This window comes from Kitasatospora sp. NPDC004289 (assembly GCF_053602875.1).
Genome location: NZ_JBSGEL010000004.1, coordinates 57,147 through 114,817 on the forward strand (window position 1 = coordinate 57,147; position 57,671 = coordinate 114,817).

At 72.5% G+C, this 57,671-nt stretch carries 41 protein-coding genes (1 of these 41 only partly in view); 27 read left to right on the forward strand and 14 right to left on the reverse strand.

All coding sequences use genetic code 11. The features are described from left to right. Window positions 1-77 precede the first annotated feature (77 nt). A complete protein-coding gene (locus ACWEPF_RS03810) occupies window positions 78-647 on the forward strand; it encodes an LPXTG cell wall anchor domain-containing protein (protein WP_452171280.1) in 570 nt (189 codons plus the stop codon). Between the two features lie 3 nt (window positions 648-650). Here the strand turns inward: ACWEPF_RS03810 and ACWEPF_RS03815 are convergent, their stop codons facing one another. Then, window positions 651-1,415 (reverse strand): ABC transporter permease, encoded by a 765-nt coding sequence (locus tag ACWEPF_RS03815; protein ID WP_452171281.1) that lies wholly within the window; start codon window positions 1,413-1,415, stop codon window positions 651-653. Beyond that, a complete protein-coding gene (locus tag ACWEPF_RS03820; protein WP_452171282.1) occupies window positions 1,412-2,335 on the reverse strand; it encodes an ABC transporter ATP-binding protein in 924 nt (307 codons plus the stop codon). Before ACWEPF_RS03820 ends, ACWEPF_RS03815 begins: the two co-directional genes overlap by 4 nt. A gap of 164 nt (window positions 2,336-2,499) precedes the next feature. Between ACWEPF_RS03820 and ACWEPF_RS03825 the strand changes: the two genes are divergently transcribed. The 9 genes from ACWEPF_RS03825 to ACWEPF_RS03865 all read left to right on the forward strand — a co-directional run bounded on the left by ACWEPF_RS03825 (window position 2,500) and on the right by ACWEPF_RS03865 (window position 11,660). Next, a complete protein-coding gene (locus tag ACWEPF_RS03825; protein WP_452171283.1) occupies window positions 2,500-3,342 on the forward strand; it encodes a helix-turn-helix transcriptional regulator in 843 nt (280 codons plus the stop codon). Next, window positions 3,339-4,754, forward strand: coding sequence for a Fe-S cluster assembly protein SufB (gene sufB / locus ACWEPF_RS03830; protein WP_452171284.1), 1,416 nt, complete (start codon window positions 3,339-3,341; stop codon window positions 4,752-4,754). Before ACWEPF_RS03825 ends, sufB begins: the two co-directional genes overlap by 4 nt. Before the next feature lie 60 nt (window positions 4,755-4,814). Next, entirely contained in the window at window positions 4,815-6,044 is a 1,230-nt protein-coding gene (gene sufD / locus ACWEPF_RS03835) for a Fe-S cluster assembly protein SufD (RefSeq protein WP_452171285.1), read from the forward strand. After that, the gene (locus ACWEPF_RS03840) at window positions 6,044-6,361 is read left to right on the forward strand and encodes a bifunctional 3-phenylpropionate/cinnamic acid dioxygenase ferredoxin subunit (RefSeq protein ID WP_345280662.1); all 318 of its coding nucleotides are present in this window, start codon (window positions 6,044-6,046) and stop codon (window positions 6,359-6,361) included. Before sufD ends, ACWEPF_RS03840 begins: the two co-directional genes overlap by 1 nt. A 6-nt stretch (window positions 6,362-6,367) precedes the next feature. Continuing rightward, window positions 6,368-7,132 carry a Fe-S cluster assembly ATPase SufC gene (sufC, locus tag ACWEPF_RS03845; protein ID WP_345280664.1) on the forward strand — a complete coding sequence of 255 codons (765 nt, stop codon included), beginning with the start codon at window positions 6,368-6,370 and terminating at the stop codon, window positions 7,130-7,132. A gap of 5 nt (window positions 7,133-7,137) precedes the next feature. Further along, window positions 7,138-8,403, forward strand: a complete 1,266-nt coding sequence (locus ACWEPF_RS03850; protein WP_380149102.1) for a cysteine desulfurase — start codon at window positions 7,138-7,140, stop codon at window positions 8,401-8,403. 14 nt (window positions 8,404-8,417) lie between these two features. After that, a complete protein-coding gene (gene sufU / locus ACWEPF_RS03855) occupies window positions 8,418-8,870 on the forward strand; it encodes a Fe-S cluster assembly sulfur transfer protein SufU (RefSeq protein WP_345280666.1) in 453 nt (150 codons plus the stop codon). A gap of 21 nt (window positions 8,871-8,891) precedes the next feature. Next, entirely contained in the window at window positions 8,892-9,269 is a 378-nt protein-coding gene (locus ACWEPF_RS03860; RefSeq protein ID WP_345280668.1) for a metal-sulfur cluster assembly factor, read from the forward strand. 93 nt (window positions 9,270-9,362) lie between these two features. Next, window positions 9,363-11,660 (forward strand): hypothetical protein, encoded by a 2,298-nt coding sequence (locus ACWEPF_RS03865; protein ID WP_452171286.1) that lies wholly within the window; start codon window positions 9,363-9,365, stop codon window positions 11,658-11,660. A gap of 406 nt (window positions 11,661-12,066) precedes the next feature. Here ACWEPF_RS03865 and ACWEPF_RS03870 read toward each other — a convergent pair whose 3' ends face one another. Together ACWEPF_RS03870 and ACWEPF_RS03875 are read right to left on the reverse strand one after the other, a co-directional pair. After that, window positions 12,067-14,847: an FG-GAP-like repeat-containing protein gene (locus ACWEPF_RS03870; RefSeq protein ID WP_452171287.1), complete on the reverse strand. Its 2,781-nt coding sequence runs from the start codon at window positions 14,845-14,847 to the stop codon at window positions 12,067-12,069. Between the two features lie 249 nt (window positions 14,848-15,096). After that, window positions 15,097-16,422: an MFS transporter gene (locus tag ACWEPF_RS03875; RefSeq protein WP_452171288.1), complete on the reverse strand. Its 1,326-nt coding sequence runs from the start codon at window positions 16,420-16,422 to the stop codon at window positions 15,097-15,099. A 357-nt stretch (window positions 16,423-16,779) separates the two neighbouring features. Between ACWEPF_RS03875 and ACWEPF_RS03880 the strand changes: the two genes are divergently transcribed. The 3 genes from ACWEPF_RS03880 to ACWEPF_RS03890 all read left to right on the forward strand — a co-directional run bounded on the left by ACWEPF_RS03880 (window position 16,780) and on the right by ACWEPF_RS03890 (window position 26,514). Further along, window positions 16,780-18,390 (forward strand): hypothetical protein, encoded by a 1,611-nt coding sequence (locus ACWEPF_RS03880; RefSeq protein WP_345280674.1) that lies wholly within the window; start codon window positions 16,780-16,782, stop codon window positions 18,388-18,390. Between the two features lie 384 nt (window positions 18,391-18,774). Then, the gene (locus tag ACWEPF_RS03885) at window positions 18,775-25,902 is read left to right on the forward strand and encodes an RHS repeat-associated core domain-containing protein (protein WP_452171289.1); all 7,128 of its coding nucleotides are present in this window, start codon (window positions 18,775-18,777) and stop codon (window positions 25,900-25,902) included. A 9-nt stretch (window positions 25,903-25,911) separates the two neighbouring features. Then, on the forward strand, window positions 25,912-26,514 hold the full coding sequence (locus ACWEPF_RS03890; RefSeq protein WP_452171290.1) for a T6SS immunity protein Tdi1 domain-containing protein: 603 nt from the start codon (window positions 25,912-25,914) through the stop codon (window positions 26,512-26,514). An 87-nt stretch (window positions 26,515-26,601) separates the two neighbouring features. On the opposite strand, the gene ACWEPF_RS03895 is transcribed toward ACWEPF_RS03890, so the two are convergent. From ACWEPF_RS03895 to ACWEPF_RS03905, 3 genes are all read right to left on the reverse strand, one after another. Next, window positions 26,602-30,867, reverse strand: coding sequence for a ricin-type beta-trefoil lectin domain protein (locus ACWEPF_RS03895; RefSeq protein WP_452171291.1), 4,266 nt, complete (start codon window positions 30,865-30,867; stop codon window positions 26,602-26,604). A 354-nt stretch (window positions 30,868-31,221) separates the two neighbouring features. After that, complete coding sequence (locus tag ACWEPF_RS03900) at window positions 31,222-31,686, reverse strand: SRPBCC family protein (protein ID WP_452171292.1); 465 nt, start codon at window positions 31,684-31,686, stop codon at window positions 31,222-31,224. A 73-nt stretch (window positions 31,687-31,759) separates the two neighbouring features. Beyond that, window positions 31,760-32,206, reverse strand: a complete 447-nt coding sequence (locus ACWEPF_RS03905) for a VOC family protein (RefSeq protein WP_452171293.1) — start codon at window positions 32,204-32,206, stop codon at window positions 31,760-31,762. A 196-nt stretch (window positions 32,207-32,402) separates the two neighbouring features. Here ACWEPF_RS03905 and ACWEPF_RS03910 point away from each other — a divergent pair, with 196 nt between their 5' ends. Both ACWEPF_RS03910 and ACWEPF_RS03915 read left to right on the forward strand, forming a co-directional pair. Then, on the forward strand, window positions 32,403-33,587 hold the full coding sequence (locus ACWEPF_RS03910; protein ID WP_452171294.1) for a hypothetical protein: 1,185 nt from the start codon (window positions 32,403-32,405) through the stop codon (window positions 33,585-33,587). A 150-nt stretch (window positions 33,588-33,737) separates the two neighbouring features. Beyond that, on the forward strand, window positions 33,738-35,225 hold the full coding sequence (locus ACWEPF_RS03915; RefSeq protein WP_452171295.1) for an alkaline phosphatase PhoX: 1,488 nt from the start codon (window positions 33,738-33,740) through the stop codon (window positions 35,223-35,225). Window positions 35,226-35,262: 37 nt separating this feature from the next. On the opposite strand, the gene ACWEPF_RS03920 is transcribed toward ACWEPF_RS03915, so the two are convergent. Further along, window positions 35,263-36,381, reverse strand: a complete 1,119-nt coding sequence (locus tag ACWEPF_RS03920) for a helix-turn-helix transcriptional regulator (protein ID WP_452171296.1) — start codon at window positions 36,379-36,381, stop codon at window positions 35,263-35,265. 135 nt (window positions 36,382-36,516) lie between these two features. Here ACWEPF_RS03920 and ACWEPF_RS03925 point away from each other — a divergent pair, with 135 nt between their 5' ends. From ACWEPF_RS03925 to ACWEPF_RS03935, 3 genes are read left to right on the forward strand one after another with little or no spacing between them, the layout of a single operon-like run. Beyond that, on the forward strand, window positions 36,517-36,681 hold the full coding sequence (locus tag ACWEPF_RS03925; RefSeq protein WP_452171297.1) for a hypothetical protein: 165 nt from the start codon (window positions 36,517-36,519) through the stop codon (window positions 36,679-36,681). Between the two features lie 24 nt (window positions 36,682-36,705). After that, complete coding sequence (gene lanKC, locus ACWEPF_RS03930) at window positions 36,706-39,300, forward strand: class III lanthionine synthetase LanKC (RefSeq protein WP_452171298.1); 2,595 nt, start codon at window positions 36,706-36,708, stop codon at window positions 39,298-39,300. Next, window positions 39,297-39,431: a hypothetical protein gene (locus ACWEPF_RS03935; protein ID WP_380149023.1), complete on the forward strand. Its 135-nt coding sequence runs from the start codon at window positions 39,297-39,299 to the stop codon at window positions 39,429-39,431. The genes lanKC and ACWEPF_RS03935 overlap by 4 nt, the downstream gene beginning before the upstream one ends. A 215-nt stretch (window positions 39,432-39,646) precedes the next feature. Here ACWEPF_RS03935 and ACWEPF_RS03940 read toward each other — a convergent pair whose 3' ends face one another. Continuing rightward, complete coding sequence (locus tag ACWEPF_RS03940; protein ID WP_380149025.1) at window positions 39,647-41,257, reverse strand: PucR family transcriptional regulator; 1,611 nt, start codon at window positions 41,255-41,257, stop codon at window positions 39,647-39,649. Window positions 41,258-41,464: 207 nt separating this feature from the next. On the opposite strand from ACWEPF_RS03940, the gene ACWEPF_RS03945 reads away from it, so the two are divergent. The 3 genes from ACWEPF_RS03945 (at window position 41,465) to ACWEPF_RS03955 (ending at window position 45,785) form a co-directional block, all read left to right on the forward strand. Next, on the forward strand, window positions 41,465-42,967 hold the full coding sequence (locus ACWEPF_RS03945; protein ID WP_452171299.1) for an L-lactate permease: 1,503 nt from the start codon (window positions 41,465-41,467) through the stop codon (window positions 42,965-42,967). A 167-nt stretch (window positions 42,968-43,134) separates the two neighbouring features. Then, a complete protein-coding gene (gene pruA / locus ACWEPF_RS03950; RefSeq protein ID WP_452171300.1) occupies window positions 43,135-44,763 on the forward strand; it encodes an L-glutamate gamma-semialdehyde dehydrogenase in 1,629 nt (542 codons plus the stop codon). A 92-nt stretch (window positions 44,764-44,855) separates the two neighbouring features. Next, window positions 44,856-45,785: a proline dehydrogenase family protein gene (locus tag ACWEPF_RS03955; protein WP_449796498.1), complete on the forward strand. Its 930-nt coding sequence runs from the start codon at window positions 44,856-44,858 to the stop codon at window positions 45,783-45,785. A 66-nt stretch (window positions 45,786-45,851) separates the two neighbouring features. On the opposite strand, the gene ACWEPF_RS03960 is transcribed toward ACWEPF_RS03955, so the two are convergent. After that, complete coding sequence (locus ACWEPF_RS03960) at window positions 45,852-47,012, reverse strand: TerD family protein (RefSeq protein WP_452171360.1); 1,161 nt, start codon at window positions 47,010-47,012, stop codon at window positions 45,852-45,854. A gap of 159 nt (window positions 47,013-47,171) precedes the next feature. Between ACWEPF_RS03960 and pepN the strand changes: the two genes are divergently transcribed. After that, window positions 47,172-49,655, forward strand: a complete 2,484-nt coding sequence (gene pepN, locus ACWEPF_RS03965) for an aminopeptidase N (RefSeq protein ID WP_452171301.1) — start codon at window positions 47,172-47,174, stop codon at window positions 49,653-49,655. A 262-nt stretch (window positions 49,656-49,917) separates the two neighbouring features. Here the strand turns inward: pepN and ACWEPF_RS03970 are convergent, their stop codons facing one another. After that, a complete protein-coding gene (locus ACWEPF_RS03970) occupies window positions 49,918-50,892 on the reverse strand; it encodes a hypothetical protein (RefSeq protein ID WP_452171302.1) in 975 nt (324 codons plus the stop codon). 276 nt (window positions 50,893-51,168) lie between these two features. Between ACWEPF_RS03970 and ACWEPF_RS03975 the strand changes: the two genes are divergently transcribed. Beyond that, window positions 51,169-51,669 carry an SsgA family sporulation/cell division regulator gene (locus ACWEPF_RS03975; protein WP_345281164.1) on the forward strand — a complete coding sequence of 167 codons (501 nt, stop codon included), beginning with the start codon at window positions 51,169-51,171 and terminating at the stop codon, window positions 51,667-51,669. Here ACWEPF_RS03975 and ACWEPF_RS03980 read toward each other — a convergent pair. Further along, on the reverse strand, window positions 51,656-52,933 hold the full coding sequence (locus ACWEPF_RS03980; protein WP_452171303.1) for a GAF domain-containing protein: 1,278 nt from the start codon (window positions 52,931-52,933) through the stop codon (window positions 51,656-51,658). The two genes, ACWEPF_RS03975 and ACWEPF_RS03980, sit on opposite strands and share 14 nt — an antisense overlap. Window positions 52,934-53,218: 285 nt before the next feature. Between ACWEPF_RS03980 and ACWEPF_RS03985 the strand changes: the two genes are divergently transcribed. Together ACWEPF_RS03985 and ACWEPF_RS03990 are read left to right on the forward strand one after the other, a co-directional pair. Then, the gene (locus ACWEPF_RS03985; RefSeq protein ID WP_452171304.1) at window positions 53,219-53,866 is read left to right on the forward strand and encodes a phosphatase PAP2 family protein; all 648 of its coding nucleotides are present in this window, start codon (window positions 53,219-53,221) and stop codon (window positions 53,864-53,866) included. A 105-nt stretch (window positions 53,867-53,971) separates the two neighbouring features. Beyond that, window positions 53,972-54,484, forward strand: coding sequence for a pyridoxamine 5'-phosphate oxidase family protein (locus ACWEPF_RS03990; RefSeq protein ID WP_345281169.1), 513 nt, complete (start codon window positions 53,972-53,974; stop codon window positions 54,482-54,484). 175 nt (window positions 54,485-54,659) lie between these two features. Here the strand turns inward: ACWEPF_RS03990 and ACWEPF_RS03995 are convergent, their stop codons facing one another. Both ACWEPF_RS03995 and ACWEPF_RS04000 read right to left on the reverse strand, forming a co-directional pair. After that, window positions 54,660-55,043 carry a hypothetical protein gene (locus ACWEPF_RS03995; protein ID WP_345281171.1) on the reverse strand — a complete coding sequence of 128 codons (384 nt, stop codon included), beginning with the start codon at window positions 55,041-55,043 and terminating at the stop codon, window positions 54,660-54,662. Continuing rightward, the gene (locus ACWEPF_RS04000; RefSeq protein ID WP_452171305.1) at window positions 55,040-55,828 is read right to left on the reverse strand and encodes a cupin domain-containing protein; all 789 of its coding nucleotides are present in this window, start codon (window positions 55,826-55,828) and stop codon (window positions 55,040-55,042) included. The genes ACWEPF_RS03995 and ACWEPF_RS04000 overlap by 4 nt, the downstream gene beginning before the upstream one ends. A gap of 485 nt (window positions 55,829-56,313) precedes the next feature. On the opposite strand from ACWEPF_RS04000, the gene ACWEPF_RS04005 reads away from it, so the two are divergent. Continuing rightward, the gene (locus ACWEPF_RS04005) at window positions 56,314-57,378 is read left to right on the forward strand and encodes a caspase, EACC1-associated type (RefSeq protein ID WP_452171306.1); all 1,065 of its coding nucleotides are present in this window, start codon (window positions 56,314-56,316) and stop codon (window positions 57,376-57,378) included. Window positions 57,379-57,433: 55 nt separating this feature from the next. Continuing rightward, on the forward strand, window positions 57,434-57,671 hold the 5' portion of the coding sequence (locus ACWEPF_RS04010; protein WP_452171307.1) for a RidA family protein. The gene runs 155 nt beyond the window's last position; only the first 238 of its 393 coding nucleotides appear in the window; the start codon lies at window positions 57,434-57,436; the stop codon falls past the right edge of the window.

A 57,671-nucleotide genomic window follows, 5' to 3' on the forward strand; every position in this document is an offset into this window, starting at 1 on the left:
CGGTAGAGTCCGCTCGAAGGTCCGCGCGGGGGAGTCAAGACCCTTGCCGGGCAAGGTCGTTCGGGAGGGAGCAGCGGATGGCACGGCAGCGTGGGGTGTTCGGCGCGGTACTGGCGACGGGGGTCCTGGCCCCCGTACTGCTGGCGGGTGGCGCGGCGGCCGTATCGCCGCAGCACGGCGTCGAGTGGACGGTCGGCTGCGACAAGGTCAGCGTCCGGCTGTCCGGTTACGGCGAGCAGTTCACCAACCGGGTCTCGCTGGAGATCGGCGGCAAGGCGGTGCTCACGGAGGAGAAGTTCTCCACCGCGTTCACCAAGGAGTTCCCGGTGGCCGCGCACACCGAGGACCTCACCGTCACCCTCACGGTGACCACCGATCAGGAGCCCAAGTCCCCGATCACCAAGACGGCGACCAGCGCCCCCTGCCCGAAGCCCACCCCGACGCCCACGCCGACCCCGAGCGCCACCCCGACCCCGACCCCGACGCCCAGCGCGACGCCGTCGAAGAAGCCGAGCCCCAAGCCGAGCGCCCCGCAGCTGGCCGAGACCGGTGGCGGCGGCAGCGCCGTCCCGATCGCCCTGGCCGGCGCTGGCGTGCTGCTGGTCGGCGGCGCCCTGGTGCTGGTCGGACGCCGCCGCTCGCGCTGAGGGCTACTCCCAGCGGAAGAAGCGGGCCGCCAGGCCCAGCCCCAGCACCGCCCAGGCGCCGAGGATGCCCAGGTCCGCCCAGGGCATCCCGGCGCCGTGCTGGAGCACCCCGCGCAGCCCGTCGGAGAGCGCGCTGATCGGCAGCAGCTCCAGCACCGGCTGGATCGCGGAGGGGAACTTCGACAGCGGCACCACCACGCCGCCGGCCAGCAGCAGCAGGACGAAGACCAGGTTGGCCGCCGCCAGGGTGGCCTCCGCGCGCAGCGTCCCGGCCATCAGCAGGCCGAGGCCGGAGAAGGCGGCGGTGCCGAGCAGCAGCAGGGCGGCCACCGCGAGCGGGCTGCCCTGCGGGGACCAGCCCAGGGCCAGCGCGATCGCCGAGAGCAGGGCCACCTGGAGCACTTCGGTCACCAGCACGCAGCCGGTCTTGGCGGCCATCAGCGCCCAGCGCGGCAGCGGGCTGGCGCCCAGCCGCTTGAGCACGCCGTAGCGCCGCTCGAAGCCGGTGGCGATGGCCTGGCCGGTGAAGGCGGTGGACATCACCGCGAGCGCCAGCAGGCCCGGGGCCAGGAAGTCGACCCGCTTGCCCGGGCCCTCCACGTCCACCACGTCCACGGCCGAGAACAGCACCAGCAGCACGGTCGGGATGACCACGGTGAGCAGCAGCTGCTCGCCGTTGCGCAGCAGCATCTTGGTCTCGAACGCGGTCTGCGCCAGCAGCATCCGCCCGACCGGGGCGGCGCCGGGCATCGGCTCGTAGGTGGTCATCGCAGTTCCCGTCCGGTCAGTTCGAGGAAGACGTCTTCGAGGCTGCGCCGACGCACCGTCAGCTTCTCGGGCAGCACGCCCACCGAGGCGCACCAGGCGGTCACGGTGGCGGGCAGCGCCGGGTCGAGGGTGGCCTCCACCCGGTAGCTGCCGGGGGAGGTCTCGGTGGCGTGGGCGCCGTCCGGCAGAGCCTTGTGCAGGCCACCGAGGTCGAGGCCGGCCGGGGCCTCGAAGTGCAGGGCGGACTCGGAGCCGCCGCGGCAGAGCTCCTCCACGGTGCCGTCGGCGATCACCCTGCCGGCGTCCACGATCGCCACCCGGTCGGCCAGCTCCTCGGCCTCGTCCAGGTGATGGGTGGTCAGCACCACGGTCACGCCGTCCCGGCGCAGGTCGCGGACCAGCTCCCAGGTGGCCCGGCGGGCCTGCGGGTCCAGCCCGGCGGTGGGCTCGTCCAGGAAGACCAGCTCGGGGCGGCCGACCACGGCCATCGCCAGCGCCAGCCGCTGCTGCTGCCCGCCGGAGAGCCGGCGGTAGGTGGTGCGGCCGCAGGAGCCGAGGCCCAGCCGCTCGACCAGCGCGTCCACGTCCAGCGGGTGGGCGTGCAGCTTCGCGGTGTGCCGCAGCATCTCGACCGCGCGGGCCCCCGCGTACACGCCGCCGGACTGCAGCATCACGCCGATCCGGGGCCGCAGCGCGGCCGCCTCGGCGACCGGGTCGAGGCCCAGCACCCGGACGGTCCCGGCGTCCGGACGGCGGTATCCCTCGCAGGTCTCGATGGTGGTGGTCTTGCCCGCGCCGTTCGGCCCCAGGACGGCGGTCACGCTGCCCCGGGCGATGGTCAGGTCGAGCCCGTCCACGGCGGTCTTCGAGCCGTACCTCTTCACCAGCCCGGTGACCTGGACCGCTGGTTCGCTATGCATGCGGCTGAGTCTAAGAGGGCCCGCACCGGCCCCCGGACCGGGCCTCGATGATCACAAATCCCAGGTCAGGTAAGGCTTGCCTGCGTGACAGATGTCATCGGTGAGGTGTGGATCACGGCTTGAACCTCCGGAAGGAATTACGCAACAATCGTGTTGTGAAAAACATGCGCGAGCACGCCCAGCTGCCGGAGGCCCACGCGGCCCCCGGCTGCGCCGTGCCCGCGTCCCCGGAGACGGACGGCCATCCGGCCACCCGGGACAGGGTCGCCCGCTCGATCCTGGACCACGGGCCGTCCTCCGCGGCCGACCTGGCCAGCCGCCTGGGCCTGACCGCCGCCGCCGTCCGCCGCCACCTGGACGGCCTCGCCGCCGCCGGGCTGGTCGACGCGCGCGAGCAGCGGGTCTACGGCAGCCGCGGCCGCGGCCGCCCGGCCAAGGTCTTCGCCCTCACCGACGCGGGCCGGTCCGCCTTCTACCAGGCCTACGACCAGCTCGCCGCCGACGCGCTGCGCTGGATCTCCGAGTCGGTGGGCGGCGGCAAGGCGGGTGAGGAGGCGGTCGCCGCCTTCGCCCGGGACCGCTTCGGCCGCCAGGGCGAGCGCTACCGCGCCGAGCTGGAGCTGGCCGATTCCGGCCAGCGCGCCGAGGCGCTGGCGAAGGCGCTGAGCGCCGACGGGTACGCTGCCACGGTGCGGCGAGTGCCGTCGGCGGCCTCCCCCAAGGCGCCGGCCGGCGCCCAGCTCTGCCAGCACCACTGCCCGGTCGCGCACATCGCCGAGCAGTTCCCGCAGCTCTGCGAGGCGGAGACGGAAGTCTTCTCCCAGCTCCTGGGCACCCATGTGCAACGGCTGGCCACCATCGCCCACGGCGACGGGGTCTGCACCACCTATGTGCCGGCACCCGGTGCCGCACCGTCAGCTGGCGCCCGCCAGCTGCCCGGTGCCGTGCCGACTGCCGGTACGTCCACTCCACCAGTACCTGCGTCCGCGCGGAGGAACCTCGCATGACTGACACCGTTTCGCACCCGGAGCTCGAGGGCCTCGGCACCTACGAGTACGGCTGGTCCGACCCGGACGCCGCCGGTGCCACCGCCAAGCGCGGCCTCAGCGAGGACGTCGTCCGCGACATCTCGGCGAAGAAGTCCGAGACGGAGTGGATGCTCAACCTGCGCCTGAAGGGCCTGAAGCTCTTCGGCAAGAAGCCCATGCCGACCTGGGGCTCCGACCTGACCGGCATCGACTTCGACAACATCAAGTACTTCGTCCGCTCCACCGAGAAGCAGGCCGCCTCCTGGGAGGAGCTGCCCGCCGACATCAAGGCGACGTACGACAAGCTCGGCATCCCGGAGGCGGAGAAGCAGCGCCTGGTCGCCGGTGTCGCCGCGCAGTACGAGTCCGAGGTCGTCTACCACCAGATCCGCGAGGACCTGGAGGAGCAGGGCGTCATCTTCCTGGACACCGACACCGCGCTCAAGGAGCACCCGGAGCTCTTCAAGGAGTACTTCGGCACCGTGATCCCGGCCGGCGACAACAAGTTCGCCGCGCTGAACACGGCCGTGTGGTCCGGCGGCTCGTTCATCTACGTGCCGAAGGGCGTGCACGTGGACATCCCGCTGCAGGCCTACTTCCGGATCAACACCGAGAACATGGGCCAGTTCGAGCGGACGCTGATCATCGTCGACGAGGACGCCTACGTCCACTACGTCGAGGGCTGCACCGCCCCGATCTACTCCTCGGACTCGCTGCACAGCGCCGTGGTCGAGATCATCGTCAAGAAGGGCGGCCGCTGCCGCTACACGACCATCCAGAACTGGTCGAACAACGTCTACAACCTGGTGACCAAGCGCGCCGTCGCGTACGAGGGCGCCACCATGGAGTGGGTCGACGGCAACATCGGCTCCAAGGTCACCATGAAGTACCCGGCCGTCTACCTGATGGGCGAGCACGCCAAGGGCGAGACCCTGTCGATCGCCTTCGCGGGCGAGGGCCAGCACCAGGACGCCGGCGCCAAGATGGTCCACATGGCCCCGAACACCTCCTCGAACATCGTCTCCAAGTCGGTGGCCCGCGGCGGTGGCCGGACGTCGTACCGCGGTCTGATCGAGATCGGCGAGGGCTCCAAGGGCGCCAAGTCCAACGTGCTCTGCGACGCGCTGCTGGTGGACACCATCTCCCGCTCGGACACCTACCCCTACGTCGACGTCCGCGAGGACGACGTCTCGATGGGCCACGAGGCGACGGTCTCCAAGGTCTCCGAGGACCAGCTGTTCTACCTGATGAGCCGTGGCATGACCGAGTTCGAGGCGATGGCGATGATCGTCCGCGGCTTCGTGGAGCCGATCGCCCGCGAGCTGCCGATGGAGTACGCGCTGGAGCTCAACCGGCTGATCGAGCTGCAGATGGAGGGTTCGGTCGGCTGACGCACCGTCAGTCTCCGTGACCCGCCCGACTTTTTGAGGAAGAGAGCACCACGAACAGCCATGGCTGAGCAGAACACTTCCGGCTCCACCACCGCCGGTTCGATCGAGGTCGGCACCGCCGGCGCCGGCGCCCAGCTCGCGGGCCCCGGCACCGGCCGGGCCACCGTCAAGCAGCCGATCGACGCCCGCGTCGCGGTCAAGCCCTCGTACGACGTCAACGACTTCCCGGTGCCGCACGGCCGCGAGGAGGACTGGCGGTTCACCCCGCTGCACCGCCTCGGCGGCCTGCACGACGGCACCGCCGCCGAGGGCGCGGCCGGCCAGGACAAGGTCGAGCTGAGCCTGCCCGAGGGCGTCACCGCCGAGACCGTCGGCCGGGACGACGCCCGTCTGGGCAAGGCCGGCAAGCCGGTGGACCGGGTCGCCGCGCAGGCGTTCTCCGCGTTCCAGCAGGCGCTGGTCGTCACCGTCCCCAAGGAGACGGTGCTCACCGAGCCGGTCCGGATCGACGTGCACGGCGAGGGCGGCACCGCCTTCGCGCACGTGCTGGTCGAGGTCAAGCCCTTCGCCGAGGCGGTCGTGGTGATCAACCACACCGGCACCGGCACCCGGGCGGCCAACGTCGAGCTGCTGCTCGGCGACGGCGCCAAACTCACCTTCGTCTCGATCCAGGACTGGGAGCGGGACGCGGTGCACGCCGCCCAGCACACCGCCCTGGTCGGCCGGGACGCCTCGCTCAAGTCGGTCGTGGTGACCTTCGGCGGCGACGTGGTCCGCCTGCACCCGCGGGTGAGCTACGCCGCCCCCGGCGGCGAGGCCGAGCTCTTCGGCCTGTACTTCGCGGACGCCGGGCAGCACCTGGAGCACCGCCTGGTGATCGACCACGACACCCCGCACTGCCGGTCCAACGTGGTCTACAAGGGCGCGCTGCAGGGCCAGGACGCGCACGCGGTCTGGGTCGGCGACGTGCTGATCCGCGCCGCCGCCGAGGGCACCGACACCTACGAGCTCAACCGCAACCTGGTGCTCACCGACGGCGCCCGGGTCGACTCGATCCCGAACCTGGAGATCGAGACCGGCGAGATCGTCGGCGCCGGCCACGCCTCGGCGACCGGCCGCTTCGACGACGAGCAGCTCTTCTACCTGATGGCCCGTGGCATCCCGGCCGACGAGGCCCGGCGCCTGGTGGTCCGCGGCTTCTTCGCCGAGCTGGTCCAGCAGATCGGCGTCCCGGAGATCCAGGACCACCTGATGGAGAAGATCGAAGCCGAGCTGGAAGCGGCCGTCTGATGAGCTTTCTCCGAGCCTGCGCGCTGTCCGAGCTGGCCGAGGACACCCCCAAGCGCGTCGAGCTGAACGGCGTACCGGTGTCCGTCGTCCGCACCGAGGGCGAGGTGTTCGCGATCAACGACATCTGCTCGCACGCGAACGTGTCGCTCTCCGAGGGCGAGGTCGAGGACTGCATGATCGAGTGCTGGCTGCACGGCTCCAGCTTCGACCTGCGCACCGGCAAGCCCAACGGTCTGCCCGCCACCAAGCCGGTCGCCGTCTATCCCGTGAAGATCGAAGGGGACGATGTGCTCGTCTCCGTCAACCAGGAGTCCTGAGTACACATGGCAACGCTTGAAATCCGTGACCTGCACGTCTCCGTCGAGGCCGAGAACGGCCCCCGCGAGATCCTGAAGGGCGTCGACCTGACGGTCAAGCAGGGCGAGACGCACGCGATCATGGGCCCGAACGGCTCCGGCAAGTCCACCCTGGCCTACTCGCTGGCCGGCCACCCCAAGTACACCGTCACCGGCGGCACCGTCCTGCTGGACGGCGAGGACGTGCTGGAGATGTCGGTCGACGAGCGCGCCCGGGCCGGCGTCTTCCTGGCCATGCAGTACCCGGTCGAGGTCCCCGGCGTCTCGGTCTCCAACTTCCTGCGCACCGCCGCCACCGCCGTCCGCGGCGAGGCCCCCAAGCTGCGCACCTGGGTGAAGGAGGTCAAGGAGGCCATGGCCGCGCTGTCCATGGACCCGGCCTTCGCCGAGCGCAACGTCAACGAGGGCTTCTCCGGCGGCGAGAAGAAGCGCCACGAGATCCTCCAGCTGGAGCTGCTCAAGCCGAAGATCGCGATCCTCGACGAGACCGACTCCGGCCTGGACGTCGACGCGCTGCGGATCGTCTCCGAGGGCATCAACCGGGTCCGCTCGACCGGTGAGGTCGGCACCCTGCTGGTCACGCACTACACCCGCATCCTGCGGTACATCAAGCCCGACCACGTCCACGTCTTCGCGGGCGGCCGCATCGTCGAGTCCGGCGGTGCCGAGCTGGCCGACAAGCTGGAGAACGAGGGCTACGAGGCATATGTGAAGGGCGGCGCTTCCGAGTGACGATCATTCATCCCGGCTCGGCGCTGACCGGGCTCCTGGACACTGACGCGATCCGCAAGGACTTCCCGGTCCTCCAGCGGCTGCTGCACGACGACAAGCAGCTGGTCTACCTGGACAACGCGGCCACCTCGCAGAAGCCCCGCCAGGTCCTGGACGCGCTGAACGCGTACTACGAGCGGCACAACGCCAACGTGCACCGTGGTGTGCACGTGCTGGCCGAAGAGGCCACGGCGCTCTACGAGGGTGCCCGCGACAAGGTCGCGGCGTTCATCAACGCGCCGAGCCGGGATGAGGTGATCTTCACCAAGAACGCCTCGGAGTCCCTCAACCTCGTTGCGAACATGCTGGGTTGGGCCGACGAGCCGTACAAGGTGGACGCCGACTCGGAGATCGTCATCACCGAGATGGAGCACCACTCCAACATCGTGCCGTGGCAGCTGCTCTCGCAGCGCACCGGCGCCAAGCTGAAGTGGTTCGGCCTCACCGACGAGGGCCGTCTCGACCTCTCCAACATCGACGAGCTGATCACCGAGAAGACGAAGATCGTCTCCTTCACGCTGGTCTCCAACCTGCTCGGCACCGTCAACCCGGTCGAGACCATCGTCCGCAAGGCCCAGTCGGTCGGCGCCCTGGTGCTGATCGACGCCTCGCAGGCCGCCCCGCACATGGTGCTGGACGTCCAGGCGCTGGAGGCCGACTTCGTCGCCTTCACCGGCCACAAGATGCTCGGCCCGACCGGCATCGGCGTGCTGTGGGGCCGGCAGGAGCTGCTGGAGGACCTCCCGCCGTTCCTCGGCGGCGGCGAGATGATCGAGACCGTCACCATGGGCGCCTCGACCTACGCCCCGGCCCCGCACAAGTTCGAGGCCGGCACCCCGCCGATCGCCCAGGCGGTCGGCCTCGGCGCGGCCATCGACTACCTGTCGAACATCGGCATGGAGAAGATCGCCGCCCACGAGCACGCGATCACCGAGTACGCGGTGCAGCGCCTGCTGGAGGTCCCGGACCTGCGGATCATCGGTCCGCGCAGCGCCGTGGACCGGGCCGCCGCGATCTCCTTCACGCTCGGCGACATCCACCCGCACGACGTCGGCCAGGTGCTCGACGAGCAGGGCATCGCGGTCCGGGTCGGCCACCACTGCGCGCGGCCGGTCTGCCTGCGCTTCGGCGTGCCGGCCACCACCCGGGCCTCGTTCTACCTCTACTCGACGCCGGGTGAGGTCGACGCGCTGATCGACGGCCTGCACCACGTCCGCAACTTCTTCGGCTGAGGGGTGAGCGCGGCATGAAGCTGGACTCGATGTACCAGGAGATCATCCTGGAGCACTACAAGAACCCGCACGGCAAGGGCCTGCGCGACGGCGACGCCGAGGTGCACCACGTCAACCCGACCTGTGGCGACGAGATCACCCTCCGGGTGAAGCTCGACGGCCCGGTGGTCGCGGACGTCTCCTACGACTCCCAGGGCTGCTCGATCAGCCAGGCCAGCGCCTCGGTGCTGAACGAGCTGGTGGTCGGCAAGACGGTCGGCGAGGCCCAGGCGATCCAGGAGGCCTTCCTGGAGCTGATGCAGAGCAAGGGTCAGGGCGAGGGCGACGAGGAGGTCCTGGAGGACGCGGTCGCGTTCGCCGGGGTCTCCAAGTTCCCCGCCCGGGTGAAGTGCGCGCTGCTGAGCTGGATGGCCTGGAAGGACGCCACCGCCCAGGCGCTCTCCGAGCACCCCGTCGTCAACGACTGAACTACTGATGAGGACTGACTCATGAGCGACACCGAGGCCGGCACCACGCCGGCCGAGGGCCCGGTCCAGATCGTCGGCACCACCGCCGGCACGGTCTCGGTCGAGGACCTCACCGAGGCCCTGATGGACGTGGTCGACCCCGAGCTGGGCATCGACGTCGTCAACCTCGGCCTGATCTACGGGATCCACATCGACGAGGGCGACGTCGCCACCATCGACATGACCCTCACCTCGGCCGCCTGCCCGCTCACCGACGTGATCGAGGACCAGGCCAAGACCGCCACCGACGGCCTGGTCAAGGACCTCCGGATCAACTGGGTCTGGATGCCGCCGTGGGGCCCGGACAAGATCACCGACGACGGTCGCGACCAGCTCCGCGCGCTCGGCTTCAACGTCTGAGCAGTCGTCAGCACAACGGCCGATCACTCCGATGACTTAGGGGTGGTCGGCCGTTTGGCGTTGTCTGTCAGTGCGTCCTGGCACTGTGACGCCATGCTGGAGAAGAACGACGGGCCGATCAGCGCCAGGGACAGCTTTGCGGTCCGGGTGCGGGAAGCGATCGAGCAGGTGGGTCGGCCGACCTTGAAGCAGATAGCTGACAAGAGTGCGTCACTACCGAGGACCGTCCCGTTGTCGGGTTCTACGATCAGTTCTTGGCAAAAGGGGAGAGGGCTTCCTGGGGGACCGGATGTCCTCAGGTCTCTGCTCATCACACTTGAGGCGCTTGGTGGTGTCCGCGGACAGTTTGACTGGGATGACTGGAAGCAGCATTACCAGCGGGCGCGTACGGAAGCCCCTGGAGTCTCGTCTGCGGCGCCAGTGAGGACAGTCCGGGATTGGCATCCATGGGAACTCGGTGTCTACCGGGCGCGTGAGGCGGAGGGTGAGCCCACAGTTCCGCACTATGTGATGCGCGATGTGGATGGCCAACTGCGATCGGCTCTCCGGAAGTTGGCTGCCGAGGGTGGCATGCTTCTGCTGGTAGGAGACTCGACAGCCGGCAAGACCCGCAGCGCTTACGAGGCTCTGTCAGCTGTATTGCCCGAAGCAGAGCTTGTGGTTCCGACGTCGCCGGAGGAGCTTGGACCACTTGTGGAGGTCTTGCTGCAACGCGCCAACGAGGGACGGTCTCGGGTGCTGTGGTTGGACGACCTGGAGCACTATCTCGTACTGAAGTCGAGCGGCTTCAACTTGGTGATGCTGCGCGATCTGCGTCGTGCGGGGGTGATCGTGCTTGCGACGATCCGTCAGAGCTTCCGCGAGGCCCATGAGAAGCTCGGATCGGGCTCGGACGTTTTTCGATCGTGTCGCGAGATCGCTATCAAGCGCCTGTGGACCGACTCCGAGCTGGGACGTCTGCGGGAGGCCGTTGAGGAGGCTCCCGACTCACGGATGACTGACGCGCTGAAGTTGGCTGGTAACCACGGCATTGCTGAGAGCCTCGTTGCCGGCCCCCGACTTCTGGAGGAACTTGACGCGGCAAGCCGAGTCGGAGGAAATCCTCGTGGAGCGGCGATCGTGCGAGCAGCTGTTGGCCTGACGTTGGCAGGAGTCGAGGAGCCGCTCTCCGAGGACACACTGCGTGAGTTGCACGAGTCCTGTCTTGAAGGAGAGAGGCCTGGTCTCCTGGCTCCTGAGGACTGGAGCGCCGCTTATAGCTGGGCGACCCAGGTTCGGTATGGCGTCACCGCCTTACTGTTGCCAGCGGATTCAGGCCTGCGCCCCTTCGACTACTTGGTGGACGCCACACTGAGAGAGCGGGGGCCGAAGCCAGACATGCTGCCCGAGTCTGTGTGGCGCACTGCCGTTCGGTTGGCCGAGACTGACAATCAGCGGTTCGGAGTCGCGTTCGCCGCATACATGAACGACCTTCCGGCCATCGTCATGGAGGTACTGCAGCCCCTGGCCGAGCAGGATGACTTCACGGCTCTTCGCGCGCTTGGCGAGATGTTGAGGGGTACTGACCCCAAGACGGCGAAGAAGATGCTGCGTCGGGCGATTGACCTCGGCGATGGGGTGGCCATGCGGCTCATGGGCAATCACTTCATGCGCAACCACCAGTACGAGAAGGGGCGAAAGTGGTTCATTCGGGCAGCGAAGGCGGGTGACGCGGAGGCACATGCCTACTTCCGTCGTCCAGGCGTCTGGCCTCAGCCGGAGATGTATGACGAGCCAGCCGGCGCCGATGAATGCCTGGTGGATGACCAAGAGGACGAGGACTACTCCTGGGGCCTGACGGCACGGACGCGGGCGGTGCTTCGAGCCGCGCTGGAGATGATGCAGGACGCGGTGGGTGAGGACCTCGAGGAAATTGGTGGTAGGCCGATTCGAGGCAAGAACGACGACCTCTTCGTGTTGTCTGATCTGCCGGCGCAAGCTTGGAAAATGAAGCGGAAATGGCGGCGAAACTTCCAGCGGTGCTTCGAGTACCTTGCCGACGACCTGCGAACGGGTGATCGTCCGACGCCGACCTGTACTGGCGAGGAAATGGCGTTGCACCTAGCACTTCAGTCTGCGTCCGCGATGACTGCTGACGAGCCGGACCTGGTGGCAGCCATTGCAGGTGATCTTCCTGCTGAGCGTGGCGATTACGACTGGAGCTTGTGCTCTGATCTGTTGTTTGAGGATCACGACGTGCTCTTCCTCTATTTGCCGTGGATGAGTTCAGTCGCAGACCCGGATAGCTTCATGTACCGTCGCCTCGGCATTGCGTATCTCCAGCCCGAAGAGTGGTTCATCCCGTTCTACGGCGGCGATAGCCATCTGCCCAAGCGCGCCTACAAGGACTGACAGGGCTGTTCACTTCCAGGGTGGAATTCCAGCTGAAGGGCTCTGACCTGCTTGGATGCGCAGGGAGGCGAGCACTGGACGGGCACGAGCCACATCGGGCTGCTGTGCTTCGAGGCAACAAGGGGGTGCAGCCGGTGCCTCCTGACGATCTGTGAGGAGAGAGCCCGATGGAGGTCCAGGGGGTCGTCCTGCTTGTTGTGCTCGTGCCGGTGCTGGTGGCTGGGTTTCTGTGCGTCGGATTCCTGGCCGCACTGCGAGGAACCCGTGGGCGGGACCGAGTACAGCTCTTCGAAGTGTTCTGTCGGGCGGTAGGCCGAATCTCCTTCAAACGGGGTGCGGCTTCACTTCGGAGGTAGAGGATCGAAGGCCCGGCTCCCCGTGGGGGAGCCGGGCCTTCGGCGTTCGGTCAGGAGCGGGTGAAGTCGAAGGCGGTCGGGGCGGAGCGGTTGCCGCTGGGGTCGAGCGCGGTGACGGTGAGGCGGTGGGTGCCGGTGGTCAGGCCGTCCAGCGGGACGGACAGGGTGTTGTGGAAGGCGTCCAGGGTGGCGGGCGGGGCGCCGTCGAAGGAGTACTCGTAGGCGGCGATCCGGCCGTGGTCGTCGGAGGAGCGGACCAGCAGGCTGGTGGCGGCCTTCGGGGTAGCCAGGGCGGTCAGGTCGGCGGTGCGCTTGCGGTCGACCAGCAGGGTGCCGTCGGACCAGCGGTAGAGGTTGACCGGGGGCTGGGTGGCGTAGACCTTGCCTTGGCCGAGCTCGGTGAGGTCGGAGAGCGCGCCGGCCGCCAGCACCGGGCGGGAGCCGCCGAAGGCGCCGGTGCCGTCGCCCGGGTAGACGAAGGCGCTGCCGGCCGTCCAGCGGACCAGCAGGTCGTCCTTGCCGTCACCGGTGAAGTCGCCGCCGGTCAGCGAGGCGGCGTCGCCCCAGGAGACCGCCGTGCCCGCCGCGGTGACCGGGAGGCCGGCCGAGGCCGGGGTCGGGTAGCGGAGCACCTGGCCGTCGGTCTGACGGACCACCAGCTGGCTGCGGCCGCCGGTCTCGAAGCGGCCGGCCGTGACGTCGGCGACGAAGCGCCAGTCGATCGGGGAGGTGAGGTCGGTGGCGGGATCGAAGGTGCCCCTGGTGGTGGCCGAGCCGGGGTAGAACAGCGCGTGGAAGGTGTCGTACCCGATCAGGTCCACCGTGCCGTTGCCGTCGAAGTCCCCGGCCAGCAGGCCGGTGGCCCAGTCCCAGTTCCCGCTCGGGCCGAAGTCCTTCTGGTGGGCGGCGTCGTTCGGGAAGCCGCCGGTGCCCACGCCCAGGTTCAGCCGGAGCGGGGAGCGCGGGCGGCGGGTCAGCAGGTCGGCGTTGCCGTCGCCGTCGAAGTCGGCGGTCAGCACGTCGGGGGCGTTGCCCCAGGGGCTGACGGAGGCCCACCTGAGCACGGCCGGGGTGCCGAACAGGCCCGGGGTGGTGCCGGTGGAGGGCAGGAACTCGGTCTGGCCCTTGCCGGGGGCGGTGGAGCTGTACTGGTTCGCCCAGTGCAGCACCAGGTCGTCCTTGCCGTCCTTGGTGAAGTCGGCGGCGACCAGGTCCTCGACCGCCTGCCAGCTCCGGCCGTCGGACACCGGGACCTTGGTGGCGTACAGGCCCGGGCCGGTGGCCGGGTAGAGCGCCGTCGCCCCGGTGGTGTCGCGGATCAGCAGGGCGGTGGAGCCGCTGCCGGTGAAGTCCCCGGCCAGCAGGTCGGCCGTGCCGGGGAGCTTGTCGGCGCCGCCGGGGCGGATGGTGACGGCCCCCGAGACGGCGTACGCGCCGTTGGACTTGACGACGGGTCGGGCGCTGAAGTGGTCGTCCGCCCAGCGGACCAGCAGGTCACGGCTGGTGGGGGAGAGCAGGTGCCCGTAGGCGAGGTCGACCGCGTTCAGCAGACCGCCGGGGACGGGCAGCGGGTACGGGGCCGAGAGGGTGCCGTCCGCCTGGCCCTCGGTGACGGCGGCGGTGCCGTCGTCGTACTGGACCAGCAGATCGGCGAGGGCGTCCTCGTTGAAGTACCCGGCGGTCAGGGAGCGGACGGCGGTCCAGCCGGAGGCCAGCTGACGGGCCGCACCGAAGCCGCCCTTGCCGTCGCCGGGGTGGAGCACGACGGTGCCGGTGGCGTAGCGCAGCACCAGGTCGGCGGCGCCGTCGCCGGTGAAGTCACCGGCGGTGCGGTCGACCGCGTTGACCCAGTCGTTGCCGGAGCCGATCAGGCCGGGGGAGTTGAAGACCAGCGGGGCCGACGGGGCGGCGGTGTCCTGACTCCAGGTCAGCTCGGCGTGGTAGACGGTGTGGTCGGAGAGGTGCCCGGCCGGGTCGGTCCAGGCCGTGGGGGTGGTGAAGGCGGAGGCGGTGCCGAAGACGTAGTCGAACTTGCGGTCGTCGCCGATCGGGACGGTGTTCGGGGCGGTGTCGAAGGTGGTCGACTCGCCGGAGCGGCAGTCCGTCAGGTGGCGGCAGACGGGCGGGAAGTACAGCCGGTCGCGCTGGTCGGCCTCGATGAAGCCGCCGTTGCCCTCCTGGGCCTGGTAGAGCAGCCCGAGGTTGGGGTCGGTCGGGTCGGCGTTGAAGTCACCGGACAGCACGGTCGGCCGGCCCTGGCCCCACTCCTGGATCCGGTCCAGCACCACCGGGAGGCCCTGGGCGCGCAGGCCGCCGAGGCCGCCGTCCAGATGGACGTCGCAGGCCTGGACGGGGTGGGTGCCGACGGTCGCGTTGGCGCAGATCAGCGGGCGGGGCTCGCGGGCCGGGTCCAGCGGCTTGAGCACCAGGCTGCGGAAGACCGGCTGGTGCACGGTCTTGACCAGCAGGGCCGCGCCGAAGGAGGTGGTGACGCCGCCCCACTTCTGGCAGCCGCGCTGGGTGGGGCTGAGGTCGAGGCCCTTGAGGTAGGAGAGCGTGTACGCGGGGAGGGCGGCGCGGAGCAGGTCCGCCTGGCCGGCGCAGACCTCCTGGAGGTTGACGACGTCCGGGTCGGCGGAGGTGAGCGCCGCCGTCATGGCGGCGGTCCACTCGGCGGGGGCCAGCGGGGACTGGCAGGAGGACTGGCCGCAGATGTTGTAGGTGACCACCCTGAGCGGCGGCTCGACGGCGGCGGCCTTGGCCTGACCGGGTATCAGGGCGGTGAGCAGGGCGGACAGCAGCAGGGCTGCTTTGAGGTGGAGTGATCGCACGACAGGGCACCTTAGCGGCGCCAGGGGCGCGAGGAACTGCGCGGCTCGGAAGGCGGCTCACCGGCAACTGAACCACCGTCAGCCAGTTGCCGGTGCTGCCTTTCCACCGCGCGCCCGCGCGGCGGAGCCGCAGATCAGGTAGAGCCCCGCGCCCCTGGTGTGACCACTTCCGTCAGCCGGGTGTGCCGTCGCCCTGCGCGCCCGCGCGGCGGAGCCGCAGATCAGCAGAGCCTCGCGCCCCCAGAGACATCACCTTTTTCCGCGGAGCACCGCTCCTGCCAGGCCGAGGCAGGCGACCGCGACCAGGCCGACGAAGGCGGAGACGGCGGGGAGCAGGCCGTAGGCCTGGACTGCGGCGCCGACGCCGACGATGGGGAGGGAGGAGCCGAGGTAGACGATGACCCAGAGGGTGGAGAGTTCCGAGCCGCGGCGTTCGGGGTCCATCGCGGCGACGGCGGTGGTGAACAGGGAGCGGAAGGCCACGCCCTGGCAGGCGCCGCCGAGGACGCTGCCGAGGAAGAGGAGCGCGGCGGTGCCGGTCCACGCGGCGGTGACCACCAGGCCGAGGCCGAGGGCCAGGCCGGCCATGCCGACGGCGATGACGACGCGGTCGGAGGTGGGCGGGATGAGCAGCTGGGCCACCGCGGAGGAGCCGAGCAGCAGGGCGGCCACCACGGCGCCGATCAGCGAGGAGCTGCTGCCGAGCAGCTTGGCGGAGAAGGCGGGGGCCAGGCTGAGGTAGACGCCGAAGACCGCGTAGGAGGCGAAGCCGGCCCCGGCGGCGAGCAGGAACTCGCGGCGGCCGGTGTGCGGCAGCCGCAGCCGCCGCGGCCGCAGGTGGGCCGGGGTGGTGATGCGGGGCGGGGCGGCGGCGGGGCGGCGGCCGCCGGGCTTGCGGGGGTGGACCAGGGCGAGCGGCACGCAGAGGACCAGCAGCAGCACCGCGTGCACCAGGAAGGGCGTCAGCAGCGGGTGCTCGCCGGTGGAGAGCAGCGAACCGATCACCGGGCCGAGGGCGACGCCGCCGGCCGAGCAGGCCAGGGTGAGCTTGGCGGCCAGGGTCTGGTGGTCGGGGAGCAGGTCGCCCAGGGCGGCCCCGGCGGCCCCGGTGGCCAGGGCGACGGCGACGCCCTGGACGGCGCGCCCGGCGGCCAGCTGCCAGAAGCTGCCGGCGGTGGCGAAGAGCGCGTCGCCGGCGGCGGCCAGCGCGACGGCGGGCAGGATCATCGCCCGGCGCCCGAGGTGGTCGGACCAGTGGCCGACGGCGGCCAGAACGGGGACCAGGGCGAAGACGTAGACGGTGAAGAGGATGGTGGTGTCGAGCGCGGTGAGGCCGAGTTGACGCTGCAGCACCGGGTAGATCGGGGTGGCCAGGTTGGCGCCGATCAGCAGGAGCAGCAGGGCCGTGGCCACCAGGCCGACGCGTACGCCGCGCAGCGCGTTCCAGCGGCTGATCGCGGAGAGCTGGAGCTGCGTGCGTGGTGCGAGCTCCAGGGGGAGCAGGGCCTCCGAGAGCCGGCGTCCTTCGAACTGGGCACTGCCCAGTCCGGCGCCGGCGGGGGAGAGGTCCGCCATGGCAGGGGTCTCCTGTGGCCGGGCACCACCGAGGGCGGCCCGGGCCTGGGGTGGTGGCCTGCCGGCGGAGCCCTGGTGGGGCGGGGGAAAACGAGGGGGTGGGCGACGTTGCCCTGGGTGCGGTCCGTGGGTTGTGGTACCGCGCGCCTGCTGAAGGATACGTGTTCGAAAGGGTGGCAAATCGCCCTCCGGAGTGTCGTCTGCGCCACTTCGGCAAGTAGGGCCCGGGACTGCGTCAGGTCCGGGCGGCCCGGGGCGAGTGCCGAGGTCGGGGCGGGGGCGCGCGGCGTGCGGCCCGGGCGGGCGGGGGCTCGGACGGCTACGCTGAGTTGACGGACCGGCACCATCCGGTCGGCAGTGACCACCGCCACACCGGGAGAGCGCAGCACGATGGCCGGACGACGCAGCACCCCTGACAACCCGTCGGACAGCCCGGCCGCCGAGAGCCTGCTGCCCGCCGACTACGACCTCGCCGACCTCTACGGGGCCTTCGCCGCGCACGGCCGCCCGGACGAGGACGACGCGGCGGTGCTCGTGCCGCCGGTCGAGCTGCCCTCGGACCGCGAGCTGGCCGACGCGGCGCTCGCGGTGCCGCTGATCGGCCAGGCGTTGAAGCTGGCCCGCTGGGCCGCCCCGCACCGGCCGGTGGACGAGTTCGGCGACCTCCCGGCGGCCGACCGGGCGCCCGCCGCCCGGCTGATCGGGCTCGGCGAGGGCGAGGACGCCGAGGTGGAGGCCGTCCGGGCGTGGTCGCTCGCCTGCGACCTGGACCTGGTGGAGATCGGCACCACCGAGGCCGGCGAGCACGTGGCCATCCCCGGCCCCGACCTGGAGGCGGCCGAGCAGGGGGACGAGGAGACCGTCCTCGAACTCTGGCTGACCGCCGCCGGGATCGTCCGCGAACTGGCCGCCGAGGCCGACTCGCTGGACCTGGAGGACGAGGACGGCGGCGCCGACGACGAGGACGAGGACCGGCTCTCGGCGGTCGAGGAGTCCCGCAAGGCGGCGGCCGAGCTGCTCGACGAGGCGCTCCAGGTGCTCTACGAGACCACCGCCTTCGCCGAGCCCGGTGAGGAGACCGTCCCGCTCGGGGTGCTGGCCGCGCTGCTGGTGGTGCCCGAGGGGGAGGAGCCGGACGAGGAACTGCTCGGCGACATCACCGACCTGATGGTCACTCTGGACCCGATGCTGGCCGACCTGGCCGAGCTCGGCCTGCTGGAGCACCGGCCGATCGATCCCGAGCTGTTCGAGGAGGAGGACTCCCCGGCCGCCGGCGACGAGGAGCTCAGCGAGGAGGAGTCGGCCCGCTTCGGCCTGGTCCGGCTGACCCCGCTGGGCCAGTACGGCGTGCGGCAGTGGCTGCTGGAGGACGGCTACGACGCCCCGCTGGTCGGCGAACTCGCCCAGGGCGACGCCGAGACGGTGCTCCGCGCCGTCACCGAGACCGCCAACGTGCTGCCCGAGCGGGAGCTGCTGATCTGGCTGGCGGGCAAGGACCCGGCGCAGGCCGCGCGGGAGCTGCTGGCGGCCGCGCGGGGCGCCGACGCGTTCTCGCCGGTGCGGCGGCTGCTGGTGGTGCAGACCCTGGAGGTGATCGGGGAGCAGGCCCGGGCGGCCGCGGTGGAGGTGCAGGACGATCCGGAGCTGGGCGGCGCGGCGCGGGCCTGGCTGCTGGCGCAGGGGGAGCAGGTGGTGGCGCCGGAGCGTTCGATGGTGCTCTGGACCGCGGTCGACGGCTTCGCGGCGCAGCTGCTCACCAGCGAGGGCGAGGCCGAGGTGCTGCGGCGGCTGGTCGCGGAGCTGCCGGTGACCGCCAACCCGGCCAGCTTCTTCGGTGAGCTCTGGCGCATCGACCACCCGTACACGGCCGACGTCCTGGAGGCCATCGGCGAGCTCCACCTGGACCGCACGGTGGCGAAGGAGGCCCGCAAGGCCGCCTTCAAGGCGCGCTCGCAGCAGAAGGGCTGACGCGTCGTCAAAATCCATTGCGGGTAAGGGCGTGCGCTGCGATCCTGTCCCTATGGGCAGGCGCGGCCGCCCATTTCCTTCGCATTCGGGCGCCTGTAAAGCAAATGCCGTCATTGTCCTGATTGAGGGCTGCTCCTGAGTAAAGGAGTATCCAAATTCCCTGGTCAGGCCTGGCGTGTACCCCCTGGTTTTCCTATGTTCGTGTCGCCTCATGCGTCTGCATGAATTTCTTTCGATGACGCCCCGACAGTGGTCGGGGCGTCATTTCTCTGTCGTGCGACGAACTTTGGAGAATTCGTGGGTTCACCACGTGTGCCCGGACGCGCCCGGCGGCGGCTGAGAAGCCGTCCGCGAGGAGCGGGACTGATAGCACTGGCCGTTCTGATGTCGGTTCCGGCCATTCCGTCCGCCGAAGCGCTGGCCGCGAGCGGACCGCACCCGAAGGTGTGGACACCGCCGAACACCCCGCTGGAGCGGACCGCCTCGGTGGCCGGACGGGCCGCCGAGAAGAAGGGCCAGAAGACCGACGGCGGCGTGCCGGTCGAGTGGCGGGCGAAGGCCCCCGCCGCCAGGAGCGGCACCGCGACCGTCGCGCTCTCCGGCGTCTCGCCCGAGCAGGCGGCCGCGCGCAAGCTGACCGGCGGCGCCTCCCCGTCCGCCGGCCGGACCGCCTCGCGGCAGGCCGGGGACCTCCCGGTGTACCTCACGGACGCCGCGGCCGGCCGGGCCGGTGGCGACCCCGCGGTGAAGGTCGGCGTCCTGGACGCCGACCGGGCCAAGGCGGCCGGGGCCACCGGCGCCGTGATCACCCTGGAGAACGCCGGTGACCCGGCGGCGCAGGCCGGTCCGGTCGAGGTCACCCTGGACGTCGCGGCCCTGCCCGGCGTCACCGGCTGGGCCGACCGCGCCCAACTGGTCCAGCTGCCCGCCTGCGCGCTGACCACCCCCGAGCGCACCGAGTGCCAGCAGCGCACCCCGGTGCCCTCCGTGCTCGACGCCCGGACCGGCCGGCTGACCGCCAAGGTGGAGCTGCCGAAGGACGCGCAGCCCGCCGGTGGCCTGCGACTCGACTCCGCCCCCGCCGCCGCCCCCGTCGGCGGCGGGGCGATGGTGCTGGCCGCCCAGGCCGCCCCGTCCGGCTCGATGGGCTCCTTCGCCGCGACGCCGATCGCGCCCTCCGCGGCCTGGAGCGCCGGCTCCAACGCCGGGAACTTCACCTACTCGTACACCTTCGACATGCCGACCTCGATCGGCGGCGCCGCACCCGGCGTGATGCTCGGGTACGACTCCTCCTCGGTGGACGGGCGGACGGCGGCGAACAACTCGCAGTCCTCCTGGATCGGCGACGGCTGGGACTACTCGGCCGGCTCGATCTCGCGCTCGTACAAGCCCTGCCTCAAGTCCGGCATCGACATGTCCGGCGACGAGTGCTGGGCCGGGCAGTCGCTCCAGCTCAACCTGGCCGGCCACTCCGGCACGGTGGTCAAGGACGACACCAGCGGCGTGCTGCGCCTCCAGGGCGACGACGGCACCCAGATCACCCCGCTGACCGGGCTCGCCAACGGCGCCTGGAACGGCGAGGGCTTCAAGGTCACCACCACCGACGGCACCCAGTACTACTTCGGCGCCAACCACCTCCCCGGTGGCGACGGCACCGACCCCGCCACCAACTCGGTGAACACCGTGCCGGTCTACCACCCGCACGCCGGTGACCCCTGCTACTCCTCCGGCACGGGGCTCGCGTCCTGGTGCCAGATGGGCTGGCAGTGGAACCTCGACTACATCGTCGACCTGCACGGCAACCTGATCTCGTACAAGTACGCCAAGGAGGGCAACTACTACGCCCGTGGCGGTGGCCAGAACAACGGCACCGGCACCCGCACCGCGTACGACCGCTACTCCAACGTCACGCAGATCGCCTACGGCCAGCGGCTCGCCGACCAGATCACCGCCAAGGGCGCGGCCAAGCCCGCCGCCCGGATCGACTTCACCACCTCGGAGCGCTGCTTCGCGGCCGGCTCGATCACCTGCTCGGACGCCCAGCGCGTGGTGGCCAACCAGTCCTCCTGGCCCGACACCCCGCTTGACCAGGCCTGCGCCGCGACCGGCACCTGCACCAACTACGGCCCGTCGTTCTGGACCTCCAAGCGCCTGACCAAGGTGGAGACCACCATCCAGGTGGCCGGCGCCGCCCGCGTGGTGGACACCTGGGCGCTGAACCAGGTCTTCTCCGACCCGGGTGACGGCACCTCGCCCACCCTCTGGCTCTCCTCGATCCAGCGCACGGCCAGCAACGGCCAGACCTCCGCCACCCTGCCCGCGGTGTCGTTCACCGCGATGCAGATGGCCAACCGGGTGGACGGCCTGGTGCCGGCCGCACCGCAGTTCAACCGCCCCCGGATGAGCTCCATCACCACCGAGACCGGCGGCCGGATCAACGTCACCTACCGCCCGGTCGAGTGCTCGCGGGTGAACGGCACCATGCCGGCCTCCGAGGCCGGCAACACCATGCCGTGCATGCCGGTCAAGTGGGTCCCGCCGGGCTCCCCGGCCAACACCAAGCCGGTCGACGACTGGTTCCACAAGGTCATGGTGGCCTCGATCAGCGAGCAGTCGCTGGTCACAAGCACGGTCGCCAAGCTCACCGAGTACACGTACGGCGGCGGCGCCGCCTGGCACCGCAACGACTCCGAGTTCGCCGACGACGACACCCGGACGTACGACAACTTCCGCGGCTACCAGACCGTCGCCACCACCACCGGCACCGGCACCGACGGGGTGAAGACCAAGTCCGTCGCCACCTTCCTGCGCGGTATGGGCGGCCAGTTCACCGACAGCTGGGGCTCCACCATCACGGACTCGGAGGAGCTCGCGGGCTTCGTCCGGGAGACCCAGGCCTACGAGTCGGCGGCCGCCGGCGCGAAGGTGGTCTCCGGCGAGCTGACCACGCCGTGGCTCTCCAACGTCACCGCCACCCACACCCAGACCGGCAACCTGCCCAAGGTCACCGCGCGGTACAGCAACACCGCCCAGGTGAAGAGCCGGGCCCTGCTCTCCGACGGCACCTGGCGCACCACCCAGCGGGACGCCACCTACGACGAGACCAAGGGCGGCCGGGTCGTCACCGTCGACGTCAAGGGCGACCTGGCCCACGTCGCCGAGCAGCAGCAGTGCACCAGCACCAGCTACGCCACCGGTGCCAACGGGCAGCTGATGGAGCTCCCGTACCGGGTGCTGACGCTGGCCGGGCCCTGCGGGCAGACGCCGACCGCGGCCAACACCGTGTCGGACGCGCTGACCTACTACGACGGCAAGGCCCTCGCCACCTTCGGGACCGAGGCCAACCAGACCGAGACCCGGGTCCTGGAGTCCTACAACACCGACGGGACCCCGAAGTACCGGATCACCGCCCAGGCCGAGTACGACGCGTACGGCCGCCAGAGCGCGACCACCGACCCGGCCCGCAAGGACACCGCCCACCCCAACGGCGCCCGGACCGCCACGGTCTACCTGCCCGCCACCGGTGAGCTGCCCACCTCGGTCGAGGTGACCAACCCGCTGGGCTGGAAGTCCACCACCACCGTGGACCCGGGCCGCGGCCTGCCGACCAAGGCGGTCGACGAGAACAACCACCTCACCGAGGAGGCCTACGACGCCTTCGGCCGCCTCACCTCGGTGTGGCTGCCGGGCCGTGACCGGGCCACGCAGAGCGCCAACCGGGTCTTCGAGTACGCCCTGAACGGCTCCACCGGGCCGTCCACGGTGACCAGCCGGAGCATCCGCGAGGACGGCAGCTACTCCAGCAGCATCCAGATCTACGACGGTCTCGGGCGTGTGCGGCAGAGTCAGTCGACGCCCGCCTTCGGGACGGTCGGACGGTTGATCTCGGAGGCCGAGTTCGACTCGCACGGCTGGCAGATCAAGGCCACCGCCGCGTACTACAACGCGGACTCGGGCCCGGTTTCGACGATCTTCAGCCCGCAGGACTCGCAGGTGCCCACCCAGACCTGGAACGAGTTCGACGGGCTGGGCCGGATCACCGCGGCCAAGTTCATGTCCTACGCCCAGGAGCAGTGGCGGAACACCACCGCCTACCCGGGCGCCGAGCGGGTCGACCTGACCCCGCCGGCCGGCGGGTACGCGACCTCGACCGTCACCGACGCCACCGGCGCGACGGTGGAGCTCCGGCAGTACCAGGGGAACACCCCGACCGGGGCGTACAACTCCACCACCTACGGCCACGACGCCTCGGGCAAGCCGATCTGGCGTCGTGACTCGACCAACCACGAGTGGCGCTTCGCCTACGACCTGCTGGGTCAGCCGACGAGCACCACGGACCCGGACACCGGAACGTCCACCACCACCTTCGACGGCGCGGGCCACGTGGCCACGGCGACGGACGCCCGGGGCAGGTCCACCAGCTTCACCTACGACCTGCTCGGCCGGAAGACCGCACAGTTCGACGGCACCGACACCACCAAGACGGCCAACCAGACGGCCTCCTGGGTCTACGACACCAAGGTCAAGGGGAAGCCCACCTCGTCGACCGCCTACGTGGGCGGTCTCGGCGGACAGGCCTACACCCGCACCATCACCGGGTACGACACCGGCTACCGGCCGACCGGCACCACCGTGTCCATCCCGACGACCGAGAAGACCCTGGGCGGTACGTACACCACCGCCCTCACCTACAGCCCGGTCCTGGGCCTGCCGAAGGCCACGACGCTGACCGGCCCGGCCGGCTACGTCGCCGAGCGCATCACCAACTCCTACGACCTCGACGGCAACCTCATCGGGTCGAGCGGCAAGGACGCCCTGGTCAGCGACGTCCAGTACGACGTCTTCGCCCAGCCCACCCGGACCACCGTCGGCGTCTACGGCAAGCAGGTGGTCTCCACCCAGCAGTACGACGCGGCAACGAACCGGGTCGTCCAGTCCACACTGGACAAGCAGACCGGTTCCACCCACGTCGACCTGACCAACTACACCTACAGCAAGGCCGGATCGCTCACCTCCGTGACGGACGTCCAGGACGGTGCCGCCTCCGACCTCCAGTGCTTCACCTACGACTACCTGGGCCGGCTGAGCGCCGCCTGGAGCGACAAGGGAACCGCCACCACGGCTCCGGCGCCCTCGGTGCCCGGCATCGGGGCCTGCGCCAACCCGGTCGAGCCGACCGCCGCCACCGCGTCCGCGCGCATCGGCGGGCCGGCGCCCTACTGGCAGTCGTACTCGTACGACCTGACCGGTAACCGGACCAAGTTCGTCCAGCACGACGTCACCGGAGCGACGGCCAAGGACAAGACGGTCGACCAGACCTTCGCGACCGGCCCGAACACCAAGAGCACCGACCCGGCCACGGGCGGCGGCACCGGGGGCCCGCACGCGCTGCTGACCTCCAAGACGACCGTCAACGGCGTGGCCACCCAGGCCACGTACACCTACGACGAGGCCGGCCAGACCAAGGCGATCACCGACACCGCCGGCACCAAGAGCCTGACCTGGGACAACCAGGGCCGGGTGGCGAACGTCGACAAGAGCGGCACCGCCGATCCGACCAGCTACGTGTACGACGCGGCCGGCAGCCAGCTGATCCGCCGTACCAACACCAAGGTCACGCTGAACCTCGGGGTCGACGAGATCACGATGGACGTGGCCACCACCGCGCTGACGTCGACGCGTTACTACGGAGCACCGGGCGGCCTCACCATCGCCCGGGTCACCGACGCCGGCGTCGGCAAGCTCTACTACCAGGCCGCCGATCCGCACGGGACGAACGGTGTCCAGATGGACGCCGCCAACCTGACCGTGGTCCGTCGGCCGACCGACCCCTTCGGGAACGCGCGCGGTGGCCAGCCGGGCGCCGGTACGTGGGCCGGGAGCAAGGGCTTCGTCGGCGGAACGGTCGAGGGCACCGGATTCACCAACCTCGGTGCGCGGCAGTACGACCCGACCACCGGACGCTTCCTGTCCGTCGACCCGATCTTCAGCGAAGGCGACCCGCAGTCCTGGAACGGCTACGCGTACGCCGACAACAACCCGGTCGACCACGCGGACCCCTCTGGCACCTGCATCCCCGACGACAACGGCCGGTGCATGTCCGCAGCGGCGTGGACCGCGTACTTCAACCAGTCCAGTGGCAGTGGCAGTAGCAGTAGCAGTGGCAGCGGTGGAGGTGGCGGTGGTGGCGGTTCCACCACGACCACGTCCAGCGACACCCGCAGCAAGGCCGCATCGGACCTGGCGGCCGCACAGCGGCAGAAGCAGGCGGCCGACGAGGCCCTCGCCAAGGCCAAGCAGCAGCGCGAAGAGCTGATGAGCAAGATCGTCGACGTGGTCGGCGACCTGATCGGCTTCAACGACGCGCGTGACTGCTTCACCAAGGGCGACGTGATGGGCTGCGTCAACACGGCCCTGAACTTCGTTCCGTGGAGCAAGGTCTTCAAGGCCGTCAAGGTCGGCATCAAGGCGTTCAAGCTCTGGAAGGAGGGCGAGAAGGCCTACGACGCCATCCGGGGCGCCGAACGCGTCGCCAAGGACGCGGGTGAGGCCCTCAGCACTGCCCGGAAGACCGAGAAGGAGGCCGCCGAGGCGGAACAGGCGGCACTGCACGCCGACGACGCCGGTCCGACGGCGGTCGCGGACGAAGGTGGCGGGGCTACGGCCTGCACCTTCACACCGAAACCGCACAGCTTCCCGGAGGGCACCCGGGTCCAGCTGGCGGACGGCAGCGCCAAGCCGATCGAGCAGGTCCGCGAGGGCGACCGGGTCCTCGCCACCGATCCGCAGACCGGGGTCACCCGGGCCGAGCAGGTCACCACGACCATCACGACTCCGGACGACAAGGACTTCACCGACCTCACCCTCCGCCCGGACGGTGCCACCGGTGCGTCCCCCGGCGCCGGCCCGGTGTCGCTCACCTCGACCTGGCACCACCCGTACTGGGACGCCACCGCCCGGCAGTGGGTCGATGCCCGCGACCTCGTGGCGGGCCACCGGTTGCGGCAGGCCGATGGCTCCACGGTCACCGTGCTCGACGTCCGCAACTACCACCAGCAGGTCGTCACCCACGACCTCACGGTGGACCGGCTCCACACGTACTATGTGCTGGCAGGTACCGCTCCGGTCCTCGTGCACAACTGCGGAGAGGCGGACGGCTCCGTCCACCTCGACCTCAAGCACAAGGAGGGCTGGGACGACGTCCAGAAGGCCCAGGCCGAGGCGAAGGTCGCTCACCTGGACAACATCGCCCAGACCGAAGACCTCGTGAAGACCGAAGCGGTGCGCGAGGTCAAGAAGTCGGCGGCGGCCCGCCTGCGCAAGGCCGACGTCACCGTCCCCACCGGCTACCACGGAGACCACATGCGGGATCTCCAACTGGGTGGCGAGGACGTGCTGGGGAATCTGGCCCCGCTGGACGGGAGCGTCAACAGCAGTCTCGGCGCGCAGATCGCCGGGCGCCTACGGGACTTGCCCATAGGCACCAGGATCTGCGGCGTATCCATCGGCTAGGAGAAGTCATTGTTCGAGCAGTTCACCGCCGGATTCGCGGCCGATTCGAGTGATTCCCCCGTCCCGTTCGCGGGCGGCAACGCCCCCGGGCTGGCAGAGCTGCGGACATTCGGTGCCGGCCTCTCCTTCGGGAACGGGATCGTCCGGATCCACTCCGAGGAGTCCGCGCGGCGCTCCCACGCCTCGGTCCTGGAGATGTTCCCGCAGTTCAGGGGACGCTTCGAGGTGTTCGCCGAGGACTGGCTGGGCCGTCAGTTCGCCGTCCGCACCGACGTCGAGGACCAGCTGGTGCTCTTCGAGCCGGGGTCGGGCGAGGCCTACGAGATCGACGCCGGCGTGGTCTCCTTCGTCGACGTGGATCTGGTCGAGGACCCTGAGACGTTCCTGGCCGTTGGCCTGTTCCGCGAGTGGCGGGCGGCGAACCCGGAGGTCAGGCTGCTCCCCGGGCAGTGCGTGGGCTTCAAGGTCCCGTTCTTCCTGGGCGGCGGTGAGAGCGTGGAGAACCTCGAGGTGATCGACGCCGACGTCTACTGGTCGCTGCACGCGCAGCTGAAGGCCGGCGTGGCCGGCCTCCAGCCCGGTACCCGGATCTCCGGAGTGGGGATCGAGTAAGCGGGGCCGTCCCGAGAAACCGAGGAGCCCGGCTCCGCAGGATGTCCTGCGGAGCCGGGCTCCTCGTCGTACGGGCCCTTCCGGGGGTCAGACCACCGGGCGGGTCAGCCAGCGCTGGGCCGGGGTGCTGTTGCAGTCGTACAGCTCCAGCTGGTTCCCGTCGGCCGTGACGGCGTTGGGGATGTCCAGGCAGCGCTTGGAGTTGTCGTTGTAGATCGAGCCGTCGGGGCGGATCGTCCAGACCTGGTTGGCGTTCGGCGTGGCGGTGCCGCCGAGGCAGTCCCAGAGCTGGATGCGGGTGCCGTTGACGGTCCCGCCGCCGGTGGCGTCGAGGCAGCGGCCGGCGAGCTGGATGGTGCCGTTGGGCTGGGCCTTCCACTGCTGGCCGGCGCCGCCGGTGCAGGTGTGGGTCTGGACGGGGGTGCCGGCGGCGGTGAGGCCGTCCTTGACCTCGGCGCAGACGTTGGCGGCGGCGTCGGCGGTGAGCGGACCGGACAGGGTGCCCGGGTCGATCGAGCCGTCGTAGACGGTGAGGTCGGAGACGGAGCCCTTGTAGTAGTTCCAGGCGTCGCTGCTCTGGTAGCGGTAGTGGCCGAGGACCAGCGGGCCGGTGGAGGCCTGCTTGGTCTTGTGGATGCCGGTGGAGGCGAGTGCGCCGTTGACGTACAGCGCCATCTGCCCGGTCTGGGCGTTGTAGCTGACGGTCAGTCGGGTCCAGGTGCCGAACTGGACGCGGGCGGCGGCGCTGCGGGTGTCCGTGGTGTCGTACGGCCAGCCGTTGTTGTCGGCGGTGGACATGCCCAGGTGCCAGTTGACGTTGCCGTCGCCGAGGGTGGCGGCCCAGACCATGAAGGCGCTGTCGGCGGTGTTGCTCTGGCTGATCACCACGCCGTCGATCAGGTTGCCGTTGGCGTCCTTCTTGGTGGGCACCTCGGGCTTGGTCCAGAGCGAGACGGCGAACGACTTGGTCGGGTCGACGCCGAGGCCGGGGGTCTTGATCTCGCCGTTCTCCCCGTCGAACCGGGCGACCTTGGTGCTCCGGCCGTTGACCGTGTCGGTCGGGAAGGTGACGCCGCCGCTGACGACGCCGGAGGCCCGGCCGAAGACGTCCGGGGTGGTGACCGGGGCGGTGCCGGCGCTGGTGTCCAGCTTGAGCCGGTCGACGTACGGGCGGGCGTCGCCCTGGTCGGTGGCGGTGCCGAACCCGGTCACGGCGGTGGGCTTGCTGGAGTCACCGGCCACGCCCGGGAAGATCCGCAGGTGGTTGGCGGTGTCCAGGGCCCAGAGGTCGGCGAGGCCGTCCCCGTTCAGGTCGCCGTTGGAGCCCATCTTGGGGTAGAGCCCCGTGGTGTAGCCGGTGGCGAGGACGGTGCCGCCGGTCGGGGTGGCCAGCGCCCCGACGTCCAGCGTGCCGTCGCCCTTGGTCTTGACGGCGTAGGAGCGGATGGTGCCGCTGCCGTCGCGGCTCCACAGGGTCGGCTGGGCGTAGCCGCTCGCCGCGCCGGGGCCGTAGAGCTCGTAGCCGCCCCAGGTGGTGGCGGTGGAGACGGCGGTGGCGTCGGCGTCCAGGTTGTTGATGCTGTTGGAGCGGTAGAGCCAGAGCCGGCCGTCCTCGACGGTGACCGCCGAGGTGTAGTCCTTGGCCAGGTCGCTGTCCAGCGGGGAGAGCAGGGCCTTCGGCGCACCGAGGGCGGTGAACTGGCTGACGTGCGACCAGTCCGCGTTCCAGCCGGTCGGCGCGGTGTCGAGCAGGGTGCCGTCGGCGGCGACCCAGCCGGACGGACGGCCGACCAGGCCGGAGGTGCTGAAGGTGCCGTCGTTCTTGTTCGGGTAGACGTACAGGAACGGCGACTTGGTGGCGTCGACCGCGGACGGGACGTGCACCAGCACGTCGTCCACGCCGAACGAGCGCAGCGCGCCGAGGTGGGAGGTCTGGACCTTGTCCCAGGTGCTGCCGGCCGGCGCGAGGCCGGGCGGGGCCGAGACGGCGGTGCCCGGGTCGGTGTTGCCGGTCATCATCCGCAGGTTGCCCTTGGCGTCCGCCTGCAGCAGGTCGACCCGCTTGTCGCCGTTCAGGTCACCGGGGACCGCGGCGCCGGTGGCCGCGTTCCAGGGGGCGTAGAAGGTGTACGGGAAGGGCTGGCTGTAGTTGCCGGCCCGGTCCATCGCCTGGACGAAGAGGGTGTTGGTGCCCCAGCTGGTCGGGGTGAACTTGAAGGTGTTGGTGGCGTCCACGACGTTCGGCGAGGAGCAGGTCCAGCCGGTGACCGGGGTCGGGTCGGAGGACCAGCGCACGCAGGCGACGCCGGAGGCGTGCAGGTTGGTGCCGGGAGCGGGGTCGCTGGAGGTCACCGTGAAGGTGCCCGGCTGGTTGACCTTCAGCTTCGGGGTGGCGTTGACGGTGCCGCTGGCCGGGAAGTCGGTCGAGGTGACCGAGACGGTCGGCGCGGTCTTGTCGACGCGGAAGTAGCACCAGGGGGTGTCGCCCGAGGTCAGCGAGCCGTCGGTGACGTTGGCCAGCCAGCCGTACTGGTGGCCGTCGGTGAGGTTGCCGACCGAGGCCGGGGCGTCGCTGTTCCAGGAGCCGCCCGCGGCGCTGGGGTAGGCGTGCCACCCGGCCTGGTTGTCGTCCCAGATGTGGTAGTTGGTGGTGACGTTCGCGCCGATCGGGGACCAGCTGTTGGCGTGCAGGTAGACGAACTGGTTGGCGCCGACCCAGCCGGGGGCGTTCCAGGCGCTGCCGCCCGGGGTCTGGCAGTCGTTGCGCTGGTTGCCGTAGACCGGGTCGTTGACGTACCCGGGCTGGGGCGTGGTGCGCGGGGCCCAGACGGTCGGCGCGATGTCGTAGTAGGTGACGACGTGCGGGTTGGCGCCGAGGTGGTGGCGGAGCAGCTTGTCGTACTCGTCCTCGGCCGAGAACCCGATGGTCCAGGCGGGGATCTTCTCGTTGACGATCTTCTGCATCCACCAGGTCACGTCGTAGCTCAGCGAGCCGGTGCCGGTGATGTCGGAGTTGCCCGCCCAGGTGCAGCCGACCATCTTGCCGTTGGTGCCGCAGGGCTGGTTGTTCCAGGTGGTGGTGCCCTGGAAGGCCGGCGCGCTGTAGACGTTGATGGTCGACTTGGTGCCGGGGGAGGAGGCCCCGGGCACGTCGACCAGCAGGGTGGCGCGGTTGATCTTGGCGGTGCCGTGCCCGTTGCCCTCGAACAGGCCGTTCGGGGTGGAGAGCTGGTAGTACGACCGGTAGCGGCCGTAGCCGGTGCAGTCGGAGTAGCCGCAGTAGCCCACGCCCAGGCTGCTGAGGGTGTTCACGTTCGAGGTGTCCGGGTGGTTCTCCTGGACCTGGGCGTTGACCTGACGGCCGTTGTCGACGCTGGTCTCGGGGTCGAGGTACCAGGGGCCGGTGCCCTTGCCGAAGGTGTTCTGGTCGGGGGTGAGGACCAGCTCGGAGGCGGAGGCGGTGACGGCCATGGCGGACACCGCGGCCGCCGGGCCGGGGCGGCCGGTGGTCGACCGGTCGGCCTCGGCCTGTCCGTCGGCCGCGGCCGGGGCGGCCGGTGCGGCGAAGAGCGACTTCGGCGCGGCCTGGGCCGGCTTGAGCAGCGGCGCCGGAGGGGCCGGCCGGGTGGAGTCCCACTGGAACGGGGTGGGCGCGTGCATCCGCACCTTGCCGCCCTCGTCCGTCAGCGAGACGTTGCCCGCCCGGTCGGAGGCGACCTGCAGGCCGGTGGTCCGCAGCGGGAAGTGCAGGCTCTTCAGCCGGGGGTCGGCGGCGGCCTGCGCGGTCTTGACCACGATCACGTCGCGCCAGCCGCCGTCGGGGCGGGCCGTCACCTCGAGGTCCACGTCGGGCAGCACCGAGGCGTAGGTTGCGGTGCCGCCGTTCAGGGTGGGCTTGGGGAGCGCGAACGGCGCGCTGATCGAGAGCTTCTTGCCGTCGGCGGTGGAGATGGTGGCGAGCGGGCCGGTGCCGCCGCCCGACAGCACCAGGTCGGAGCCGGTCAGCGCCGGGGTCACGGTGCCGTCGGCGTTCGCCTTCAGCGTGGTGTCGAGCGTCTGCCACCGGCCGTCGCGCTTGGTGCGGACGTCCTGGGCGACGGCGTCGCTGCTGAGGGTGCGCCCGTCCGGGTCGGCGGTGGTCTGGCTGGTCTCGGTGGTCAGCTCGTCGACCACCACCGGGTGGCCGGTCCGCTTGGCCTCGGCGAAGGCCGCGCGGATCGCCTTGGTGGCGGCCGACTCGGCGGGCGGCTGGGCGGCCGGGGCGGTGGTCGCGCCGGGCGCCGGGGTCGCGGTCCCGGCGAGGGCGGGCGGGACGGACAGGACGGCGAGGCCCAGGGCGGTCGTGGCAGCCACGACCGCCCGCCCCGCCAGTCCGACCGGCCGTGGCAGGCCTCGGTGGCGCATCTGCTTGGACATGGAGTTCGGTGTTCCCTCCGAAGGGCCCGCAATGGTTCGTGCGGGCGGTCGACGGGGAACGATGCATTCCGTTTGAGTGGGCGGTCAAGCCAGATTGGGGAGGCTTGTCCGTCCTTGTCCTCATTGGCGGTGAGGTCGATACGGGAAAGAGACCAGACGGTCAGTCAGATTTCCGGAGTGGCTTTCCGGGGTGCGCCGCACGGCATTTAGCGGAGGGAAATCACCTCGCGCGTCAACCTCATTCGTGCCAAGGAATCGCCTAATCTCGGAATTGATTTCCGTGACGGTCCGTCAGGCGGCCAGGTGGCGGAGCAGGCCGCGGCGGCCGCTGCGCATCATGGCGGCGTGGTTGGCCAGGAACAACGGGCGCGCGACCGGGGCCAGACGGCGCATCAGGGGTTTGGCGGGGCGGACCTCCTCCTCGAAGACCGCCCGGGTGCCGGTGCCGGTGCCGGTGCCGTCGTGGTCGTCGGGGCGGACGGTCCAGCGGGACCAGCCGACCAGGTCGCCGGTGAGCTCGGCGGCCAGCAGCCCGGCGGCCTCGTCCTGGAGCTGCTCACGGGCCGTCAGGCGGAGGGAGTAGGGGAGGACCGAGCGGATCACCAGCTCGCCGCTGTGGTCGGTGAGGCGGCGGACGGAGCGGATCTGCGGCCACCAGTCGGGGTAGTGCTCGACGTCCCGGAGGGCGGCGTAGACCCGGGCGGGGGTGGCGGGGAGCCGCCAGGTGGAGACCAGGTGGTAGTGGTTGGCGTCCATGCGACGGTGCCCTCCCGAGTGCCGCGGCGTTCTCCTCCGGGAGTGGTGCCCGCCGCGGGGCGGGCCGGCACCCTCAGGGGAGGTCGAGCTGCCCGGCCTCGGTGAACGGGAAGAAGGGGTTGTGGGCCAGCTCCCAGAGGTGGCCGTCCGGGTCCTCGAAGTAGCCGGAGTAGCCGCCCCACTCGGTGGCCGTCGGCGGCTTGACCACGGTGGCCCCGGCGGCCTCGACGGCGTGCGCCATGGCGGCGTCCACCTGCTCGCGGGACTCGAGGTTGACCGCCAGGGTGACGCCGCGGAAGGAGGGCTCGCCGGTGGCCGGGACGCCCGCGTCGGCGGCCAGCTCCTCGCTGGGGAAGAGGCCGAGCACCGAGTCTGCGGTGCGGAACCAGACGATGGACTCGTTGGAGGCCCCGGAGCGCTGCCAGCCGAGGGCCTGGTAGAAGGCCTCGGAGGCGGCGAGGTCGCTCACCCCGAGCGTGACGATGCTGATCCGGGCGGGGAACGGCGTGGCTGCGGTCATGCCGCCCAGCGTAGGCAAGGCTACTGACATTTCCGGGCGTACGGGGCCGGAGCGGCGAGCTGCCAACCGTACGGGGGAAGCTGATGGCCCGGCAGGTCCGGGGCCCGTAAGGTTGGGCAGGTTCTGCACTCGTCGCACGTGGGGCGAGCTGCGGAGCGACCTACGGCGAGGCGAGCACGCGGGGGTGCGGCAGAGGATGAAGAGGCAGGACGCGACCAGGCCCCAGGAGCCCGAGGACTTCTACGCCGACCACGAGGAGCACAGCCGGCGGGTGCTCGCGGACGCCGACTTCCCGGTCTACGGCGTGGACCGCTCCGAGCAGGCCCACGGCCTGCACCGGGCCGCGCCGGACGGCGAGCGGCCGGAGGGGTCCGAGGGGCCGGAGCGGTCGGAGGGCGCCGAGGACGGCGACGCGCTCGCCGAGTTCGAGGTCAGCAACGGCCGGCTCGGCTGGGTCGAGGTGCGCTCCGGCGACTGGAGCTCGGTCGAGGGCCCGTACGTGACCGTCCGCACCTACCGCCCCGGAGCGGAGCACCGTCAGCTGCCCGAGCTGGAGGACGTGGTCGAGGACGAGCGCGACCGGGTCTACGAGCAGCTGGAGGTGGACGAGGGCGACGGCCCCGGCACCGTCCGCGCGCTGCGCGAGTGGATCACCGTCGAGGGCGAGCCCAGGGCGCTGCAGATCCACGAGGACCGCCGCCCGGACGGCGACCCGCCCGCCCCGCCGGTCTGGGCCGGGCGGCTGCGGGTGGACGGCGTGACCGTCCAGGTGACCGGGCGCGGGGTGCCGCCGGGCGGGGTGGAGCTGCGCCGGATCGAGGACTTCGAGCGGTACGTGCTGGGCCGCACCGACCTGCTGCGCCGGCTGGCGCTGCGTCAGGAGCGGCTGGCCGTGCTGGAGGAGCGCGAGCTCCCGCCGGTGGCCGGTCTGGAGGCGCACCGGGCAGTGATCGACCACGCGGTGCAGGAGGCGGTGGCGCTGGCCGCGCAGGCCCGGGCCCGGACGGCGCCGCGGCTGCCCCGGAGGCTGCGCGGCGAGGCCGGGGCGGTGCGCTGGGAGGCGGCGGTGCGGCAGCAGATGCGGCTGGCCTCGGAGACCAGGGAGGAGGCCGGGGAGGCGGTGACCGCGATGGTCAACCACCTGACCCGGCTGGCCCAGAACACCGACTGGGCGGTCGGCACCGCGGAGGGCGCGGCGGCGGTGGAGGAGGTCGTCCGCTACACCGTGTTCGCCAGCGAGGTGCCCAGCCTGCCGGCCCAACGGGCTTGGGAGCGCCTCTGGTTGGGCGGTGCGCCGCGGGCCCAGGGGGCGGTCCCGGCCTCGGAGGAGGCGTGGCTGACGGCCTGGGAGCAGTGGCGGATCGAGCGCGTGGGGCGGTGACCGGGAGTGGGCGAACGGAGGGGCTCCCTTCCGGTTGTTCGAATACGGTAGGCAAATCACCACTCTGACGAGGCGTCGGGTTCACCCGAGGTTCACCGTGGGCGCCGAGTCTGCTGGGCGTCGCGCCCTCCCACACTCACAGGAGTGAACATGTCGCTGTCCCGCCGGGACTTCGTCAACCGTTCGACCGCCATCGGTGCCGGTGTCCTCATCGCCGGCAGCGCCGAGGTGCTGGCCACCGCCCCGGGTGCCATCGCGGCCCCGGTCGGCGGGGAGGGCGTCGCCGAGGCGGAGGCCGCCGCCGCGGCCCGCCGCGCCGTCGGCTACGGCGAGCTGATCGCCGACCCGAAGGGCGTTCTGGCGCTCCCGCGCGGCTTCAAGTACCGCGTCATCACCCGCACCGGCGAGACCAAGCTGGTCACCGGCGAGTCCACCCCGAGCAACCACGACGGCACCGCCTCCTTCGAGGGCAAGCACGGCGCCACCCTGCTGGTGGTCAACCACGAGCTGGCCGGCGCGCGGGCCAACTGGCCGCACCCGGTGCCGCTGATCGAGGGTCACGTCTACGACCCGGGCGCGGCCGGCGGCTGCACCGTCGTCGAGGTGAAGAACGGCGGCAAGCAGGTCCGCGAGTGGGTCGGCATCGCCGGCACCGCCACCAACTGCGCCGGTGGCGCGACCCCGTGGGGCACCTGGCTGTCCGGCGAGGAGACCGAGGACAAGGCCGGCAAGAACGGCTTCACCAAGGACCACGGCTACATCTTCGAGGTGGACCCGTACGACCAGGCGGCCAACCGCGACCCGCAGCCGATCAAGGCGCTGGGCCGGTACGCCCACGAGGCGGTCGTGGTGGACCAGAAGCGCGGCCACCTCTACCTGACCGAGGACGCCTCCAACCCGAACGGCCTGCTCTTCCGCTGGACCCCGCCGGCCGGCTTCAAGCACGGCAAGGGCAAGCTGCGCACCCTGGCCGCCGACGCCGGCGTGCTGGAGGCCTTCAAGGTCTTCGACTCCAAGGGCACCTTCATCGACGACCTGTCCCGCGCCACCAAGGTCGGCACCGTCTACGGCGTCGACTGGGTCGTGGTCAAGGACCGCGACGCCAAGACCACCTCGGTCCGCAAGCAGTTCGCGGCCGGCGAGGTCACCCGGGCCCGCAAGCTCGAGGGCATGTGGTGGGGCGACAGCGGCTTCTACTTCGTCTCCAGCTACGCCCGCACCGAGAGCCCGGGCGCCGCGCACGACGGCCAGGTCTGGTTCTACGACCCGAAGCGCCGCACCATCACCCTCAAGCTGCTGCTGGGCGTCAACACCGACGTCACGGGCGACCACGGCAACTACGACGGCCCGGACAACATCACCGTCTCGCCGTACGGCGGCCTGGTGATCGCCGAGGACGGCGAGGGCGTCTCGCACCTCTTCGGCACCACCGAGGACGGCAAGACCTACCCGATCGCCCGCAACGACCTGAACATCGGCACCCCCGAGGCGCCGGAGTTCAGCGAGTTCACCGGCGTGAACTTCTCCGAGGACGGCGAGACCCTGTTCGCCAACATCCAGGTCCCCGGCATCCTGGTCGCGATCACCGGCCCGTGGTGGCGCCTGCGCCACCGCAGCGGCCACGGCTACAACGACTGATCCGCGCGAGCCGCACCGGCTGCCCGCCGACGAGGTCTCAGACCCCGTCGGCGGGCAGCCGCCGTTCGGCCGACGGTCGTCCGGCGGGCGGCCGTTCCGGCTCCTCGTCCGGCAGGTCGAACTGCTGGGTCAGGCCCAGCCGTTCGGCGATCACCCCGCCCTGGAAGCGGCTGCCCGCGCCCAGGTGGTCCAGCAGTTCCGAGACGTGCCGGCGGCAGGTGCGCAGCGAGAAGCCCAGTCGCCGGGCCACCGTCTCGTCCTTGTAGCCCTTGGCCAGCAGCACCAGGATGCTGCGCCGCAGCGTGCCGGTGGTCTGCTGGGCGGCGGTCGGGCCGCTGGTGAAGGGCGTCGCGTAGGCCCAGTCCCGGTCGAAGACCGTCAGCAGGTGGTCCAGCAGGGCGGGTTCGCGGACCACCACCGCGCCGTTGCCCTTCGAGCGGTTGGGCAGGAAGGCCATCCGGCGGTCCACCACGATCAGCTGCGGCATCACCTCGGGCAGGGTGCGGATCTCGGCCCCCGCCCCGATCAGCGCGGCCGCGTGCCGCCGGGTGGCCGGGTCGTAGCGGGTGGTGTCCTGGTACAGGCTGCGCATCCGCACCCCGCGCTCCAGCAGCGCCAGGTCCCGGGGGAGCGCCTCGCGCAGCGTGCCGGGCGGGAAGGCACCACCCGGCTTGGAGACCAGCACCTCCTCCCGGCAGTCCCGCACCGTCTCGGCCAGCACCGCGCGGACCTCGCGCTGGTCCTCCAGCACGTCCACCGCCACCTCCGGGTGGCTGCGCTCGCGCCGCTCCAGGTAGGCGGGCATCAGATCGGCGAAGTACTCGCGCAGTTGCCGCAGCCTGGCCCGCTCGGCCCGCACCTCCTCCTCGCGCTGCTGGAGCCGGTCCTCCTGCGGGGCGACCAGCCGGGCCCCGGCGGCGGACGGGCTGACGGCCCGCCAGCAGCCGTCCGGCTCGGTCCGGCGCAGCAGTCCGGCGGCGTGCAGCAGCTCCAGCGCGGCCGTCAGTTCGGCTCCGGCCAGCCCCGTCCCGGCCAGCGCGGCGGCCCGGTCCGCGTCCTGCAGACGGCCGTTGTGGACCGTCCAGGCGTACAGCGCGAGCGCTCCGGGCCCCAGCTCGGGCAGCGCGGCGTCGGCTCCGATGGGGTACCTCCTCAAGCTGCATGGCACGGAGTGGCCACATTACAACCGCAGCGGATCTTCGCCCCGGGTGTCAGGGTGGTGCACGGAGCGCCCCCTCGCCGACGGACCGTCAGAGGCCGGGCCGCACGTCTCTTCACCGGGGGAACCACCATGAGGAAAGCCTTCGCCCTGCTCGCCCTGGCGCTGACCGCGCTGGCGCTGACGGCCGGAGCGCAGCAGCAGCGGGACACCGCCCGGGCGGACGGGTTCCGGGAGCCGGTCTGCGTGGCCACCACCGCCTGGGGCGAGGACTGCTGGAAGCGGCCCGAGCTCTGACGGCCGCGGGCGAGGGGGAGACCGATGGACGACCGCTACGAGCGCCACTGCCTCGCCGACCCGCTCTTCTACGACGTGCCGCCCGCCACCGAGCGGCCCTACCCGGCGGCCACCGCCGCCCTGCCGCCCGGCTGGGAGCGGGTCGTCCACGGCCCCTGGGTCAACCTGGCCCCGCCCGGCACCGACCTGCCCGAGCAGGGGTGGAAGGTGCACGTCTCGGCCGCCGCGCCGGAGGCCGAGCGGGTGATCGCCACCGTGCTGGAGCACTGCACGGCCACCGGCACGCCGGTGAAGTTCCTGCGCTCCCCGGCCCGGCTGCTGGCCGCCAACGCCAAGTACGCCCCGCGCGAGGCGAGCGGCAAGCTGCTCACCCTCTACCCGCTGGGCGAGCAGGCGCTGCACCACGCCCTGACCGAGCTCTCGGCCGCGCTCAAGGGCACCCCCGGGCCGTACGTGCTGAGCGACCTGCGCTGGCAGGAGGGGCCGCTCTACCTGCGCTACGGCGCCTACCGCCGGCAGTGGACCACCGGCGCGGACGGCCGGCGGGTGCCGGCCCTGCGCGGTCCTGACGGCGCGTTGGTCCCCGACGTGCGCGGGGTGGTCTTCACCGTGCCGGACTGGGCGCCGGTGCCGGAGTTCGTGGCCGGGCAGATCGCCGAGGCCGCCGCCGCGCCCGAGCCGGACTTCCCCTTCGACGTGGCCGAGGCGCTGCACTTCTCCAACGGCGGCGGCGTCTACCGGGCCACCGACCGCCGGGACGGCCGCACCGTGGTGCTCCGGGAGGCCCGCCCGCACGCGGGCCTGGACGCCGACGGCCGGGACGCGGTGGAGCGCCTGCACCGCGAGCGCGCGGTGCTGGAGCGGCTGGCCGGCCTGGACTTCGTCCCCGCGCTGTACGAGTACCGGCAGGACTGGGAGCACCACTTCCTGGTCGAGGAGCACATCGAGGGCGAGCCGCTGGAGCGGGCCTTCACCCGGCGCTGCCCGCTCACCCGGCCCGACCCCTCCTCGGCCGAGCTGGCGGAGTACACCGCCTGGGCGCTGGACGTCGTCGGGCAGTTGGAGCTGATGCTCGGCCGGCTGCACGAGCGGGGGCTGGTCTTCGGCGACCTGCACCCGGGGAACGTGCTGCTGCGCCCGGACGGGCGGTGCGCCCTGGTCGACTTCGAGCTGGCCTTCCCGGTGGACGCGGCCGAGGGCCCGGCGCTCGGCGCCCCCGGCTTCGTCAGCCCGGCGGCCCGGCGGGGCACGGCGGTGGACCGGTACGCGCTGGCGGCGCTGCGGCTCTACCTGCTGCTCCCGCTCAACCCGCTGCTCCACCTGGACTCCGGCAAGGCCGAGCAGGCGCTGGCCGAGATCCCGGCCCGCTACCCGGTGCCCGAGGGCTTCGCCGCCGCCACCCGCGCGGCGCTGCGCGAGGCGGTCGGCGGCGAACTGCCCGGGGGCAGCGCCGAACTGGCCGGCGGCCCGCCGCCCGCACCCTGGCCCGCGCCCGGGGTGACCGGCCCGGCCGGCTGGTGGCCGGTGCTGGACTCGCTGGCCGAGGGCATCCGGGCCACCGCCACCCCGGGGCGGACGGACCGTCTGTTCCCGGGCGACGTGGCCCAGTTCGAGCCCGGCGGCCCCGCGCTCTCGCTGGCCCACGGCGCGGCCGGGGTGCTGTACGCGCTGCACGGCTGCGGCTACCGGGTGCCCGAGGAGCAGCTGGACTGGCTGGTGGAGCGCGCCCGCGCGCTCACCGACCCGCGGCCCGGCCTGTACGACGGCCTGGCGGGAGTGGCCTGGGCGCTGCGCCGCATGGGCCGCCCGGAGCAGGCCGAGGAGCTGCTCGACCGGGCCGAGGCGGCCGGCCCGCCCGGCGCCCCCGGGCTCGGCTCCGGCCGGGCCGGGCTGGCGCTGGCACTGCTGGACTCGGCCCGGCACACCGGGGACCGCGACCGGGCCGCGCGGGCGTACGCGCTGGCCGACGGCCTCACCGCGCTGGTGCCCGACGGCGCCCCGGGCGCCCCGCACGCGCCCGGGCTGCTGGACGGGCGGGCCGGGCTGGCCGCGCTCTTCCACCACCTGCACGCCGACTCCGGCGAGCCGCGCTGGGCCACCGCCGCCGAGGCGGCGCTGCGCTCCGAACTGGCCGGCGCCACCCGCCCGGAGGGCATGCTGATGCTCACCGAGCCGGACGGGCGCCGCCTGCTGCCCTACCTCGCCGCGGGCGGGGTCGGGCTCGGGCTGCTGATCGCCGCCGTCCCGGCCTGGCGCACCAGGCCAGACCTGGCGGCCGCGCTGGCCTCCGCCGACCGGGCCTGCCGGCCCCGGCTGGTGGCCGCGGCCGGCCTGTTCGAGGGCCGGGCCGGGATGCTGCTGCACCTGGCCCGGGGCGGGCAGTGGGAACTGATGGCCCGCCACCTCTGGGAGCTGCGGCTCCAGGTGGCCGGCCTGCGCGGCCACTGGGCGGTGCCCGGGCGGCGGCTGCACCGCTTCTCCACCGATCTGGCCACCGGGGCGGCGGGGGTGATGCTGGCCCTGCACGAGGCGGTGCTCGGCCCCGTCCCGCTGCCCGGCCTCACCGATCTCCCCGGCGGACCCGCCGGGGCCGTCACCGACGAAGGGACACCACAGTGACCTCGATCCTCAAGCTCCAGGGCCTGGCCGAGGACCGCACGGAGGGCGAGTACGCCGCCGACTCCAGCCACTGGAGCAGCCACGCCCACTTCCGCGCCGCCCAGCCGGTCGCGGCCGAGCCGCAGGACTGACCTCCCCTCAGGTCCCCCGGTCGGTCGGCGGACCGGCCGGGCACCTGGGGAGCGCCCCGCAGGGGCGCGGGGAACTGCGCGCGGGAGTGGCAGCACGTGCAACTGGCTGACGTGCCCTGATCTCACGCCGGTCCGCCTTCCGTACTCGCGCCCGCGCGGCGGAGCCGCACATCAGCAGAGCCTCGCGCCCCCGGGGTGACCACCTGCGCCGGCTCTCAGGCCTCGTCCGCGGGCAGCCGCAGCTGGAGCATCGCCAGCAGCCGCTGCTGCGGCTGGGCCAGGTCGATCCCGGTGAGCTGCTCGGCCCGGCGGACCCGGTACCGCAGGGTGTTGGGGTGGATGTGCAGCGCGTCGGCGGCCACCCGGACCTCGCCCAGCGCGTCCAGCCAGGCCAGCACCGACTCGGCCAGCCGGGTGCCGTGCCGCCGGTCGTACGCGGTCAGCGCGGTCAGCCGCGGGTCCCGAAGCCCGCCGCGCTCCTGGAGCAGCGCCAGCACCTCGCTCACCAGCACCTCGGCCTGCACGTCGATCAGCGCGGCCACCTCCAGCGCCACCCCGCCGCGGCCCATCGCGTCCAGGATCCGGTCCGCCTGCGCCCGGGACTCGGGGACCGCCGCCAGCCCGTCCACGGTGGCGCCGACCGCTGCCCGCAGCGGCACGCCCAGGTGCTCGCGGGCCGCCTCCACCACCTCCTGGGCCCAGGCCCGGACGGTGGACATCGGCAGCCCGGCGGGGAGTTCGGGCAGCAGCACGTACACCCGGGAGTCGATCGGGGCGAGCAGCGCCGAGCGGTGCCGGGCGGCGGTGTGCACCGAGATCAGGCCGGTCACCTCGGCCCGGGTCAGCTCCAGGTCGGAGCCCTCGGAGGGCGAACCGGCCGCGTAGGCCAGCACGGTGGCGGGCCGCCGCAGGTCCAGGCCGAGGTGGGTGGCCAGCGTCTGCGGGCCGGTGGAGCCCTCCAGCAGGCCGGTCAGCAGCGTCCGGGTGAGCCGCACGTCCGCCGACAACTCCCGCCTGCGGCGCACCAGTTGAGCCGCTGCCACCCGGGCCGCGCCGACCAGTGCCTGGTCCGCCAGCGGGGCCAGCGGCTGCGCGCCCTCCTGCACCCAGATGGTGCCCAGCGGCTGCGCCCCGGCCCGGATGCCGATCGCCAGCCGGCGCCGGATGCCCAGCTCCGGGTGCGGGTCGATCCCGATCACCGTGTCGGAGGAGCGCAGGTGCTGGAAGATGCCCCACTCGCGGAGCTTGGACAGGTACGGCTCCGGGCCCTGCCAGCCGAGGATGGAGAGCCGCCGCAGGTCGTCCACCTCGTCGCTGTCCGAGGAGCGCGAGTAGGCCAGCACCCGGCTGGAGGTGTCCTCGATGGAGACGATGCCGTTGGTCAGCACCGCGACGGTCTGGGCCAGCGAGAAGAGGTCACCGGCGTTGTGCTCCGGGGTCTCCGGGGCGTCCGGGCCGGCGATGATCGCCCGGGCCAGCGAGTCCAGGTGCTCCCAACGGGTCTCCCGCCGCACGCTCAGCAGCGCCACCCCGGCCTCGGTGGCCGCCTCGCGCAGCGCGTCCGCCTGCCCCGGCGCGTCCAGCTTCACCGCCACCGCCGCGGCCCCGGCCCGCCCGGCCGCCCGCAGGGCCGGCAGCGCCGCCCGGCCGCGGGCCCCGATCGCCAGCACCAGCTCCCCGGCCGAGGCGGTGGCCGGGTCCTCCGGGTCGAGGATCGCCACGTCCCGCACCGGCACGTCCAGCCCGGCCGGGGCCGCCTGGAGCTCGACCAGCGGTTCGCCCAGCGACATCAGCAGCTGACGCAGCGGCAGCCCGGCGGCGGCCATCCGTTCTCCCATCCTCGTGCCCGGTGCGGTAAGGACCGCTCGGCCTGACGGCCCGTCACAGTGCCCCGACCTGACCTAGTCCCGGCCGGACTGTCCGGGCTTCGGGGCGATCGTGCGTCGGCGATGCGGGCCGTTCCTATTCTCGGCCCGGGGTGGCCGTGACCGCCGAGCGCCACCACCACGCCGAAACGTCCCTGGAGGACCGCGATGAACGCCGCGCTGGCGACCCTGCCGATCCTGGTCACCTTAGGGCTGCTGGCCGCCCGGGTGCGAGCCCTGTACGCCGCGCTGGCCGCCCTGGCCACGGCGGTGGTGGTCACCCTCACCTCCTTCCGCCAGCCGGCCGGGGACCTCGGGCGGGCCGAACTGCACATGCTCCCCACCGTCGTGGAGCTCGCCGCCATCCTGTTCGGCGGCATCCTGCTCAGCGAGCTGATGAGCCGCACCGGCACCCAGAAGCGCCTCGGCGACTGGATCGGCGGCTCGGCCGGCACCGCCGCCCGCGCGGTGCTGCTGGTCCAGCTGGGCGTGACCCCCTTCGCCGAGTCGCTGACCGGCTTCGGCATCGGCGTGGTGGTGGCGATCCCGCTGCTGCGCCAGCTGGGCCTGTCCGCGCCCAAGGCCGCCGTGGTCGGCCTGCTCGGCCTGGTCACCGTGCCCTGGGGCTCGCTGGCCCCCGGCAGCCTGGTCGCCGCCGAGCTCGGCGGGGTGGAGTTCCAGGAGCTGGGCATCAACTCCGCGCTGCTCTCCGCTCCGGTCTTCCTGATCGCCGGTGCCGCCGCCCTGGTGGTCGCCTTCGGCCCGCGCCGGGCGCTGGCCGCGACCGGCGAGCTGGTGCTCGCGGCGGGCACCCTCTGGCTGACCGTCTGGGCCGTGGACTTCTTCGTCGGCATGCCGCTGGCCGGCGTGCTCGGCGGCATCACCACCGTCGTGGTGCTGCTGCTGGTCTCCCGGCTGGGCGGCTCCGCCGCGGTCGCCGCGGCCCGCACCCCGCTCGGCCGGGCCCTGGTCCCGTACGGCTTCCTGGTCGGCGGTCTGCTGCTGAGCCGGCTCGCGCTCGGCCTGGCCGGGATCGAGGAGGGCTGGTGGGCGGTGCTGGCCGGCCCGGCGGGCTGGCTGCTGCTGACCGCCGCGCTCACCCCCGGGCTGCTCGGCACCGACGGCGCCGTGCTGCCGCCCGCCACCCGGGCCACCTTCGGCCGCTGGTGGCAGGTCACCCTGACCACCGTGGTCTTCCTGGCGCTGGGCACCCTGCTGGCGGCCAGCGGGATGAGCCGGGCGCTGGCCGACGCCGGGGCCGCGCTCGGCGTCGGCTACCTGCTGCTGGCCCCCTGGATCGGCGCCGTCGGCGGCTTCCTGGCGGGCTCCAACACCGGGGCCAACGCGATGTTCGCCTCCAGCCAGGCGGCCACCGCCCAGCTGCTGAACTACCCGGCCGCCCAGCTGGTCGCGGTGCAGAACGTCAGCGCGGCCCTCGCCTCCGGCGGCGCGGTGGCCCGTGTGGTGCTGGCCGCCCAGCTGGCCGAGAACGCCCCCGGCCCGTCCGGGCCCGCCGCGGCCGACGCCCCGTCGGGCGGCGTGGCGGTGCTCACCGAGACCGCGACCGTGACCGCGGAGAAGGTGGACACCACCTACGTGCTGCGCACCGTCCTGTCGGTGCACGCCCTGATCTTCCTGGTGCTCGGTGTGATCGCCGTCCTGTGGCGGTGAGCCGGTTAGCCCGGTCGGTCGGCTCTGTTCACCCGTACAAGGGTGAGGGGCCGACTTTGGCTGCCAGGCCAACCAAAGCCATGGCCTCGGCGGCTTAGCGTTTCTTCATGGCCGGCGTGTGACCCCCGCCCGGCCTTCCCCCATGACGAGAAGGAGATCGCGCGCTCATGGATGCTGTGACCCAGGTCCCCGCGCCGGTGAACGAGCCGGTCCACAGCTACGCCCCCGGCACCCCCGAGCGGGCCCGGCTGGAGGCCAAGCTGAAGGAGCTGGGCGGCCAGGAGCCGATCCAGCTCACCATGACCATCGACGGCGAGCAGCGGATGGGTGGCGGCGAGGAGATCCACGTCGTCCAGCCGCACAACCACGCGGCCCGCCTCGGCACCCTGCGCAACGCCACCCAGGACGACGCGCGCGACGCGATCGACGCCGCCCTGGCCGCGGCCCCCGCCTGGCAGGCGCTCTCCTTCGACTCCCGCGCCGCGATCTTCCTCAAGGCCGCCGACCTGCTGGCCGGCCCCTGGCGCGAGACCCTGGCCGCCGCCACCATGCTCGGCCAGTCCAAGACCGCCCAGCAGGCCGAGATCGACACCCCCTGCGAGCTGGTCGACTTCCTGCGCTTCAACGTGCACTTCGCCCGCCAGATCATCGCCGAGCAGCCGATCTCCTCGGACGGCGTCTGGAACCGCAGCGACCACCGCGCGCTGGAGGGCTTCGTCTACGCGATCACCCCCTTCAACTTCACCGCGATCGCGCTCAACCTCCCGACCGCCCCGGCCCTGATGGGCAACGTGGTGATCTGGAAGCCGTCCCCCACCCAGCAGTTCTCCGCGCACCTGCTGATGCGCCTGCTGGAGGCGGCCGGCCTGCCCAAGGGCGTCATCAACATGGTCACCGGCGATGGCCTGGCCGTCTCCGAGGTCGCGCTCCACCACCCGGAGCTGGCCGGCATCCACTTCACCGGCTCCACCGCCACCTTCCAGCACCTGTGGCGCGAGGTCGGCACCAACATCGCCAACTACCGCACCTACCCGCGGATCGTCGGCGAGACCGGTGGCAAGGACTTCCTGGTCGCCCACCCGTCCGCCGACAAGGCCGTGCTGAAGACCGCGATGACCCGCGGCGCCTTCGAGTTCCAGGGCCAGAAGTGTTCGGCGCTCTCCCGCGCCTACGTCCCGGCCTCGATCTGGGCCGAGCTGAAGGACGAGTTCCGCGACGAGGTCGACGGCCTGACCATGGGCGACGTCACCGACCTGTCGAACTTCATGTCGGCCGTCATCGACGCCCGCTCGTTCGCCAAGAACAAGGCCGCGATCGACCGCGCCCAGGCCGACCCCGAGGTCGAGGTCCTGGCCGGCGGCACCTACGACGACTCGGTCGGCTACTTCGTCCGCCCGACCGTCCTGGTCTGCGAGGACCCGGCCTCCGAGTACTTCAAGGACGAGTACTTCGGCCCGATCCTGGCCGTGCACGTCTACGAGGACGAGAAGTACGAGGAGATGCTGACCCAGATGGAGTCGGTCTCCTCCTACGGCCTGACCGGCGCGGTGATCGCCCAGGACCGCGACGCCATCCAGGCCGCGATGCTGAAGCTCCGTCACGCGGCGGGCAACTTCTACATCAACGACAAGCCCACCGGCGCCGTCGTCGGCCAGCAGCCCTTCGGCGGCGGCCGCGCCTCCGGCACCAACGACAAGGCCGGCGCCAAGCAGAACCTGATGCGCTGGACCTCGACGCGCTCGGTCAAGGAGACCTTCGTCCCGCCGACCGACTACCGCTACCCCCACATGGGCTGACCAGTCGTCACTCCCCCCTGAGGGCGGCGGCGGAACCCCACGCCGCCGCCCTCACCCCTCCCCACCTGCTGAACCTTCTCCAGGAGTTCACGATGCTCCGTTCCGCCCTCCTCGCCGCGTCCCGCTCCCCGCAGGTGCGCACCGTGGTCGAGAAGTTCCCGCCCACCCACGCGATAGTCGAGCGCTTCGTCGCCGGCGAGCGCCTCGAGCAGGCCGTCACCGCCACCGACGAGCTGATCGTCACCGGCCGCAAGGTCACCCTGGACCACCTGGGCGAGGACACCAAGGACGCGGAGCAGGCCGCCGGCACCGCCGAGGCCTACGAGCACCTGCTCGCCGCGCTCAAGGAGACCGGCCTGGCCGCCGACGCCGAGGTCTCCGTCAAGCTCTCCGCCGTCGGCCAGTTCCTCCCGGTGGACGGCGAGAAGATCGCCCTGGAGAACGCCCGCCGCATCTGCGAGGCCGCCGCCGCGGCCGGCACCACGGTGACCCTCGACATGGAGGACCACACCACCACCGACTCCACCCTGGCCATCGCCCGCGAGCTGCGGGTGGACTTCCCGTGGCTGGGCGTCGTCCTCCAGGCGTACCTGCGCCGCACCGAGTCCGACTGCCGCGACCTGGCCACCGCCGGCTCCCGGGTCCGGATCTGCAAGGGCGCCTACAAGGAGCCCGAGTCGGTCGCCTTCCAGGGCAAGCACGAGGTCGACCTGGCCTACGTCCGCGCCCTCAAGATCCTGATGGCCGGCGAGGGCTACCCGATGGTCGCCTCGCACGACCCCAACATGATCAAGATCGCCGGCCAGCTGGCCGACTGGAACGGCCGCGCGCGGGACAGCTTCGAGTACCAGATGCTGCTCGGCATCCGCCCCGAGGAGCAGCTGCGCCTCGCCGAGGCCGGCAACACCATGCGCGTCTACCTCCCCTACGGCCAGGAGTGGTACGGCTACTTCATGCGCCGCCTCGCGGAGCGCCCGGCCAACCTCACCTTCTTCCTCCGCGCCATGGCCACCCGGGGCTGACGGGTCGTCACGGCGGAAGGGCCCGGGGCAGCAGCCCCGGGCCCTTCGGCGTCCCCGCGAGGGGGCTCAGAGCATCGCGCCCGCGGGCTTGACCATGGCGCGCGCCGTCTTGGCGTTGACGTACTCGCCGATGGCGGTCATCACCCACTCGCCGGAGTACTGGCGGACCAGCTTGCACATCACGACGCCGGTGCTCGGCTCGGAGGTGGTGAGGTCGAAGCGGACCAGCTCCTGGCCGGAGCCGGCGTCGAGGAGGCGGCAGTAGGCGTTCTTGACGTCGGTGAACTTCTGGCCGGAGAAGGAGTTGACGACGAAGACCAGGCCGCAGACCTCGGCGGGGAGGCCGTCCAGGTGGACGGTGATGGCCTCGTCGTCGCCCGCGCCCTCGCCGGTGAGGTTGTCACCGGAGTGGGCGATGGCGCCGTTGAAGACCGAGAGCTTCATGAACCAGGCGGTCTCGACCTTGTTGCGCTGGGCGTCGAAGGCGATGCAGGAGGCGTCCAGGTCGATGTTGCGGCCGCGCCCGGCGGGCTCCCAGCCGAGGCCCATCCGGACGGCGGCGAGGAAGGGCTTGCCGTTCTTCTCCAGCGAGACGGAGCCGCCCTTGGTGAGGCTGACCCGGCCCTTGTCGAGGGTGACCTTGGTGAGCGAGGCCGGGACGGCGGGCGGGGTGACCGGCTTGGGCGGGGCCTGGGTGGGGGCGGACTGCGGGGGAGCGGGCGGCGGGGCGGGCGAGTCGTCCACCGTGACGCCGAAGTCGGTGGCGATGCCGGCCAGGCCGTCGGCGTAGCCCTGGCCGACGGCGCGGACCTTCCAGGCACCGCCCCGGCGGTAGACCTCGACCACCACCAGGGCGGTCTCCCGGGTGAGCCGCGGCGGGGTGAAGGTGACCAGCACCTCGCCGGTGTCCGCGTTGCGGATGGTGGCGGTGGGCTCGGTGCCGGCGAAGGTGGCGCCCGCGTCGTCGAGGCTGGCCGTCACGACGACCTTCTCGATGCCGGCGGGCAGCGCCCCGGTGTCCACGGTGATCGCGTCGGGGGCACCGCCGGCGGCCGGACGGTGCGTCACCCCGGGCCCGTTCGGGGCGTTGAAGAAGACGAAGTCGGCGTCCGAGCGGACCTTGCCCGCCTCGGTGAGCAGCAGCCCCGAGACGTCCAGCGCCTTGGGGGCCGTCACCTCGACCGTCACCCGGGCCGAGGCGAGCGGCGCGTTGCCGCCCTGGGTCAGGACCGTCGTCACTGGCTGCTCCTTCTCCACGCGCATCCCTGATGCACACTCAACTCTGGCGGCTGCGAAGGCCCAGCGTAGCCAAGCTCTCAGCTGAATCGGCGAGTCGGCACGGAAAGCGGCTTGTCCCGTCCCGGCCGCTGGGAAAGCATGCAGGACATGCCAGCCCTACAACGTTCCGAGGCGCGCACCCGTGCCCGACTCCTCCAGGTCCACGGCTACACCCTCGACCTGGACCTGACCCGCGGCGAGACGGTCTACGGCTGCACGACGACCATCCGCTTCGCCTGCACCGAGCCCGGTGCCGGGACCTTCCTCGACCTGCGGCCCGAGCTCCTGCACCGCGCGGTGCTCAACGGCACCGAGCTGGACCCGGCCGCCGTGGCGGACCACCGCCTGCCGCTGACCGGTCTGCTCGCCGAGAACGAGCTGCTGCTGGTCACCGACCAGCGCTACTCCTCCACCGGTGAGGGTCTGCACCGCTACGTCGACCCGGCCGACGGTTCGGTCTACCTCTACGCGAGCTGCGGCCCCGACCTGGCCCCGCTCGCCTTCCCCTGCTTCGACCAGCCCGACCTCAAGGCGGCCTTCACCCTCTCCGCCACCGTCCCGGCCGGCTGGACGGTGCTCGGCAACGGCACCGGCAAGCAGGTGGCCGAGGGCCGCTGGGAGTTCGAGCCGACCAAGCCGTTCTCCACCTACCTGTTCACCGTCGTGGCGGGCCCGCTGCACTCGGTGCACTCCGAGCACGACGGCATCCGGCTCGGCCTGCACGGCCGCAAGGCGCTCGCCGCCGACCTGGACCGCGAGGCCGAGGAGCTGTTCGAGGTCACCCGGCAGTCCTTCGACCGGCTGCACGAGCTCTTCGACGAGCGCTACCCGTTCGGCGACTACGACCAGGCGTTCGTGCCCGAGTTCAACTGGGGCGCGATGGAGAACCCCGGCTGCGTGGTCTTCGCCGAGCAGATGCTCTTCCACTCGGCCCCCACCGAGGTGGAGCGCACCTTCCGCGCCATGGTGGTGGCGCACGAGATGGCCCACATGTGGTTCGGCGACCTGGTCACCCTCCGCTGGTGGGACGACATCTGGCTGAACGAGTCCTTCGCCGAGTACCTCGGCTTCCGGATCACCGACGAGGTGACCCGCTTCCGCGGCGCCTGGAGCGGCTTCGCGATCAAGCGCAAGGGCTGGGGCTACGACGCCGACCAGCGCTCCACCACCCACCCGATCGCCGCCGAGGGCCTGGAGAGCGTCGCCGAGGCGATGGGCAACTTCGACGGCATCTCCTACGCCAAGGGCGCCGCCGCGCTGCGCCAGCTGGTCGCCTGGCTCGGCGACGAGGCCTTCTTCGCCGGGATCAACGAGCACTTCGCCCGGCACCGCTTCGGCAACGCCGAACTCGCCGAGTTCCTGGACGTGTTGAGCGAGACCAGCGGCCGGGACGTCCGCGGCTGGGCCGAGCGCTGGCTGCGCACCTCCGGCGTCGACACCCTGCGGCTGTCGGTCGCGTACGACGGCGACACCGTCGTCTCCGCCGAGCTGGTGCCGGACGGCAGCCGCCCGCACCTGGTCGGCGTCGGCGTCTTCGACCTGGACGCGGACGGGAGGCCGGTGCTCCGGGAGTCCTTCGGGGTCGAGCTGGAGCCCGGCACCCCCGCTCCGCTGCCGCGGCTGGCCGGGGCGCCCCGCCCCGCGCTGCTGCTGCCCAACCACGGCGACCTGTCCTGGGCCAAGATCCGGCTGGACGAGGCCTCCTGGCGGACCGTCACCGAGAAGCTCTCGCTCTTCCAGGACGAGCTGGTCCGCGCGGTGCTCTGGGAGCACGCCCGCGACCTGGTCCGCGACGGCGAGCTGACGCCCTCCGGCTACCTCGACCTGGTCGCCGCGCACCTGCCCGGCGAGCCGGCGGACGCCATCGTGGAGGCGGTCCTCACCTTCGCCCGCACCAAGATGCTCGCCTACCTGCCGCCGGCGGAGCGGACCGCCGCCCAGGCCCGGCTGGCAGCCGCCGCCCGGGAGCTGCTGGCCCGTCAAGACGTGGAGCAGGGCCTGCGGCTGGCCGCACTGCGGGCCGCCGTCGACAACGCCACCGGCGAGCGGGAGTCGGCCGAGCTGGAGGGGTGGCTCGCCGGCGGTGCCTTCGGCATCGAGCTCAGCGCGGAGCTGCGGTGGGCGGCGCTGGTGCGGCTCGCCGCGCGCGGCGTGATCGGCGAGGAGCGGATCGCGGCCGAGCTGGCGGCCGACCCCGGGGTGACCGCCGCCGAGGGGGCGGCCCGGGCGCGGGCCGCGCTGCCGGGGGCCGAGGCCAAGGAGGCCGCCTGGGGGCTGCTGTTCGGTGAGAGCGGGCTGTCGAACGCGCTGCTCACCGCGGCGGCCCAGGGCTTCTGGCAGTCGGGTGGCGAGGAGCTTCAACGGCCCTACGTGGAACGGTACTTCGCGGAGGTGCCGGCGGCCGGCGAGCGCGGCGAAACCGTCTCGCGCGTCCTCGGCTCCGCCCTCTTCCCGACCGGCTGGTCCACCCCGGAGACCCTCGCCCTGGCCGTCGCCGCCCTGGCCGGCGACGGCCTGACCCCCGGACTGCGCCGCACCCTGGCCGACCAGATCGACGACCTCACCCGGGCCACCCGCATCCGCCTGGGGTAAGTGGCCACACCTCGGGGGCGCGACCTGTTGGTTGGCTCGGCCCGGCAGGGCAGCGCCCCAGGGGCGCGAGGAACTGCGCGACCAGCCGTGCACCGCCGTTCAGGTCGCGGCACGTGCAACTGGCTCTCGTGGAGGCGATCCACCGGTGGTGGTCTTCCGCTTCGCGCCCGCGCGGCGGAGCCGCACGTGTCACAGCCTCGCGCCCTGGGCATCTGCCCTGCCGGGCGGAGTGCCCCGACGGGCGGAGTGCCCTGCCGGGGCGTCAGCCGAAGGTGCCGCGGGTGGTGGTGGCGGTGGAGCGGCGGAGGTTGAAGGCCGACGCGGACCAGGTCTCCGTGGCGGGGCGGGCGGGGCCGGGGCTCGCCGAGGCGGAGGGGTCGACGGTGTGGACGGCGAAGAGGTAGCTGCCGGGGGCGACGTCGAGGCCCGGCGGGAGGGTGAAGCGGTAGACCAGGGTGCCGCGCTCCTGGAGCACCGTCACCACGGCGCCGGGCAGCGTGGTCCACGGCAGCGTGCCGGGCAGCGACTCCGGGCGGGCGAGCTGGAACTCGACCTGGAGGGCGGTGAGGTCCTCGCCGACGGCCAGGGTCAGGGTGTGCCGGGAGCCGGTCTGCCCGAGCGGCGTGCGCTCGGCCAGGCCGGTCATCGCCTCGGTCGGCTTCGGGGAGGGGGTGGGCGCCACCGGTACCGGTCCGACCGGGCCGGGCGCGCCGCCGCCGGGAGAGGGCGACGGTGAGGACGACGGCACGGGCGGGGCCGGGAGCGAGGGCCCGGGGGCCGGGGTCGCCGGGGAGGTGGCGGTCGTGGGGGCGGCCGGCGTGGGCGAGGACGTCCGGGGACGGACCGGGCTCGGGCTGGCCGGGTGGGTCACCGACGGGGTTCGGGCACCGAGCGCCCGCGGGCCGGGCACCGTGGCGGAGGGGCTGGGCGTCGGCGAAGGCGTGCCCTCCCGGGAGGGCTCGGGGGCCGAGTCGGGGCTGGGCACCGGCGGGCTGGCGCCGACGTTGGTGACCCCGGGCAGCCGGCCGACGCTCTGCTGCTCGCTGACCAGCCAGGTGGTGGCCACGCTGATGCCGACCACGGTGGACATCGCCATCGCCGCGCCGGAGAAGCGGAAGCCCGGCAGCCGGAACCGCGCGCCGACCGGCTTCGGCCGTCCGTGCCGCGCGTGCCGTGACGGCCCGTCGTGTCGTGCGGCGGCCGCCGTCCCGTCCTTCTCGCGGAGCTCCCGGAGCAACCGGCCCGCCTCCTTCCCGACTCACCGACCCAGAACCATCGAAGACCCGTCCCGCCGCCGCTGCGGCTCGGCCGCTGGTCGCGGTCCGGGTACGGGGCAGGGCACGTGGCGGGGCCAGCTGAGACTACCAGTGCGCACCTGACGGACCGCCAGACCCGGTGCGCGGCAGTCGGATCCGGGGCCGCGAGCCGTTGTTGCAACCCCCTTGCAACGGTTGCAAGGGCGGCGCCGCTGCCGCAGGCTGGGCGGAACCCCAGCCGCCTCGGAGATATCGTCATGCCGCGCGACCCGCTGTCAGCCGCCTCGAACCCGCCGTTCGCCGCCACCCCCACGGGCGACGAGGCGGTCGGACCCGACGTCGTGCCGGGGCCGGTGGAGGAGGTCCTGACGCTGCGGATCGCGCTCGACGAGGACTCGGTGGGAGAGGTGCGCACCCGCTTCCGGTACGACCCGGAGAGGCCCTACGAGGTGCTGCTCACCTTCCACCTCGGCCGCTCCGACGAGGCGGACTGGGTGTTCTCCCGTGAGCTGCTCCGGGACGGCCTCTCCGGTCTGAGCGGGCAGGGCGACGTCAAGCTCTGGCCCGCGTACTGCCCCTGCCACGGCTCGACCCTGCACCTGGCCCTCGAATCGCCGCACGGGCGGGCGCTCCTGGAGGCCTCCAAGCCCCGGGTGCAGGCCTGGCTGGAGCGCACCTACGCCGTGGTGTCGGCCGAGGAGGAGGCGCTCGCCGGGCCGACGGACGGTCAGCTCACCGAGCTGCTCAACGGGTTCTGAGCACCTCGCCGATCCCCTCGCCGGGCAGCCGCAGCGTGCCGCGCAGCAGGCCCGAGCGGACCTCGCGCACGGCCGGGGCGGAGGAGGTCGGCAGCAGGTCGTACGGGTCGCTCGGGCGGAGCACCGTCACCTCGGCCGCCGGGGTCAGCCGGTACGGGCGGTGGTCCAGCAGCCCGCCCAGGTAGCGCCGCAGCCGGGAGACCTCGGCCCGGACGGTGACCGTCCGGGAGGGGTCGCCGAAGAGCGCCTCGGAGAGCCGGGCCGCGCTGAGCCCCTCCCGGTGCACCGCCAGCAGCAGCAGCAGTTCCGCGTGGCGCGGGCTGAGCCCGTGCGACCAGCGGCCGACCGCGCCCTCCACGGTGAGCTCGGGCCGGGCCGCCCGGCGCAGGTCCAGGGTGATCAGGGAGCCGTCGCCGGGATGGTCCGGGCCGGGGTCGGCGGTGGGACGGATCAGCCAGCCGTCGGCCAGCGGCTCCACCGCGCACTCGCCCAGGGTGGGCAGCCAGACCCGGGGCGAGCCGCCGAGCCCCTCGGCGGGCAACCGGAGCCGGGGCACCGGGGCCAGGCCGACGGTGGCCGCCGTCCAGCCCTCGTTGTCCACCACCACGGCGGGCTGGTCCACCCGGGCCAGCAGCGGGGTGGCCACGGTGCGCAGCCGGTGCAGCGCCTCCAGCTGACGGGCCCTCAGTTCGGCCTCGGCCAGCCGGGCGCCGGTGGCGGCGAGTTGGAGCAGGTAGGGGGCCATCGAGCGGGCCGGGCCGCTGAGGTTGACGGCGCCGAGCAGCCGGCCGGTGCGCGGGTCGTGCACGGGTGCGGCCACGCAGGTCCAGCCGTGGTGGCTGCGCAGGTAGTGCTCGGCGGAGTGCACCTGGACCGGGCGGCGGACCCGCAGGGCCAGGCCGATCCCGTTGGTGCCGACCTCGTCCTCGACCCAGCGGGCGCCGGTCTCGAAGCCGATCGAGTCGGCGGTGCGCAGCAGCGGGCGCTCGCCCTCGTGCCAGAGCACGTGGCCCTCGCCGTCGGCGATGGCCAGGATCAGCGGGGTGGAGCCGGTGGGCAGCAGCAGCGTCGCCCGCAGCACCGGGAGGATCTCGGAGAGGTGGGTCTCGCGGCGGCGGTGCTCCAGTTCGGCGGGGCCGATCCGGCGGGCCTCCCGGCCGCGGTCCGGGTCCAGGCCGAGTCGGCGCAGCCGGTCCCAGGAGTCGCCGATCTCGGGCCTGGGGCCCGCCCCGGGCCCGTCCGACGGCGGCGCGGAGGAGGCCATGACCCGCTCGTAACGCTCGGGTAGGTCCGCCTGTTCGGGGGCTCGGCGGGGCTGCGGGACCGCTCGATGACTCTCCTGCAACCGGTGCCTCCCCCGTCGGGCCCACGTCGGTCCACTGGTGTACCGGAGACAGGTTAAGGCCGGGAGCCGGGGCGTTGGTGGGGTTGGGGAATCTTTGGACCGGCCGCTATCTGCCGGAAGAGGGGGATTGACCGGTTATCCGTTCTTCATCTCCGCTCTGGTAGTAGTTGTCCGTGTGATCCGTTTTGTTCGAAGGATGTTCAGATGACCGCCGTGCCGCTCGCGTTCGACGGCGGCGCGATCGACGGGGGGCTCTACTCCACGGTGACCGGCTGGGCGCACGCCGCCCCGCCCTGGCTGGACGAACTCGTGCGGATCTGGTCGGAGTTCGGCCTCGCCCTGTTCGCACTGCTGATGCTCGGCGCCTGGTGGCACGCCCGGGGCCGGGGCCCGGTGGTGATGGCCCGGGTACTGGCCGCGCCACTGGTGGTGGTCGCCGCCTACCTGGTGAACCTGGTCCTCAAGGGTCTGGTCGAGGAGGTCAGGCCGTGCCGGCAGCTACCCGGGCCGCCGACCCTGGAGGCGTGCCCGCCGGCGGGCGACTGGTCCTTCCCGAGCAGCCACGCGGTGATCGCCGCCGCCTCCGCCACCGCCCTCTGGCTCGCCTGGCGCGGGCTCGGCCGGCTCTGCGCGGTGGCCGCGCTGCTGATGGCCGCCTCCCGGGTCTGGGTCGGCGTCCACTACCCGCACGACGTGCTGGCCGGGGTCGCGGTCGGCGTCCTGCTGGCCGCCCCGCCCGCCCTGCTCGCCGCCCGGGCCGCCCCGCTGGTCGCCCGCGCCCGCGCGGGGGCGCTCGGGCCCGTGCTCGGCGCGGGCTCCGGGGCGCACGCCGTCCCCTCGGGAGCGCTCTGACGGGCCCCTTGTGTGCCCGCGGCCGCGGGGAGAGCATGTGAGCCGGTCCGGCAGAACGCTCCGGGCCGGCTCGGTCCACGTGCAGCGCGGCGGAGGGGGAGAACCGTGACGTTCCGGTTGGAGATGACCCAGGGGGACTGGCCGGCGGCCGAGTTCGCCAAGGGGGTCGAGGGGCTGCTGGCCGAGAGCATGGTGCTCACCCTGGCCACCGCGGGCCCCGAGCGCGGCCCGCACGCCAACCTCGCCTTCTTCGCCTACGACGAGGACCTGGTCCTCTACTTCGTCAGCGAGCGCTCCACCCGGCACAGCCTCCACCTCACCGAGGAGGCCAGGGCCGCCGCCACCGTCTTCCTCCCGCCGCCGGTCTTCGGCGAACAGCTCCGCGGCATCCAGTTCACCGGCCGGGCCGGCGAGGCTTGGGGCCACCACGCGGAGGCCGCCTTCGCGGCCTACCAGGGCCGCTACCCGTCCTTCGGACAGGACCCCGACCTACGCCGCCAGTACCTCAGCGGCGCCGGAGCCGCAGCCCTCTACCGCTTCCAGGTCGACGAACTCACCGCCGTCGACGAACCCCGCTTCGGCCGCCGCAACTACCTCTCCGCCCGCGTCCTGCGCTAGCCGCCGCAAGGCGGAACAGGGGCGCGAGGAACTGCGCGAAGCGGAAGACCACCACCGTCAGATCGCCTCCACGAGGGCGAGTTGCACGTGCCGCGATCTGAACGGCGGTGCACGGCTGGTCGCGCAGTTCCTCGCGCCCCTGGGGGGGCTGCCCTGCCGGGCCGGGCCACTACAGCTAGCCGCCGGCGGGGTAGCGGATGGGCATGGCGTCGGTGAGGCCCGGCGGGACGACGGCGATGAGGACGGCGGAGAGGCCGTCGGGGCCGGCGTGCAGGGTGGCGCCGGTGTCGAGGGGGCAGACGGCCAGGGTGTGGCGCCGCAGCGGGAGGGTGGAGCCGTCCGGACCGACGAGACGTCCGCCGCCGCTGACGACGAACCAGATCTCCTCCGTGCCCTCCCGCCCCCGGGCGTCGATCCGGCTGCCGGGAGCGAGATCGAGGTGGTCCACCGACTCGGTCTCGCTGTGGAAGAAGCCCCGCCGGGCCAGCGAGCGCCCGGTGCTCCGTACCGTGTTGCCCCGAAGGGTCCGGGGTGCGTTCCCCGGTCGCGAGACGATCATGCCGCACCCCGTTCGGTCACCCGTCGCCCGTCCTCGGCGTCCGGCACGGCCAGGCTCGCGGTGAAGTACCGCAGCGACTGCCCGTCGGAGCGGAGCGTCACCGCACTTCCGAGCGGCAGCGTCACCGCCGTCCCCGGAGCGAGCCGCACCTCGGTGGCTCCCGCGAGTGCCCGTCCGGTGCCGGCCAGCACGTACAGGGTGTGCTCCCGGTCGTCCGAGCGGAGCTCCTCCTGCCGGCCGGGCCCGAGGGTGACCAGCCGGGCCTCCCGGAGCGGGCCGCTGAGCAGGGCGGTGAGGTCGGCGGTGCCGTCCGCCGCGAGGTCGATGATGGTGGCGGTGCGCATGAGGGGCCTTCCGGTGTGGCCGGGGTCGCCGGTGAGCACGACGGCGACCGGTGGGCTGATGACTTCGATGACGATCCAGTCCAGGTCGACGGCGCCCGGGTTGTTCAGCCGGTGCCGGGTGCCGACCGGATTGGTGATCAGGGTGCCGGGGCCGACGGTGTGCAGGACGCCGTCCAGCAGCAGTTCGCCCTCGCCGGAGACCACGAAGTAGAGCTCCTCGGTCCGGCTGTGGTGGTGCACGCCGCACTCGGTGGCGGGCGGCAGGGTGGAGATCTCGATCGCCTCCCAGGTGCCGGACAGGCCGCGTCGGCGGGCCAGGCACTTCCACCGGGCGACGTTCCTGCCGCCGTGCATCGCGTGCACGTCGGCGGCGCCGCCGGGGTCGGCGACGATCAGTTCGTCGGAGTACCCGGTGACCGGGGTGGTCCGGTTCGCCAGCATGCCTCTCCTCCTCCGTCGGGTCCTCGGGACACGGTTCGGTTCCGGCCTCCATGCTGTGCGGCCCGCTGTCCCGGACACCTGGGGCAGGCGTCACCAACCGGTCCCGTCCGTCACCCCGGTTCCTCCGGCACCACTGACAAGGACCTGTCGATATGCCAACATGTGCTCCTCGCAAGCGATCTGACGGACAGCCAGGGGGAATCGCATGACGTACGGCAGCGCCGTGACCGCCCCGACCGGAACGGCGGCTCCACAGCCGCCCACCCCGCCGGTACCGCCCACACCGCCCACCCCGCCCGTGCCTCCGGCCCCTCCGGCCCCGCCGGTGCCGCCCACCCCGCCGGCCCCGCCCGTACCGCCCACTCCGCCGGCCCCGCCCACTCCGCCGGCCCCGCCGGTTCCGCCCACGCCGCCGTCGTGACGATCGCCCGGCACGGACGAAGTCCTGGACCGGGCCGAGGGCTTCCCCGCGGGGCGGCCCCCCGGTGACCTCCTGGACCCTGACACCCGACCGTGCCGACTCCTGGGCGGTGCTGGTTGCGGTCGGCACCTACGCCGGGCTGCCGCCGATGCCCGAGGCGGTGGCCTCGATGGAGCTGCTCGCCGACCACCTCGCCGGCCCGGACGGCAGCTTCGCCCCCGAGCGGGTGGTGCGGCTGGTCGATCCCCGGAGTCCCGGCGAGGTGCTGGCCCGGATCGCCGACGCGGCCGGCCGGGCCCGCTCGACGGTGCTGCTCTACTACGCGGGGCACGGAGTGACCAGCCCGGAGGGCCGCCTGCACCTGGCGCTGCCCGGGACGGAGGACGACCCGGATCGGGTGCCGGGCACCGCGCTCTCCGCCGAGGCGGCGCTGGCCGCGTTGGGGCAGGGGGCGGCGCACCGGATCGCGGTGCTGGACTGCTGCTTCGCCGGTCTGGCGCTGGACGAACCGGCCGCCGCCGACCTGCACCTGCTCACCGCCGTGGACCGGGACCACCGGGCCCTGCTCAACGAGGAGCTCGGGCTCACCCGCTTCGCCGAGGAGCTGCTGCGGCTGCTGCGCGAGGGCGTCCCGGACGGGCCCGCCGACCTCCCGCTGGACCTGATCCACCACCACCTGGCGGTCGAACTGGCGCAGGTGCCGGACCCGGTGCCGAGCCTCTACCGGCCCCCCGTGCCGATGCAGCGGGCCGTGGACGGCAGCGGCCACCTGGCGCTGGCCCGCAATCCGGCCCACGGCACCGCGCTCACCGCGACCGGCCTGCGCGCCCGGGCCGGGTTCGCCGCCCGGCAGTTCGCCGTCCGCCAGTACCGGCGGCCCTGGCACCAGCCGCAGGCCGCCGCCCGGCTGGCCGCCATCGCGGCCGACGCGGCGGCCGTGCTCGGCCCGGCCGACCTGCTCACCCTCCAGCTCCGCACCGCCCACGCCGACGCCGTCGGCACCACCGAGGGAGGGGAGGCCGCCCTCGCTCTGCTCCGGCCGCTGGCCGCGCTGGCCGCCGCGATCCTGCCGGCCGGCTCCCCGGTGTTGGTGACGGTCAAGGAGTCCCTGGCCCGCTGGCAGAACTGACGACCCCTCAGGGAAGGATGGGCCCGGCAGCCCGTCCCGCCCGAGAGGAACCCCGATGACCTTCCGCACCACCACCCCGGCCGGCGTCCACCCCAGCCCGCGCTACAGCCACGTGGTCAGCGCCACCGGCCGCCAGGTCCACGTGGCCGGCCAGGTCCCCCTCGACGAGAAGGGCCACCTGGTCGGCGAGGGCGACGCCCTGGCCCAGGCCCGCCAGGTCTTCGCCAACATCGGCCATTGCCTGGCTGCCGCCGACGCCACCTTCGACCACCTGGTGAAGCTCACCGTCTACG

What these genes read in the sequence shown, in the direction of transcription:
- ACWEPF_RS03865 (WP_452171286.1), top strand. Translation starts at nt 9,363, where the DNA reads ATGCTGGAGAAGAACGACGGGCCGATCAGCGCCAGGGACAGCTTTGCG.
- sufU (WP_345280666.1), top strand. Translation starts at nt 8,418, where the DNA reads ATGAAGCTGGACTCGATGTACCAGGAGATCATCCTGGAGCACTACAAG.
- pruA (WP_452171300.1), top strand. Translation starts at nt 43,135, where the DNA reads ATGGATGCTGTGACCCAGGTCCCCGCGCCGGTGAACGAGCCGGTCCAC.
- ACWEPF_RS03840 (WP_345280662.1), top strand. Translation starts at nt 6,044, where the DNA reads ATGAGCTTTCTCCGAGCCTGCGCGCTGTCCGAGCTGGCCGAGGACACC.
- ACWEPF_RS03995 (WP_345281171.1), bottom strand. Translation starts at nt 55,043, where the DNA reads ATGATCGTCTCGCGACCGGGGAACGCACCCCGGACCCTTCGGGGCAAC.
- ACWEPF_RS03925 (WP_452171297.1), top strand. Translation starts at nt 36,517, where the DNA reads ATGAGGAAAGCCTTCGCCCTGCTCGCCCTGGCGCTGACCGCGCTGGCG.
- ACWEPF_RS03955 (WP_449796498.1), top strand. Translation starts at nt 44,856, where the DNA reads ATGCTCCGTTCCGCCCTCCTCGCCGCGTCCCGCTCCCCGCAGGTGCGC.
- sufB (WP_452171284.1), top strand. Translation starts at nt 3,339, where the DNA reads ATGACTGACACCGTTTCGCACCCGGAGCTCGAGGGCCTCGGCACCTAC.
- pepN (WP_452171301.1), top strand. Translation starts at nt 47,172, where the DNA reads ATGCCAGCCCTACAACGTTCCGAGGCGCGCACCCGTGCCCGACTCCTC.
- ACWEPF_RS03820 (WP_452171282.1), bottom strand. Translation starts at nt 2,335, where the DNA reads ATGCATAGCGAACCAGCGGTCCAGGTCACCGGGCTGGTGAAGAGGTAC.
- ACWEPF_RS03945 (WP_452171299.1), top strand. Translation starts at nt 41,465, where the DNA reads ATGAACGCCGCGCTGGCGACCCTGCCGATCCTGGTCACCTTAGGGCTG.
- ACWEPF_RS03900 (WP_452171292.1), bottom strand. Translation starts at nt 31,686, where the DNA reads ATGGACGCCAACCACTACCACCTGGTCTCCACCTGGCGGCTCCCCGCC.
- lanKC (WP_452171298.1), top strand. Translation starts at nt 36,706, where the DNA reads ATGGACGACCGCTACGAGCGCCACTGCCTCGCCGACCCGCTCTTCTAC.
- ACWEPF_RS03915 (WP_452171295.1), top strand. Translation starts at nt 33,738, where the DNA reads ATGTCGCTGTCCCGCCGGGACTTCGTCAACCGTTCGACCGCCATCGGT.
- ACWEPF_RS03885 (WP_452171289.1), top strand. Translation starts at nt 18,775, where the DNA reads ATGTCGGTTCCGGCCATTCCGTCCGCCGAAGCGCTGGCCGCGAGCGGA.
- ACWEPF_RS03940 (WP_380149025.1), bottom strand. Translation starts at nt 41,257, where the DNA reads ATGGCCGCCGCCGGGCTGCCGCTGCGTCAGCTGCTGATGTCGCTGGGC.
- ACWEPF_RS03980 (WP_452171303.1), bottom strand. Translation starts at nt 52,933, where the DNA reads ATGGCCTCCTCCGCGCCGCCGTCGGACGGGCCCGGGGCGGGCCCCAGG.
- ACWEPF_RS03910 (WP_452171294.1), top strand. Translation starts at nt 32,403, where the DNA reads ATGAAGAGGCAGGACGCGACCAGGCCCCAGGAGCCCGAGGACTTCTAC.
- ACWEPF_RS03975 (WP_345281164.1), top strand. Translation starts at nt 51,169, where the DNA reads ATGCCGCGCGACCCGCTGTCAGCCGCCTCGAACCCGCCGTTCGCCGCC.
- ACWEPF_RS03985 (WP_452171304.1), top strand. Translation starts at nt 53,219, where the DNA reads ATGACCGCCGTGCCGCTCGCGTTCGACGGCGGCGCGATCGACGGGGGG.
- ACWEPF_RS03810 (WP_452171280.1), top strand. Translation starts at nt 78, where the DNA reads ATGGCACGGCAGCGTGGGGTGTTCGGCGCGGTACTGGCGACGGGGGTC.
- ACWEPF_RS03905 (WP_452171293.1), bottom strand. Translation starts at nt 32,206, where the DNA reads ATGACCGCAGCCACGCCGTTCCCCGCCCGGATCAGCATCGTCACGCTC.
- ACWEPF_RS04000 (WP_452171305.1), bottom strand. Translation starts at nt 55,828, where the DNA reads ATGCTGGCGAACCGGACCACCCCGGTCACCGGGTACTCCGACGAACTG.
- ACWEPF_RS03815 (WP_452171281.1), bottom strand. Translation starts at nt 1,415, where the DNA reads ATGACCACCTACGAGCCGATGCCCGGCGCCGCCCCGGTCGGGCGGATG.
- sufD (WP_452171285.1), top strand. Translation starts at nt 4,815, where the DNA reads ATGGCTGAGCAGAACACTTCCGGCTCCACCACCGCCGGTTCGATCGAG.
- sufC (WP_345280664.1), top strand. Translation starts at nt 6,368, where the DNA reads ATGGCAACGCTTGAAATCCGTGACCTGCACGTCTCCGTCGAGGCCGAG.
- ACWEPF_RS03825 (WP_452171283.1), top strand. Translation starts at nt 2,500, where the DNA reads ATGCGCGAGCACGCCCAGCTGCCGGAGGCCCACGCGGCCCCCGGCTGC.
- ACWEPF_RS03860 (WP_345280668.1), top strand. Translation starts at nt 8,892, where the DNA reads ATGAGCGACACCGAGGCCGGCACCACGCCGGCCGAGGGCCCGGTCCAG.
- ACWEPF_RS03875 (WP_452171288.1), bottom strand. Translation starts at nt 16,422, where the DNA reads ATGGCGGACCTCTCCCCCGCCGGCGCCGGACTGGGCAGTGCCCAGTTC.